The organism is Bradyrhizobium murdochi (assembly GCF_000472965.1).
In the GTDB taxonomy this organism is placed as follows: Bacteria; Pseudomonadota; Alphaproteobacteria; order Rhizobiales; family Xanthobacteraceae; genus Bradyrhizobium; species Bradyrhizobium murdochi.
In genome coordinates, this window is the sequence record NZ_KI421483.1 from 56086 (window position 1) to 113756 (window position 57671).

The following is a 57671-nucleotide window of genomic DNA, read 5'->3' on the forward strand; positions in this document are numbered from 1 at the left end:
AAACCGGCGCAACGGGACCAACCGGCAACCGCTACGGCGATGCCGCGGGCCATAGCTGCGTGGCAGTAGCGGGTCCGCAAAACGAAGTGTTCACACTGGAAACCGGCAGCGCCGACCGGCAGGCGAACATGCAACAATTTGCAAGCACGGCGTTGAATTTGTTGCTGGAGAATTTGTCGAAGTAAGACGCCGTCTCTGCAGAGACGAGGAGAAGAATCGTAGGGTGGGCAAAGGAGCGTAGCGACGTGCCCACCATCGGGAACTCCGCACGTGATGGTGGGCACGCTGCGCTTTGCCCACCCTACGATTCTGACTGCAAAAACCTCTCGTGTCCCGAACGCGGCGCGGCACGCAGTGACGCGACGCAGAGCCGGGACCCATGCGTGGCGTTCGCAGCGACGACAGCGGAGAGCGCCCTCACCGCTCCCGGAACGAGCGCATCAGTTGGTCGCTGAACGGCTTCATCAGATAGGAGAACATGGTGCGGTCGCCGGTTTGCACGAAGGCTTCCACCGGCATGCCGGGAATGATCTTGACCTCGCCGAGGCGGGCAACTTCATCCGGAGGCATCGAGACGCGAATAGTATAGTAGCTCTGGCCGGTGCGCTGGTCGGAGGTGACGTCGGCAGAGACGCGGGTCACCACGCCGTTGAGTTCCGGTGTGGTGCGCTGGTTGAAAGCGGATAGGCGCAGAAGCGTCTTCTGGCCGATCTGCAGCTTGTCGATGTCCTGTGGATTGACCTTGGCCTCGACCGAGAGATCGTCGGCCTTCGGCACAATCATCATGATGGCGTCGCCCGCGGTGATGACGCCGCCGACGGTGTGCACGGTCGACTGCAGCACGACGCCGTCCTGCGGCGCGCGGATCTCGATGCGGCGGAGCTGATCCTCCGCGGTGACCTTGCGCTCGACGAACTCGCCGATCTTGTCGTTGGTCTCGCGCAGATCCTTGGAGACTTCGCTGACCACGTCCTTGTCGATCTGGATGATCTGCAGTTCGGTTTCGGTGATCTTGCCCTTCGCCTGCGCGCGCGCGGCGATGTATTGCGCACGCTCGCCCGACAGCCGGGCGAGATCGCGCTCCAAAATCGTCAGGCGCGAGATCTGGATCAGGCGCTGCTCGTAGAGCTGGCGGACGCCGACCAGCTCTTTCTCGACCAGCGCGATTTCCTTTTCCTTGGCCTGTTCCTGCGCGGTGAGGCCGGCGATTTCTTCATTGAGCTGGGCCACGCGTTCGCGCAATTGCGATTTCTGCCCGGCGCGCCCGAACACGCGAACCTCGAACAGTTTGGTTTCGCTCGCGATGATGTCGCGGACGTCAGGGTCGTCGGCGCGATCGGAGAGCTGCGGCGGGAACTTGATCTTGTCGAGGCCGCGCTGCTCGGCTTCGAGCCGCGCCGCCCGCGCCCACAAGCCGTTCAGCGTCTTGACGACGATGGCAAGGCTCGCTTTGACCACGGTCTCGTCGAGCCGCACCACGACGTCGCCCGCCTTTACCACGTCGCCGTCGCGCACCCGGACCTCGCCGACCACGCCGCCGGTCGGGTGCTGTACCTTCTTGACGTTGGAATCGACCACCACCGAGCCCGGCGCGATCAGCGCGCCGGAAATCTGCACCGTCGAGGCCCAGCCGCCGAATCCGCCGGCGAGAACCAGCATCAGCGCAAGACCGACGATGAGATGCGAGCGTATCGAGCGGCGCGCGCCTTTCAGCTCCGCGGTCATGATTTTTTCGTAGCTCCTGCTTCGGACACGATCTTGATCGGTGGCGGCGGCGAGGGCACCCGCTGCAGCACCTGGCCAAGCACAGTTTCCTTGGGACCAAACGCCTGCATGCGACCGTCCTTCAAGACCAGCAATTGATCGACCGCCTCGATGCCGATCGGCCGGTGCGCGACCACGACCACGATGGCGCCGCGCTCGCGGGCGGCGCGCACGGCGCGGGTCAGCGCCTCGTCGCCCTCGCTGTCGAGGTTGGAGTTCGGCTCGTCGAGCACGATCAGGAACGGATTGCCATAGAGCGCGCGCGCCAGCGCCACGCGCTGCGCCTGCCCGGCCGACAGCGCAGTGCCCTGCTCGCCGATCTGGGTATCGTAGCCTTCGCGCATCTTGATGATCATCTCGTGCACGCCGGCGTCCTTGGCGGCGGCAATGATCGCCTCCGATTTCGCCTCGGGATCGAAGCGGCAGATGTTCTGCGCCACGGTGCCGGCGAACAATTCGACGTCCTGCGGCAGATAGCCGATATGGCGGCCGAGCACGTCCGACGACCATTGGTCGAGCGCCGCGCCATCGAGCCGCACCTTGCCGCGGGCCGGCATCCAGACGCCGACCAACGCGCGCACCAGCGACGACTTGCCGGAACCGCTCGGACCGATGACGCCGACGCCGGACCCGGCTTCGACGGCGAAGCTGACGTCCTGCACAATGACGCGCTGGTCGCCCGGCGGCACGATACTGACCGCCTCGACCGACAGTCGCTTCGTGGGCGCCTGCAACAGCGTCTGTTCATTTGCCGGCGGTATTTGTTGCAGGAGTTTTGACAGGCGATGCCAGCTCTGGCGCGCGGCAACAAAACCTTTCCAGTGAGCGATGGCGAGATCGACCGGCGCCAGCGCCCGCGCGCTCAAGATCGACCCCGCGATGATGATGCCGGCCGTGGCTTCCTGGTGGATCACGAGGTAAGCGCCGACCGCGAGCACCGCCGATTGCAGCATCATGCGCAGGACCTTGGCGACCGCGCCGAGGCCGCCGGCGATGTCGCTGGCGCGCTGACTGCCTGCCAGATAGGTCTCGTTGGCCTCGCTCCAGCGCTTCATCAGCCGTCCGGACATGCCCATCGCCACCAGCACTTCGGCGTTGCGCCGGCTGGTGGCGGCGAGATCGCTGCGCCGCGCGGCCAGCGTCATCGCCTCCTTTGCGGGCGTGCGCGACAGGAACTCGGTGATCAGCGTCAGCGTCACCAGAATGACGGCGCCGACCAAAGCGGTGACGCCGAGCAGCCAGTGAAACAGAAAGCAGATCGCGAGATAGAACGGCAGCCACGGCAGATCGAAGAACGCGCCCGGCCCCATGCTGCCGAGGAACGACCTGACATTGTCGAGATCGCGCAGCGGCTGCAGGCCCTCGTTGCGGCTGCCGACCATCAGCGGCAGGCGCACCACGGTCTCGAACACGCGCGTGTTGATGGCCTCATCGAGCGCGGTGCCGATGCGGCCGAGAATGCGACCACGGATCAGATCGAGGCCGCCTTGCGCGATGTAGAGTCCGGCCGCGAGAATCACGAGGCCGACCAGGGTAGGCACGCTGCGGCTGGGCAGCACGCGGTCGTAGACCTCCAGCATGAAAATCGAGCCGGTGAGATACAGCAGATTGATCATGCAGCTCATGACGCCGACGCCGATAAAGGCGTTGCGGCAGGCGCGCAGCGCTTCACCGAGCTCGGAACGCCGGACGGGAGCGGCTGCCATTTATGCGCATCTCTTCAAAAGGATAGGGACGTGCAGGTTTTACCGGTGTTTTTGGACACCGTCTATTTTAAGTCACGTTAACCTACATCCAATTCACCCCCATGAAGGGGGTGGAGAGAGAGAAATTGGCGAGTTTGGGGCAGCTAATTTGACGCCGGCGCCAGTCCTTCGGCGGGCGCGGGCTCCATTTGCGGCGGAAACGGCACCAGAATCACCGACATCGAGACCCGGCCGATCTCGCCATGGATGTCGAGCAGGACGCCGCTACCGGCTCCTAACCCGGCCGCCGGCCGCCACCTGGCTTGTGCGCGAATGCCGACCCATTCGCCGGCCGGCTGGCGGAACAATTGAACCGTCAGATTGGGGTTCGGATCCGCCACTACATCCTGGAACGGGCGGGCGATGCCATGGGTCCAGTCCGCCAGGCCGAGCACCGAGGACAATGGCGCCTTTGACAAGGATCCTGCGCCATCAATGACCGCCTGATTCATGCGAAACCAGGCGACGTCATCGCCTTCGCGCGCCTCCATCGCCTCCATGAACCAGGGCCGACCATGTGCCGCCCGCCTGGTGCGGATCGGAAACCGTGTGGGATCGGCAGCCTCGCGCGCAGGCTCGGTGAACCCGGGGACATCGACCGCGCGTTCGCGCGATAGTGTCACCCGCACTGTGGCGCAGGGCTGATCCTCATCCACCGGCCACAGCGTGTTGTCGATCACGCTGACGCGGCCGCCTTCGGTGACGACCGAAAGCTGGGTTCGCAACGGTGCCATCGGCGTCGGCCGCAGAAACCAAGCCGACGACGCGATCGCCGTGCCCCACTTTCGCGCCGGCGCCAGCGCCTCGATCTCCGCCGTCAACAGGCTTGCAACCGCCCCGCCCTGCAGGCCCGCGAAGGGACCCGCGGCGAGCGGTGTGGGTTGCCAGCGATTAGCGCCAAGGGGTTCGAAGATTGCCAAAGGTGTGCGGAGTCCTGAGATGAGAAATATTGAACGTTGAACCAGTTTGACGGAAGCTGAGGTATCAGACAAAAGGGATTTCCTCACCTCAGATGAACAGCATTCAACCATCGGAAGCACCGCCTCCGCTGCGGTTGATACCGCCCTTAACCGCATTGCTGGCATTCGAGCGCGCTGCGTCGCAACTGAGCTTTCGCCGCGCGGCGCGCGATCTTTCGCTCAGCCCGTCGGCGATCAGCCACCAGATCCGCGGGCTGGAAGAGCAGTTCGGCACAAAACTGTTCGTGCGCGGCGCGCGTTCGGTGCGGCTGACCGCCGATGGCGAACGCTATTTCGCACAAATCTCGACCGCGCTTTTGGCGCTGCAGAATGCCAGCCGCGACATGCTGCGAAAACGCCGCGATGCGGACGCCGAACTCTGGATCAGTTCGCTGCCGTTCTTTACTTCCGCCGTGCTGCTTCCGGCGCTGCCGGAATTCAAGCGGCGCAACCCGGGCCTCACGTTGCGCATCGAGGCCACGCATCAGTATGCCGATTTCAACGCGTCCCGCGTCGATGTTGCGATCCGCTATGGCCGCGAGCATTCGACAGGACTGAAATTCGAACCGCTGGTCGCGGTGAAGGGTTTGCCGGTCTGCGCGCCCGCGCTGGTCAAAGCGGGATTGAAGCAGCCGGCAGATCTGTCACAGCAGGTGTTGATACACCTAACGACGCAGCCGCGCGCCTGGTCGGTCTGGCTGCGCGAGGCCGGGCTTCAACACCTAAGCCCGCGCGGACATTTGTGGCTCGACAGCGTGCCGGCGATGCTAGAAGCCGCCGAACACGGGCTCGGCGTGACGCTCGCGATGTCGCCGTTGATCAAGGCGCGGCCCGGCTTCGGTAAGAAGCTGGTTGCACCGTTTACATTCGAGGCCACGCATAGCGAGACGATCTATCTCGTCTCCCGCACCGAGCAGGCGCGCGACCGCCGCATCGCCGCAGTGCGGCGCTGGGCCGTCGACGCAGTGGCGCAGGCGAAATAGCGCGAACTACCACCGCCTGCCGGTGCGGAGCAGCCGCACGACCACGAGCAGGATGACGGCGCCGATGGTAGAGTAGACGATCTCGGACACCAGTCCGGTGCCGAGACGGATGCCGAGCCTGGGAAACAGCAAGCTCGCAAGCAGCGCGCCGGCGATGCCCACGAGAATGTCGCCGATGATGCCAAAGCCGGTGCCGCGCACGATCTTGCCGGCGAGCCAGCCGGCCACCAGGCCGACAAACAGAATGACGAGAATACCTTCGTTGGAAATCTGCATGTGAAGCCCCCGGGGTTTTGCGGCGCAGGCCGTACGACAGCCTATCCACGATTGTCCGATGTGACGAGCCGCAATCCGCCCGGCGGTCAACTGCACCTGCGAAGTGAACTTTTTTATGTCACGCGCGTTATGTCGGCATGAAACAGGGCGATACTTGGTATGTGACTTTCGGTCCGGACAAGACGGACAATACTGCGGAGAGCATGGCCCGCTCGACCCGCACCTTCAAATCTGAAATAGACGCCAAGCTGTTTGCAATGCAAATTTTGGCCAAGGGCTGGTCCGCCAGCGCCGGCACGCTCAATCCGCATCAGCCAAAACAGGTGGTCGGACCGTCGCAAATCGAGCAGTGGGCTGATCCCGGATTGGGTGGGTAACTTCTTTCGTGTCCCGACGCGGTGCAGCGCGGAGTCTCAGGTCTCGGCAGAAACTTCCGCCGCCTCCGCCAGCACACAACGCGCCGTTCGATCCGGCGATACCTGCACATTCGGTGGCAGACGCTCGCTGCAGCGCGGCTGCGCAACCATGCAGCGTGGCGCGAACGAACAACTGACGGGCGCCTTGTCGAGCGAGGGCGGCGTGCCCGGGATGGTCTCCAGCCGCTGGCCGCGTTTTGCGCCGTGGACGGTAGCAGCCAGTAGCCCCTTGGCATATGGATGCACCGGGGTGCGGACGATGTCGCGCAAGGGGCCCTGCTCCACGATCTGGCCGGCATACATGACCGCGACGCGGTCGCAGATTTCGATGGCGACGCCGATATCGTGGGTCACGAAGATCACGGACATGCCGAACTCGCGCTGCAATTCGCGGAGCAGCAGCAGGATCTGAATCTGCACGGTGGCGTCCAGCGCCGTGGTCGGCTCGTCCGCCAGCAGTATTTTCGGTTTGCAAGCCAGCGCCAGCGCGATCATGGCGCGCTGCCGCATGCCACCGCTCATTTCGTGCGGATAGGCCTCTAAGCGGCGCTTGGCGGAGGGAATCCGCACCACTTCCAGCATTTCCAACGCGCGCGCGAGTCCCTCCTTCTCGCTCTTGCCTTCGTGGCGGATCACGGTTTCCGCGATCTGGCGGCCGATCGTGTAGACGGGGTCGAGCGCCAGCGCGGGCTCCTGAAAAATCATCGAGACGGTCTGGCCGCGAAACGCCGACAGCTCCTCGTCGTTCATTGCGAGCACATCGCGTCCCAACACCTTCACGGTGCCGGAAATCTGCGTCCGCTTCTTCGGCAACAGCCGCATCAGCGCGCGCAGCGTCACGCTTTTTCCCGAGCCGGATTCGCCGAGCAGGCCGAGCACCTCGCCCTCGCCAAGCGAGAGCGAGATGTCGTTGACGGCATGAACCGTACGGTCGCCGGTGAAGCGGATGTTGAGGTCGCGGATATCGACGAGGTTGCTCATGCCAGTTCGGGTACCTGCTGGTGATAATCCGTCGTACGCTGGAACGCCGCGCCGATCCGCACGAGCCCGGCCTCATCGAAGGGACGGCCGATCAACTGCATGCCGACCGGCAGCCCCTTCTTGGTGAAACCCGCGGGAATCGAAAGCGACGGCAGGCCGAGATAATTGATCGGGCGGGTGAACCGCGTGATGCGCTGGATGACAGCTTCCGCCTCCAGGCTATTGCCGACATCGCTCTCGGCAATCGTCGCCGCCGGCATCGGGGCAACCGGCGCGATCACGGCGTCGGCGTCTTCCACCGCCGCGAGGTAGGCGGCCAGCGCCGGACCGCGCCAGCGCATCGCTTCGAGATAGGTCACGGCCGGAATGGCGAGACCGTTCTGGAGCCGCATTAACACCTGACCGCCGTAATCCTGCGGTCGCTCGATCATCCAGCGCTTGTGGAAGGCAGCCGCCTCGGTGGCAAGCACGATCTGGCAGGCGGCCGTGAGCTGGCGCTGGTCCGGCAGTTCGACCTTGACGATCTCGGCGCCCTCTTTTTTGAGGGTAGCGATGGTCTCGTCGAGCACGCGCGCTACCTCGGGATCGAGGTCGTCGACATAGAAGGCGGTCGGTACGCCGATCCTCAAGCCCTTCATCGAGCCCGTGGTCGCGGCCATGTAGTTCGGCACCGGCCGCGTGGACGTGGTCGGGTCCTCGGGATCGGCGCCCGCCATCAGGCCTACGAGCAGCGCGCAGTCCTCGACGGTTTGCGCCAGCGGACCGACGGTGTCGAGCGATTGCGACAGCGGCATCGCGCCGGCGCGGCTGATCAGGCCGACGGTGGTCTTGAAACCGGTGACGCCGCAGAAATGCGCGGGCATCCGGATCGAGCCGCCGGTATCGGAGCCCAGTGCAGCAAAGGTCAGCCGCGCCGCAACTGCGGAGCCCGAGCCGGACGACGAACCACCGGTGATGTGATCGACGTTCCAGGGATTACGCACCGCGCCGTAATGCACGTTGTGGCCGGTCGGCCCGTAGGCGAACTCGACCATCTGCAGCGAGCCGAGCCTGACGGAGCCGGCGTCCTTCAGGCGCTGCAACGCGGTCGAGGTCGTCGTCGCAACGAAATCGCGCCGGATTTTGGAGCCGCAAGTGACCACCTTGCCGGCCTCGTAATACATGTCCTTATGCGCCATCGGGACACCGTGCAGCGGACCTAGATTTTGGCCCTTGGCGAGCACGGCGTCGGCGGCATCAGCCGCGGCAAGTGCCCCCTCCGCCTCGATCGCCATGAAGGCGTTGACGCGCGGTTGCCATTGCGCGATGCGGTCGAGGCAGGATTGCGTCACTTCGCGCGAGGACAATTTCTTGCCGGCGATCGCCTTGGCGACCGCGACCAGCGACATCAAGGCCGGTTCGCCGCTCATTTCGACACCTTCGCGTTCTGCACCAGCAGGAAACTTGCTGGCTCAAGGTCCATCGGCAGCGTGCCGGCAACGGGCGCAAACCCGTCAAAGGCCGGACCGATGGAATTGGCGATGCGCGCGGACACTTCTGCATCCTGCGGCACGCCGGCGACGTCTGTCATTACCTTGACCTGCTTGGGATCGGGTCTTGTCATGCAGCGGTTACTCCCATGTCACTTTTCTTGGCATTTTCTTTGGCCGATGCGCGGCTGTGCCCGGAGCCGGGTATGGCCATGTAGCACGCCGCCTGATGGCCCATTGTATCGACATCGCTGAGTTTTGGCGTCGCATTTGCGCAGAGCGGCTCCGCAAACGGGCAACGGGTGTGAAACCGGCACCCCGACGGCGGGTCGATCGGATTGGGCGGATCGCCGGAGATCGGCGGCGTCTCGGTGCGGTTATCAGGGTCGGACGACGGCATCGCCGCCAAGAGCGCCCGCGTGTAGGGATGTGCCGGCGCATCCCAGACCTTGTCGACCGGGCCGAGTTCGACCACCTCGCCGAGATACATCACCAGCACGCGGTCCGAGATGTAGCGCACCACGTTGAGATCGTGGCTGATGAAAAGATAGGTCAGGCCGAATTCGCGCTTGAGGTCCGCCAACAGGTTTAGCACCTGGGCTTCGACCGATTTGTCGAGCGCAGACACCGCTTCATCGAGAATCACCAGCCGCGGCGACAACGCCAGCGCACGCGCGATATTGACGCGCTGGCGCTGGCCGCCGGAAATTTCGTGCGGGTAGCGGTTGGCGAAAGTTTCGGGACGCAAGCCAACTTTGCCGAGGAGCTCGCGCGCCAGCGTGCGTGCGGCTGCGTCGGCCATGCCATGCACCTTGGGGCCGAAGGCGATCGATTCCTCGATGGTCAGGCGCGGATTGAGCGAGGCGTAGCTGTCCTGAAACACCATCTGCATGCCGCGGCGCAATTCCCGCAAGGACAGCGCGCGGCCGACCTGCATGCCGTCATAGACGATGTCGCCGGCGTCACGCTTCATCAGATGCATCAGAAGCCGCGCCGTGGTCGACTTGCCGCAGCCGGATTCGCCTACGATGCCGACCGTTTCACCCTTGGCGATGGAGAAGGAAACATCGTCGACCGCGCGCACAGTTTTGCGAGGGCTGAACAGGTCGCCGCGCACCGGGAAATGTTTGGTCAGGCCGGTAACCTGCAGCAGCGGTTGCGCTGCCCCGCCGATGTCTTCGACCTGCTCCAGCAATTCGACTGAGGTGGATGTCTCAATCATCGCGTCAGTTCCTGATGTCCATGGCGCTGCGCATGCCGTCGCTCAAAAGATTGAAGCAGATCGATACCGCAAAGATCATCACGCCCGGCAGCGCCGCCACCCAGGGATTGATATAGATCGCGGTGCGCAGCGTATTCAGCATCAAGCCCCATTCCGGCTCCGGCGGTTTGGTGCCGAGGCCGAGGAATGACAGGCCGGCGGCGAGGATCATCGACACCGAGATCAAGCCTGTTGCGTAGACGAAGATCGGGCCGAGAACATTGCCGAGCATATGCACGCGCATGATGGTAAAAGGTCCGGCGCCGGAGGCGCGCGCAGCTTCCACAAAATCCATGTTGCGCACGCCGGTGGTGACGCTTTCGGCGACGCGGGTGATCTGCGGCACGAACACGATGGTCAGCGAGACGATGGAATTGACGATACCCGCGCCCAGCGCGCCGGAGATCGCGATTGCCAGCAGCACCGACGGGAAAGCGTAGAACACGTCCACCGTACGCATGATGGCTGTGTTGAGCCGGCCGCCGACATAGCCGGCGACGAGACCGAGCGAGGTGCCGATAACGAAGGCGAAAATCACCGGCAGGATGCCGATGATCAGCGACAGCCTTCCGCCATAGATCAGCCGCGCCAGCATGTCGCGGCCGAGTTCGTCGGTGCCGAGCGGATAGTTCGGCGTGCCGATATGGCGAAGCCGGCGGATCATCGAGCCCTGATAGGGATCGGCAAGGCCGAGCCACGGCGCAAGAAGTGCGGAGGCGAAGATCAGCACCAGCACGAAAGCGCAGACCATGCTGACCTTGTCGCGCGCGATGCGGCGGCCGACGGTGGCCCAATAGCCACGCGCCTTGGTCGCGGGCGCGGCTTGCAGGGCGGTATCCGACATCACGGTCATGCGAAGACTCTGTGTTGGAGCATGATCTCCGCGCAAACGCGTTCCGCGTTTGTCGCGAGGGAAAACCGGTGTCCACTTTTCCGGATCATGCTCTATCCCCGCTTGATTCGCGGGTCGATCGCGGCCTGCGCGATATCGACCAGCAGATTGAGCGTGACGAAGAACAGCGCCAGCACCAAAATCGTGCCTTGCAGCAGCGGCAGGTCGCGCTGGAAGATCGCGGAATTGAGCAGCAAGCCCGAGCCGGGCCAGGAGAACACGGTCTCAATCAGGATCGAGCCGCCGAGCATGTAACCCAGTTGCAGGCCCATCACCGCAAGCGCAGTCGGCGCGGCGTTCTTGACGACGTGGCGGAACACGTCCAATTCGCGCATCCCTTTGGCGCGCAACGCTTCGACAAAATCCTGGCTCAGGATGTCGCCGGTCAGCGCCCGGACGGTGCGGGTGATGATGCCCATAGGGATCACCGCGGTCGTGATCGCCGGCAGGATAAGGTATTTCATGTGCTCCCAGTCCCAGCCCCACGAACCGGAGCCGCCGGGACCGGCGCCGACCGCGGGCAGCCAGTTGAGCTGCACCGAGAAAATGATGACCATCACCATGCCGAGCCAGTAATGCGGCACCGAGACACCGGCGATTGCAATGGAGGTCGCGACCTTGTCGATCCAGGTGTCGCGGAAATAGCCGGCGATCAGGCCGAACATCAGCCCGAGCGTGAAGCCGATCAGCGCGGCGGCAACCGCAAGCGTGACGGTGTTGCCGACGGCGCGCAGGACTTCCGACAGCACCGGGCGGCCGGTCGCGATCGAACTGCCGAGATCGCCATGGAGCGCGCGCCATAACCAAAGGCCGAATTGCACCGGCAGCGGCCGGTCGAAGCCGTAAGCCGTGCGCATTTGCGCAGCGAGTTCCTGCGACGCATCCGCCGGCAGCACCGCGACCAGGGGATCGCCGGGCGTGATGTGCACGAGCAGGAAGCACACCAGCGCGACGCTGATCACGATCGGAATGACGTAGAGGATACGTCGGGCAATGTAAGCGAACACGAGCGACTCTCTTCTTCCCTTCTCCCCTCGTGGGAGAAGGTGGCGCGGACTTTGGTCCGCGCCGGATGAGGGGTTCTATCCGCGGACATGATCAATTCAGATGAGGGAGGCACATCCGCGGATAGAACCCCTCACCCGTCTCGCCGCCGCTTCGCGGCGTCGATCCACCCTCTCCCACAAGGGGAGAGGGTGAGCAAGCGTCACGCACCAAGGCTCACGGCGCCATCGACACCGGCGAGAAGTCGACGAACCAGCTCTTCGGCTGCACGAAGCCTTTCACCTTCGGGCTCATGGCGCGCGGCGAGACGTCGTGGGCGACGTAGAGGAACGCCGCATCGTCCACCGAGGCCGCGTGCAGTTCGGCCAGCGCCGCGTCACGCGCGGCGGGGTCGAAGGTCTGGCGGGCCTTGGTCACCAGCTCGTCGAACTTAGGATTGTTGATGTAGCCCCAATTGTTCGAGACCGGAGGCGCCATCGACGATTGCAGGAAGCGCACCAACGCGAAGAACGGATCCATCGCCGCGTAGGTGACGTTGGTGGCGTTGGCGCCGTTGGCGGTCGGATCCTTGGCGCCGCGGCGCCAGTTGGTGAACAGCGTGTTCCACTCGATAACGTCGAGCTGAACGTCGAAATAGCATTCCGCCAATGCCTGCTGCAGATATTCGTTCATCGGCAGAGGCTGCATCTGGCCCGATCCCGACGCCGAAGTCTGGGTCTTCACCGTCAGCTTCTTGTTCGGGCCGTAGCCCGCCTCCTGCATCAGCTTCTGGGCGGCCTTCAGGTCATATTTGATCTCGAAGGTCGGCTTTCCGCGCCAGGGATGGCCGGGCTCGAACGTGCCGGTCGCCGGCACCATCAGGCCGGCAAGCAGCCCCTCCTTGAGCCCTTCGCGGTCGACGCAGAGATTGGCGGCCTTGCGAACGCGGATGTCGTTCCAGGGCGAGCCCTCAATGCGCGAGAACTGCCACGGCCAGACGTGCGGGGATTCGTTGGCCTGGAGCTGGAAGCCCCGCTGCTTGATCTCCCTGACCGCGTCGGGCGCGGGTGCCTCGACCCAGTCGACCTGGCCGGACAGCAAGGCCGCGGTGCGGGCATTGGCCTCCGGCATCGGCAGCAGCACCATCCGGTCGACCTTGGGCACGCGGCCCTTGTCCCAATAGCCTTCGTTCTTCACGAGTTCGAGCCGTTCGCGCGGCGTGAATTTCGACATCTTCCACGGGCCGGTACCCGAGGCGTCCCTGGCGAACGCGGCCCAGGCGGCCTGCGACTTCGCCTTAGCGTCGGCGCCTTCCGCCTTGTCATAGAAGGCCTGCCACTTGGCAGGGCTCGCCATGAACAGGTTGGTCAAGTTGATCGGCAGAAAGCTGTCCGGCTCCTTGGTGGTCAATTCCACCGTCATATCGTCGATCTTGCGCGCCGAGGCCAGCGTCGGCATGCGCGAGGCGGTGACACCGACCTGGCTGGCGTCAAAATGCGGCGCATCCTGCTTCAGCACCTTCTCGACGTTCCAGACCACGGCGTCGGCATTGAAGTCGCTGCCGTCATGGAATTTGACGCCGGGGCGCAGCTTGAAGGTCCACTTCTTCTTGTCGGCCTCGTCCACCTTCCATTCGGTCGCGAGGCCCGGAATCATGACGCTTGCCTTGTCGCGGGACGAGAGGTCCCACATCGTCAGGCCGTCATACATCGTCAGCCCGGTAAATCGGTTGCCCTCAAAACCCTGATCAGGCTGGCCGAGCGTGCGCGGAATATCGGCAGCCGTCATGCCGATCCGCAGCACCGTTTCGGCGCTTGCGAGTTGCGGCAACCCGACCACCAGCGCCGTAGCCAGCAGCCACGCGGTGGCCGTCTTCTTCGATTTGTCGTTACGCATATGCAGCAATCCCCTTTTCAACGCCTGGTGACTAATTCTTATGCAGCCGTATGCAACGCCTGTGCCAAACGGCATGCTTCCCTTCGGGCTACGCGTTTGACCGCACAACTCCTTGTGAAGCGCGCATGCAAGTCAAGTCCAATGCCTAAGCTGGCACCAAGCTTGCATTTTTAGCTCCAGACCCTGCCCGATGGAGCCTAATTCATGCGCACCCGAAATTCGATGCTTCTTGCTGCCGCGGCAGTTACCCTTGGGTTATCTCTTGGCATCTCCACGATTTCGGCGCAGGCCGAGACCGTTGTGCGCTACGGCATTTCGATGGCGGACATCCCGCTAACGACCGGCCAGCCCGATCGCGGCGCCGGCGCCTATCAGTTTTCTGCCTATACGATCTACGATCCGCTGGTAGCCTGGGAAATGGACGTGGCCGACCGGCCTGGCAAGCTGGTGCCGGGGCTCGCGACCGAATGGAAGGTTGACGAGCAAGACAAGAAGAAATGGCGCTTCTCGCTCCGCAAGGGCGTCAAGTTTCACGACGGCACCGAATTCAATGCCGACGCGGTGATCTGGAATCTCGACAAGGTGCTCAACGACAAGGCACCGCAGTTCGACAAGCGGCAGAGCGCGCAGGTCAAGACCCGCCTGCCCTCGGTCGCGAGCTACGCCAAGATCGACGACGCCACCATCGAGATCACGACCAAGACGGTCGACTCCTTCTTTCCGTACCAGATGCTGTGGTTTCTGGTTTCCAGCCCGGCGCAATATGAAAAGCTCGGCAAGGATTGGGACAAGTTCGCCAGCCAGCCCTCCGGCACCGGGCCGTTCAAACTGACAAAACTCGTGCCGCGCGAACTCGCCGAGCTGACCAGGAATGCCGACTATTGGGACAAGAAGCGGCTTCCGAAGGCCGACAAGATCGTGCTGATCCCGATGCCGGAAGCGCTGACGCGCACCAACGCGCTATTGGCCGGCCAGGTCGACCTGATTGAGACCCCGGCGCCGGACGCGGTGCCGCAGCTTAAATCCGCCGGCATGAAGATCGTCGACAACGTCACGCCGCATGTCTGGAATTATCATTTGAGCGTCTTGCCCGGCTCGCCCTGGACCGACATCCGCCTGCGCAAGGCGCTCAACCTCGCGATCGACCGCGAGGCGGTGGTCGGGCTGATGAACGGTCTGGCGAAACCCGCCAAGGGCCAGGTCGATCCGTCGAGCCCGTGGTTCGGCAAGCCGTCCTTCGAGCTCAAATATGATGTCGCGGCGGCAAAGAAGCTGGTGCAGGAGGCCGGCTATTCGAAGGAGAAGCCGCTGAAGACCACCTTCGTCATCGCGCAGGGCGGCACCGGGCAGATGCTGTCGCTGCCGATGAACGAATTTCTGCAGCAGAGCTTTAAGGAGATCGGCATCGAGATCGACTTCAAGGTGGTCGAGCTCGAGACGCTATACACGGCCTGGCGCAAGGGCGCGGCCGATGAGATGAACGCCGGCATCACGTCGAACAACATCGCCTACGTCACCTCAGACCCGCTCTACGCCATCGTCCGCTTCTTCCACTCCGGCCAGGTTGCGCCTGTCGGCGTTAACTGGGGCGGCTACAGAAGCGCGAAGGTCGATGCGCTGATCGACGAGGCCAAGCAGACTTTTGATGTCGCCAAGCAGGACGAGCTGTTGGCGCAGGCGCACGCGCAGATCGTCGACGACGCCACGCTCGTATGGGTCGTGCACGACACCAACCCGCATGCGCTGTCGCCGAAGGTGAAGAAATTCGTGCAGGCGCAGCACTGGTTCCAGGATCTGACGCAGATCGGGCTGGAGTGAGGAATTGTAGGGTGGGCAAAGGCGCGCAGCGCCGTGCCCACCATTCCATGCCGCGCTCGTGATGGTGGGCACGCTACGCTTTGCCCACCCTACAATCCGTCACTTCGTCAGCAGCGCGAAGGCGCCGTTCCAGTCTTCCGGCGGCGGATTTTCGAGATAGCCGCGGATGCGCGCTTCGTAGAGATTGTAGAGCAGCTCCAGCGCGTTTGCCTCGTCGGTCTTGCGGCCGCGCTCGATTGCGGCCAGCGCGCCGTCCCAGTCGCGGTTGCGGTAGCAGGCGAGCATCTCGATCGTCAGGTTGCGCAGGCGCTGGAAGCGGCCGGACTGCGCGGTGTCCTCGCGGCCGGCGATGGCGTAGATCACCTCCGGCTCCTTCTTGCCTTTCACCATGATGAAGTCGAGCTCGAGAATGGCGAACTTGTCCTTGACCGCGAGCGCGGTCTTGGAGCCAACAATGATCGGAAAACCATATTCTTTCGACTGCCCTTCGAGGCGCGAAGCGAGATTGACGCTGTCGCCGAACACCGAATAGTCGAAGCGCTGGTCGGAACCCATGTTGCCGACCACGCAGATGCCGGTATTGAGCCCGATGCCGGCATTGAGCGGAATGAACGGACGTCCCTCTTGCTTGGCCTCCTGCTCGCGCGCCTGGTTGAGCTCATCGACGCGATCCAGCATGTCGAGCGCGGCCTCGCAAGCGTTGAGCTCGTGGTCCTTGTCGTCGAGCGGCGCATTCCAGAACGCCATGATGGCGTCGCCCATATATTTGTCGATGGTGCCCTTGCGGTCGAGGATGGCGTTGGTCAGCGGCGTCAGGAAACGGTTCATCAGCGCCGTGAGGCCTTGCGGGTCGTTCTTGTAGGTTTCCGAGATCGAGGTGAAGCCGCGCATATCGGAGAACATGATGGTCATCTCGCGCTCTTCGCCGCCGAGCACCAGCTTTTCCGGCGACTGCGCGAGCTGTTCGACCAAGGCCGGCGACAGATACTGGCCGAAGGCGGAGCGGATTTGGCGGCGCTGCGCCTGCTCGCGCACGAAGGCGGAAAAGATCAGCGTGAGGTAAATCGACGTGGTCGACATCAACGGATAGGTGAAGTCGATCAGCAGGCGATGCTGGGCGTAGAAATATGCCGACGTTCCGACCAGCACGGATGCAAACGCGCCTCCGACGATCACCAGCGAGACGGGACCGAACAGGGGTGCAAAGACGATCACGAGAACCCCGAGCAACATCGCTGCTGCGAATTCAACGCCGATGCCATAGTTCGGCTGCGAGATCACCGCCCCGGTCAGCGCGCTTTCGAGCACCTGGGCGTGGATTTCGACCCCGGGCATGGCGCGGGACACCGGCGTGGTCTTGATGTCGTTGAGGCCAACCGCGGAGGTGCCGATCAGCACCAGCTTGCCCGCGATCATGTCGGGGGCGACATTTTTCTCCAGCACGTTGATCGCGGGGACGTAGATCGAGGCATCGTTGCGGGCATAATGGACCCAGAGCTGGCCGTTGTGGTCGGTCGGGATCTGGACGCCCTTGATGCCGAGGCTCTTGATGCCGGCCTTCTCCGCCTTGATCAGGATGGTGTCGGACCCGGTGGCCACCCGAAGCATCTCGAAGGTCAGCGACGGCATGGTCTGGCCCTGTGCGAGCATGATCATCGGCACCCGCCGCACGATGCCGTCGCGTTCGGGCCTGACGGTGAACAGCCCGCGCCCGGCTGCCGCATGCTCCAGCACCGGCACATTGCGAAGCAGGCCGGGAAAATCGAACATGAAGCGCTGCGGCTCCTCGCCCAGCATCGCGAGCCCGGTGACCGGCAGCGTCTTGTCGAGGGTCGCAATTTCCTCCGGCAGGCCGGACTCGCCGAGCACGACCCGCGACTGCCGGATGGCGTCGGCGAAGATCTGATCGTTGCTCGGCAGGGCGCGCAGCCTGGCGCGGGTTTCCTCGTCGAGATTGCGGAAGGTATCCGCCGCCAAGGCAGGGTTGAGCCGGTCGGGCTCCGAAAACACCGCGTCGAACGCGATCACGACCGCGCCGAGCTGGGTCAGTTCGGTGATGAGGTCAGCGAGCCGGGTGCGCGGCCACGGCCACTGCCCGAGTTTTTCCTGGCTCTTCTCGTCGATGTCGACGATGGTTACCGGCCTTGCCGTTTTCTTGCGCGGGTCGATGCGCTGGAAAGCGTCAAAAGTCCTGATCCGAATTTCCTCGATCGGCGCCGGGTCGGCAATGCGCAGCCAGGCGAACCCGATCAGCAGCCCAACGCACAGCAGCCGGGCATAGCCGACGCGCCGCTTGAACCACCTGGGTAGAGCGCGGAGCTTCATGGTACCTGGGTATCACGCCCGGCCGGACTGCGGCACCGAATTCCTACGAGGCACATTTGTTAATTATCCGGGCTAAAGAATCGAGGCCGCGGGGGCGGTCAGTGTTGTACAATCGACACTGACTATTCAACACCGATGCCGGTTCGTCTATTAAATGAAGCCGTATCATTTGAAAAATTGCTTCAAACCTGACCCGAGCTACCGATGTCCGACTTCCTGAGCGGGACGCTTCCGCAGCCTGCGGAACGGTACAACGCCATTCGCTCACTGCTGCGGGCCGGCAAGAACGACGAAGCGATCGTCCAATTGTGTGCCATCACCGTCAGCTATCCGCAGAATCTCGTCGCCAAGGAATTGCTGTTCGATGCGTTCTTCCAGAAACGCGATTGGGAGCCGGCGCTGGCACTCGCCGAAGAGTTGAACCGGCGCCAGCCGGACAATGCCCGGCTGGAGAAGGCACGGATCGCGACACTGACCAATCTGAAACGCTACGACGAGACGATCGTGCAGGCGTCGCGCTACATCGAGCGTCTCGGCGACGATCTCACGATCCTCGACACGCTCAAGGTCGCGACCTTTTACACCGGCAAAGTCAATGAAGCGATCCGTTACGGGCAACGCGCGCTCGACCTGCGGGATGCCGAGGCCTGCAACAATCCCCCGCCTTTCTCCCTGAAGGAGCCCGATGGCCCGCCATCAGGTGCGAACGTCATTTCATTTTCACTGTGGGGGACCGCGCCTTTCTATAGTTACGGAGCCATGATCAACCTCGTGCTCAGCCGCACGATATATCCCGGCTGGACCTGCCGGTTCTATGTCGACGCCGCCGTCCCACCGGCCTGCGTGGCCTTCCTGCGCGAAAACGGCGGCGACGTCCGCAACATCGAGGACGAATATCCGGGCGTCGGCCTGTTTCAACGTTTCCTGGTCATGAACGATCGCACGGTCGGGCGTTTCCTTGTGCGCGATTGCGACGCACGGCTTTCCGCTGGCGAGGCCGATCTGGTCCGGCAATGGATCGAGAGCGGCTACCCCTTTCACGCCGTGCGCGATCACGTCATGCACAACGAACTGATGATCGGCTGCACCTGGGCCGGCCGCACCGATTGCGGAATCGACATCGTCGAGTTGATGCGACGCTATTTCAAGTTTGGGCCGACCGCGAAATATGGCCACGACCAGCGCATGCTCGGCCTGATGCTGTGGCCACTTATCCGCAACCGATGTCTCGTCCACGACCGGCACTACCGTCTACCCGGCGTTCACACGGTCCCACTCAGCGAACGCAAGGGCCATTTCGGCGCCGGCCACCAGAACCTCGCCGCCGTGCTCGCCGAGGTCGACCGGCTGGGCATTCCGCGCCTGCCGTAACATTCGCGGCCTAACGCAAGAGACGCTTCAGACCTGTCCGCCGCCGCTGGGATGCAGGATGAAATCGTTGAGGTGGAGGCTGGCGCGGCCGACACCCGAAAGCAGAATATGGTCGCCATCTTCGAGATGAATCAGAGTACCACTGGCCAACGGCTCGACCAAAGCGTCGTTTTTGATCCACGCGTCGAACGAGTCGGCATTGCCTGCAACGAACGGCAACTGGCCATGCAGATCAATCCTGTCCAGGCCGGGCGTGAAGTCGGTGATCGTGTCGTCACCGGAGCCGGCCCTGAACACGAACTGATCGGCGCCTGCGCGGCCCGTGAGCGTGTCGGTATGGCCGGTCGCAAAAATCACGTCCTTGCCGTCAGTTCCCTGCAGCGTGATATTCGGGCCCGTGCCCGCCTCGTTAAAGATGAAGTTCACGGTATCGGTGGCGCCGAATCCGTCGGCGACGGTAATGGTAACCATGTCGGTCACCGCCGGCGGGATCAGCCCCGGATCATAAGTCAGGCCATTGCCCAGTGTGGTGTTGATGTCGGTCAGGGAACCGGAGACCGTCGACGGCGTCATGCTGCTATCCGACCCGTCAGCCACGTTGACGGTGAAGGTTTCCGCAGCAATTGCATCCGCGTCGGAAACTGAAAGCCCGCTGACCGTTGTGGTCTCACCAACCTCTTCAATACGCAGATTGTCGGTCAAGATCAGCGGCGCGGCAGTGACATTGACCGTCGCGTACAGCAAACCTGTATCCTGGCCGTGGTGATCGGTGCCGTCGCCGTCGGTGAGTGCGAATACCACAGTACGTTGGCCGGCCTCCGGATCCTGAGCGATGCTCTGGAACCGGATCGCCTGGATCAGATGCGCGATGGCCTCATTGGTGGCGGCGCTGTTCAGGTCAATCGCCGGATCGATGCTGTCGCTCAGTGTGCCGATCGCGATAGAGTCAGCCAAATTGCCGCTACCGTCGGCATCGAACAGGATCGTGGTGCCGGAAAGCGAAATGTACTGACTATCTGCGATCGACAAGATATCGCCGTCGCGCCGCCCGTCCTGCACCCATGCAATTAGCGATCCGCCATTATAGTCGGTAGTACTGTCGACGTCACTCACCGAGACGTTGGTGACGACGGCCACCGCGGCTCCATTCGCCGCGTAGGTCGCCGCGAGATTCTGAGCGCCCAGGGCAGGCGCGTCGTTGGTGCCGTTGACCTCGACCGTGATGTCCTGCGTCGTGCCGTCGGCAGTCGTCACCGTCAGCGTGTCGTACTCGATCTGGCCCGCAGCAAGACCGTTTACCCGATCGTGGACGAGCGCATACGTCCAGTGGCCAGTTTCCTCGTCGAAAGTGAAGTTACCGTAGGTGCCGATCAGCGCAGCCGCATCGACCGGCAGGAAATAGCTCTCGCCGCTATCGACATCCTCCACGGTGAGCACGCCCTGATCGACATCGTTCCCGACTATATGACCGCTGGCGTCGGTGTAGTTCTCATCCTCGAACACGCTGCCAGTAATGTCGCCACCGACTGTCGCTGCGTGGTTGTTCGCCGTGACGTTGACCGTCGCAGTGAAAGAGTCGGTATCCTGCCCATCATTGGCGGTGCCGCCGCCATCCTGGAGCGTGAATGTCACGGTGCGCTCGCCGGCGACGGGAGCAGTGTTGGTGTTCTGGAACCCGATCGCCTGCGTCAGCTTGGCGACCGCCATGTCGTTGGCATTGGTGTTGAGATCAATCGTGAGGCTGTTGATGTTGTCGGTCAGCGTACCGATCGCTACGGCAATGCCGCTACCCGCGCCGTCAGCGTCGAACATCACGGTATTGTTGTCGAGCGTGATGTAGTCGTTGCCGACGATGGAGAGGGCGTCGCCTTGCTTGCCACCCGCCGTCACCGTCGCCGTCAGCGTTCCGCCATCGTAGTTGGCGCTGTCGATATCGCTGGCCGACACACTGCCGACAACGGCGACCGACGCGTCACCTGCGTGATAGGTCGATGCAAGATTGCTGCCGGCGAACGTCGGCGCATCATTAGTGCCATTGACCTCGACCGTCAGAATGGCGGTGCTGACGGTGCCGTGCACGTCGGCCGTTTGCACCGTGAACATATCGGTATAGCTGCCTTCGTGCAGCGCGTTGATCGCGGCGGCATTGGGAACGTAGGTGTAGCTGCCGTCGGCGTTCACTGTCAGCGAACCGTAGAGGCCGGCGACCGCGGTGTTCACCGCGCTGGATCCGTCGAGCGCAGCATAACTCAGCGAGGCGGTCTCATCGTGATCGACATCGTGCCCGGTCAACGTCCCCGTGAGATTGCCAAAACTGTCATTCGCCGCGGTGTCGGTGAGCTTGCCCGCGATCTCGGCGTCCAGCGTCGGCACGTCATTGGTGCCGGTGATGGTGACGGTGACCGGCTTGGTGACAACGCCGCCATGGTGGTCATTAACCTTGGCGGTGTAGGTCAGCGTTAGCGTTTCGCCATAAGCGAGGAAATCGAACTGGCTGTCGGCCACGTCATAGGACCAATTCACCGAACCATTGTTGGTATTGTCGAGGACCGGTGTCAGCGTCAGGGCGACCCCGAGATCGTCTTGCTGCTGTGCGGTCAGGAGCAGATCGGTCGTGCCGTCCGCAGCCTTGTAGGTGTAGCTGGCGTATGACGCGGATACGTCCGGCCGGTTGCTGAGATCGAAATCGGCAAAGGTGATGCTGCCGCCGGCGTGGTCCATTATGGCGTTGCCGGTGCCGGCCATTTCGGTAAAGGTGCCGTTGGTTGTGGTCACCACGGGCGCATCATTGGCGCCGTTGACGGTAATGACCACGTCTTTGGTGGTGACGCCGCCGTGGTGGTCGTCAACCTGCACCGTGTAGGTGAGCGTGATGGCCTCGCCGTCGGCGAGATAGTCGAAATAATGATCCGGCGCCGAGAAGGTCCAGCTCTGGGAGCCGGTCGCGCCGCCCGTAGAATCGGTCAACGCGCCCAGCGAAAGCCAGCCGAACTGGGTGTCGTAGTCGATCAGAGCCGTCTGGGTGCCGGTTGCGACCACATTGGTAATCGTGACGGCATGCGTATCGGTCCAGTCGACATCGGTGAATGTGATCGCGCCGTTGGCGTGATCCGGCGTCGCCGAGCCAGAGGTGTCGGCGATCTCCGAAATTGCTGCGGATTGCGGACTGCTGGCGATGACGGCCGTATCGTTAGTGCCGGTCACGGTGACGATGAGCGGCTTGTTGATGATCCCGCCGTGACCGTCATTGACGGTCGCGGTGTAGGTCAGCGTCAGGACTTCGCCATCTGCGAGAAAATCGAACGCGCTATCGGGGACGCTGTAGGTCCAGCTCGCCGAACCGTTGTTTGTATTGCCGGCCGCCTGCGCCACCGTCAGCGCGGCATCGACCGCGTCGAGTTGTCCGGCCGTGAGCGTGAGACTGGCGTCGGCCGCGCCCTGATAGGTGTAGGAAGCAAAGGCGGCGCTCGCCACCGGCCGGTCGGTCAGGTCGACGTCGGTGAAGCTGATGGTGCCCGATACCGTATGAAGCGCCGGGGATCCAGTCGGATTCGGCTGGCTGGGATTCACCAGCTCGGGGAACGCAGCGTTCGTCACCTCGATGGTCGGAATGTCGTTGGTGCCGGAGACGGCGACATCCGCGCCGTCGATCGAGACCGTGATCGACGTTGTAATGACGCCGCCATGGCCGTCATCGACCTGGGCGACGTAGTTGAGCACCAGCGTCTCGCCCTTGGCGATAAAATCGAACTTGTTATCCTCGACGCTGTAGGTCCAGGTTGCCGTGCCGTTGTTGCTGTTTCCGGGAGCCTGCACCACGCCGAGCGGCACCTCGACGGCCAGGATCGCCGCCAACTGTTCCGGCGTCAGCGTCGCGGTGACGTCGTTGCCTTGCGCATCATAGTAGCGGAACGGATCGGTCGTGGAGATCGCCACGCTGACGACGGGACGATCGGTCAGGTCGACATCGCCGAAGGTAACGGTGCCGGACACGGTATCGATCACCGTATTGCCGGTGCCGATCCGCTCCGTGATCTCGCCGCCGGTCGCAGAAATCGTCGGCTTATCGTTGGTGCCGGTGATGACGATCGTAAACGGCACAAACGTCGTCTCATTGTTCGGCGCAAAATTGTTGTCGACCCGCGCCATGTAGGTCAGCTCTAGCGTCTCGCCAGCGGCGAGGAAGTCGAACGCGCCGTCGGCGATGGTGTAGGTCCAGGTCGCCGTACCGATGTTCTTGCCGTTGGGATCCTGCACCACGGACAGCGGCACTTCGACCGCTGTGATCGCAGCCAGTTGCTGCGCCGTCAGCGTGGCGGTGACGTCGGCGCCTTGTGCGTTCTGATAGATGAAAGAAGAAAACTGCGTACTGACGCTCGGCGTGTCGCCGACATTGACATCGATATAGTTGACGACGCCCGAGATGCTGTCGAGCGCGGAGCTCGCGGTCACATCGATCCGTTCGGTAACCGCGCCGCCGTGCGCCGCAGCCAGCGGCGGCCCCGGAATATGCACGAGCCTGGGGGCCGGTCCCGGATCCACGGGGGGAGTAGTCCCGCTCGGGATGTTGAGTAGCTGAAGCGTCACGGGAATGAACTCCCCGCCGGCCAGCTTGACGAACAAGGTTTCCGGAACGATCGAATCGGTAAAATTGGTGGTGAGCTTGGTGTTCGGATTGTTCAGGTCGGTGAACTTCAGCGAGAACACGTCGCTGATGATCTTCTGCGCGTCGGGCGATAGCTGCACCGACGATTGAAAGCTGACCGTACCCTGGCCGCTGACGATCGTCTGCGTGCCCGCCCGGTTGACGGTCGCGATCGGCGTCAGCGTAGTCTTGTCGAACAGGATGTAGGAGCCGGTGGTGCCGTCGGGCTCGACCAGCACCTGGAATTTCGCCGGCGGCGCGATACCCGAGCCGGGCACTTCGAAGTCGATCTCGACCAGCACCGCGGTGCCGCGGATGCCCATGGTCGCGACCGGGGTGTCAACCTTCATGTCGCCTTTCTTGGCGGTGGCGCCGGCGACGAACGAGATCGTGCCCTGCACCAGGCTAAGCAGCGACTTGTTGTCCGACCCGTTGGGGTCGTAGACCATTTCGTTCAGCACCATCCTGGCATTCGATGCGAGACCGAACACGCTGCCGTCGATGAAGGTGATGCCAAGCGTCGAATCGGAGCCGGACTGGACCACGTCGCCCTTATGGACAGTTTCGCCCTGGTTCAGGATGATCGAGACGCCGTTGCGGATCGCGGTCGCATTCCCCGTCAGCTTGGTGACATGCCCGATCACAGGCGGCGCGACGCTGGCGCTGCCGTCGGCTTGTGCGAACTGGGTGTGCCCGCTCAGCGCGTTGACGATGTCGCCGGTGAGATGGGCACCATCCGGCGAGGCCAGTGCAGCGCGCTTCTCGCCCTTGAAGTAATCGCGCAGCACGAGCTCGCGGTCGGCGCTGCTGAGGATCAGATCGACGCCGGACCGCTTGAAGTCGCCGCTGAAGAGCAGGTGAGCATCAGAAATAATTATGGCGTCGGACGGCGCATGCGTCGAAACTTTGTCGACATGGAGCTTACCGTGGGAAGGAAAATGGCCGTGCGGTGACAGCAGGGGCCCAGAGCCAATATCCGCGCCGGAAAAAGGGGCGAGGGCGCCCGATCCGAATTTGCCGGCGTAGTTCAATGGAACACCAATCTAAATGGTTAAGAAGTATGAAATTTCCCTGCGGGGTTTTCATACCACGCAGGTAGGGAACACAAAAGCAGGCACGCCGCGAACCCCCTCAATATGGGGTAAGTCTGCAACAGGACCGAAAAGGTCCGGAAAAACTGTCGGGCGAGAGTGTGGCGAGGAGAAGGCAGGGTTTACCGTGGACCGATTGAAGATTAGGCACGGCCGCCTCAAGTCATAAAGATAAACAGTCACAATACGTTATCGTTTCTGCAGCGCAGAAGTGCCGCTTCCTGAAGGAAGCGACAGCCGCCCGAAGGGCTGACCGTGTCGCCGATCCACAAGAAGCCGCCATCGCTTCAAGGCATCCGAAATAGGTTGCAGCCGCCACCGAGCGATTCTGCCGGCAAGGTTAATTCGGGTGATCTGTGACCCTTCCGCAACCGTAAACTTTTGCGCCGTGTCTGCGTCTGTCAGGGATAACCGAGCGGGCCTGATGAGGGCCGATCTGAGTGGATCGATAAAATCCTCTGCAAACCGGCAAGGCTGCGTTCACGCTTCTTCGCAAACTTCCGATAGGCCTCCCCTCCTTTTAAACGGATCAAAAGCGCCGTTGCCCATGCTGCCCGTTCTGAAATGATCTGGGCACGAGCAGGCAGAGCAAGCCCGCCGATGCCCGGACGAGGGGTGTCAGATGGGGTTGTCAGTCTATGCACGCGCATGGCGTGCAGGCATCGTCGCGTGCGGCCTGGCCTGGTTCGGGCCAGCCGACCTACGCGCGGAGACGGACCAGCCCTCCGCACCGGGCGATTCATCCACGCCGGTGGAGATGATCCAGCGGTCGGCCGAGCCGTTCGGACTTGCCGCATCTTCCCTCGCCGGCGGCGGGCTGCGCGACAAATGGCTTGGCGTGCAGCGCCGGCTCGACGACGAAATGGTGCAGCTTGCGCTCTGCGAAGGCGACCGTGACGGCTGCGTGTCTCCGGCCGCACTGAAATTCCTCGACATTGTCGACGCCGCGCGCTTGCGCGAAGGCCGCGCGCGGCTCGGCGAAATCAACCGCGCCGTCAATCTCGCCATCCGGCCGATGAGCGATCTCGCCCAGCACGGCCAGATCGACGTCTGGACGCCGCCGCTCGCAACGCTCGCGCGCGGCGGCGGCGACTGCGAGGATTATGCGATTGCGAAATTCATAGCCTTGCGCCGCGCCGGCCTCGCGCCCGACGATCTCAGGATCGTGGTGCTGCACGATACCATCCGCGGCGAGGACCATGCCGTGGCTGCCGCGCGGCTGGAGGGGCGCTGGCTGACGCTCGATAACCGCCGCATGGCTATGGTCGAGGACGTCGACGTCAGAAACTTTCGGCCGACATTCGTCATCGGCCAGCACGGCGTGATGCGATATGCCGATACTCCGCTGCTCGCCGATGCTTCGGGCAGTACGCTTGCGGCTCCGCTCGTCGTGAGTTCTCTGGCCGCTCCGCCGAGCGGTCATTCGAACGTGCCGACCGAATGACGGCGCGCAATTGTTGCGCGGCGTCGGCAGGCAACAATCTGCTTTCCTTACCTGATCTTTCCTGCCTCACGGCCGATGGTGCGCTGCAGCCGGTATGCCCAGCTTGCACTCGTTCGGCGAAAGCGCTCGCGCAAAACATGCGAGACAAATTTTCTCTTTTTCGTTTCGCGCATCGCGTTGATTGACGCGATCCTTCTCACCGGCATAGCATTCCACCAGATCCGCTAGAGATCACTGGGAGGGAATGAGATGACACGTTTGCCGCGCGTTGATTCCGCTTGCCTTTTATTTCCTGAAATTGCCGTTACTTTCCGTCGGCCGGCGCGCCTTGCGCAGGCCGTGATCGCAATCGGGCTGGGCCTGACGCTGGGCTACAATACAGCCCTTGCGCAGACACCCGCCAAGGGATCGCCCGAGCACATCAAAGCGGTTACTTCGGCGGTCGACGGCGCATCGATCAAGGCCAACACCGCGACCTCGAACGACTGGCCGACCATCGGCCTCGACTACGCCGAGACGCGCTTTTCCAAGCTCAACCAGATCAACGCCGATAATGTGAAGAAGCTCGGACTGGTGTGGAGCTATCCGCTGGAATCCTCCCGCGGCGTCGAGGCGACGCCGGTCGTTGTCGACGGCGTCATGTATCAGACCGCATCCTGGAGCGTGGTTCACGCCATCGATGCCCGCACCGGCAAGCGGCTCTGGACGTACGATCCGAAGGTCGATCGCACAAAGGGCTATCGGGGTTGCTGCGACGTGGTCAATCGCGGCGTTGCGCTCTGGAAAGGCAAGGTGTTCGTCGGCGTCTATGACGGGCGGCTGATCGCGCTCGATGCCGTCACCGGCAAAGTGATCTGGGAAAAGGACACGCTGATCGACACGGAGCATTCCTACACCATCACCGGCGCGCCGCGCGTGTTCAACGGCAAGGTCGTGATCGGCAATGGCGGCGCGGAATACGGCGCCCGCGGCTACGTCACCGCTTACGACGCCGAAACCGGCAACCAGGCCTGGCGCTGGTTCACGGTGCCGGGCGATCCGTCAAAACCGTTCGAAGATGAATCAATGGCGGCTGCCGCCAAGACCTGGGATCCCGCCGGCAAATACTGGATCAACGGCGGCGGCGGAACGGCGTGGGATACCATCACTTTCGATCCAGACCTCAACCTCCTCTATATCGGCACCGGCAATGGCTCACCGTGGAATCGGGATGTGCGCAGCCCGTCCGGCGGCGACAACCTCTATCTGGCCTCGCTGGTCGCGCTGAACGCCGACACCGGAAAATACGTCTGGCACTATCAGGAGACGCCCGGCGATCACTGGGACTACACCTCCACCCAGCCGATGATCCTCGCCGATCTCACCATCGACGGCACCCCGCGCAAGGTGATCCTGCACGCGCCGAAGAACGGCTTCTTCTTCGTCGTCGACCGCACTAACGGCAAGTTCATCTCGGCCAAGAACTTCGTCGATGTGAACTGGGCGACCGGCTACGACGCCAACGGCCGGCCGATCGAGGTGAAGGAGGCGCGCGGGAGGGAGCAGTATGACAGCATCCCGGGCCCGTACGGCGCCCATAACTGGCATCCGATGTCGTTCAATCCGCAGACCGGGCTTGTCTATCTGCCGGCGCAGAACATTCCGGTGAACCTCACGCCGGAAAAGGCGGTCAAGCACAACGCACAGGAGCCCGGCAAATTCGCTTCCGCCGCGGGCTGGAACGTCGGCTTCATGCTCAACGCGACGCCGCCGAAGAGCGCGCCGTTCGGCCGCCTGCTCGCCTGGGATCCAGTGAGGCAGAAGGAAGCCTGGCGCGCGGAATATGTGGCGCCGTGGAACGGCGGCACGCTCACCACCGCGGGCAACCTCGTTTTCCAGGGCACTGCGGACGGCCGCTTCATCGCCTACAACGCCACGACGGGCGAAAAGCTTTGGGAGACGCCGGTCGGTACCGGTGTGGTTGCGGCCGCCTCGACCTATCTGGTCGACGGCAAGCAGTACGTCTCGATCGCGGTCGGCTGGGGCGGCGTGTTCGGAATTGCCGCCCGCGCCACCGAGCTGCAGAGCCCGGGCACCGTCTACACGTTCGCGCTCGACGGCAAAGCGCCACCCCCGGCCTTCGTGAAGTACCAGACCGAAGGCCTGCTCGCCGGCGTCAAGTACGATCCGAAGGACGTTCCCGAAGGCACTGCGCTCTATGTCACCGCCTGCGCGCAATGCCATGGCGTGCCCGGCGTCGACAAGGGCGGCAATGTCAGGAACCTCGGCTACGTTTCCAAGGAGACCATCGAGAACCTGAAGAACTTCGTGTTCAAGGGCCCGTTCCACGATCAGGGCATGCCCGACTTCACCGGCAAGCTGACCGAAGCAGACGTGGTGAAGATACAGGCCTTCATCCAAGGCACCGCGGACGCGATAAGGCCGAAGTGACGAAGTCATCCCGGGATGGTGCGCAAGCACCAGACCTCAAATGCGCAAATAAAGAGAGCTGCGCGATCTTCTCGCGCAGCCCTTTCTCGTTGAGAGCCTGTCGTTAGAGCGAAGCGCCGCTCAGAACATCAGGCCTTCCTTGACCAGCACCCAGCGGCCGTTCTTGATCTGCTGGACCTGGGTAATCGTGTTGGCCAGATGGTCGGTCTTGGAGAACTTGGTCGGCGGCGAGTTGAAGATGTCGCGGAACTGCTCGCCTGACTCCAGCGCGCTCATCATCTTCTGGCCGGTCAGGTCCTTGCCAGCCTTCTCGGCGTAGAACGCAAACGTCATCATGGCGTTGTAGCCGATGATCGCCTGGGTGTTCGCGTCGGTGCCGAACATCTTCTTGTAGTTGACCAGCCAATCCTTGACCTTGCCCTTGGCGGTGTCTTCGTACGGGATTTCGAAGCCGGAAGCCGCGTAGAGGCCTTCCACCGCGTCCTTGCCGAGCGCCGGCACTTCCAAAACGTTGGTCGGCGTGGCGCCGAGGAAGGTGACATCCCAACCGAGCTTCTTGGCTTCGCCCATCGCGCCGATGGTTTCGCGGATCACAGTTCCGAGCACGACCACATCGCAGCCGTCGGACTTCATCTTGGCGATCTGCGCGCTGAAGTCGGAAGCGCCGCGCTTGTAGCTGGTGACGGAAGCGGCCGTTAGCTTCATGGCTGCGACCTGCTGGTTGAAACCGTCAAGCACGTTCTTTCCGTACTCGTCGTCCTGATACATGATGCAGGGCTTCTTGAAGTTCTTCGCTTCGATCATGTACTTGACGGCGGCGCGGGTGCTCTCGACGTAAGGCAACAGGTTGTTGAACTTCAGCCTCTCCTGCGGCTTAGCCGGATCGAACTTGAAGGTGAATTCGGCCGCCGTCAGCGGGAAGAGCTGCATGACGCCGGCGTCGAACAGGATATCCTGCGACGCCAGCACCGTCGGCGATCCCATCGGGCCGACCATGGCGAAGACCTTGTCGCGCTCGACCATCTTCTGCGAGGCCAGCACGGCGCGCTTCGGATCGTAGCCGCTATCTTCGATGATCAGCTTGATCTTGCGACCGTGGATGCCGCCGGCGTTATTGATCTCTTCGGCTGCCATCTTCATACCGTTGGATACCGGCACGCCCCAGACCTTGATCGGACCGGACAGGTCCTGATGGGTACCGATGACGATCTCATTGGCCGAGATGCCTTGATCGGTAACCTTGGTTTGGGCTGCGGCCGGCAATTGGGTCAGCGCAAGGGCGCTCACCGCAAGGCCCAGCACCTTGAACGATTTCGACATTGCAGTCTCCTCTTCCTTGGCCCGTGTTGCGCGAAGGGTGGGCCTTCTCAGTCCTTCGCCGTTTTCAAATACTTGGTTCCAAATCTCCGCCTACGCCACCGCCCGTTCGCGATACATGGCGTCGATTTCGGCGGCGTAGCGCTTATTCACGAAGGTGCGCTTCAGCTTCATGGTCGGCGTCAGTTCCTCGTCCTCGGGAGTCAACTGACGCTCGATGAGGTAGAACTTCTTGATGGTTTCGACGCGCGCGAAGTTGGCGTTGACCGCCTCGATCTCACGCTGGATCAAGTCCTGGATCTCCTGCGCACGGCACAGGCTGGCATAATTGGTGAAGGGAATATTGTGGTCCTGCGCGTATTTCTCGACATTCTCCTGGTCGATCATGACGAGGCAGGTCAAATACGGCCGCTTGTCGCCGATCACCACGGCGTCAGAAACGTAAGGCGAGAATTTTAGCTGGTTCTCGATCTCCGACGGCGTGATGTTCTTGCCGCCCGAGGTGATGATGATGTCCTTCATCCGGTCAGTGATCTTGATGAAGCCTTCATTGTCGATCGAGCCGACGTCGCCGGTGTGCAGCCATCCCTTGGCGTCGATGGTCTCGGCGGTTTTCTCCGGCTGGTTAAGATAGCCCATGAACAGGAAATCGCCGCGGATCAGGATCTCGCCCTGCGGCGAGATCGCAACCTCGCCCCACGGCGCGGCCTTGCCGACCGAACCGAGCTTGATGCGGTCAGGCGGCATGATGGTCGCGACACCGCAATTCTCGGTCTGGCCGTAGACTTCGCGCATGTCGAGGCCGAGCGCGAGATACCAACGGATCAGGTCCGGCGCGATCGGGGCCGCGCCGGTAAAGGCCAGCCGGCACCGGTCGAGCCCGAGCATGCGGCGGATGTTGCGGAACACCAGCCAATAGGCGACGCGGTTGGCCAGCCGCAGAGAGAGTGGCGGCGCATCGCCCTGCAGCTTGTACTCGGTCATCCGATTGCCGATGGCGAGCGCGTTGCGGTACATCCATTTCTGGAATGTGGTCGCATCCTTCAGCGCGATCGTGATTCCGGAATAGAACTTTTCCCAAATCCGGGGCACCGCGAGGAAGGCGGTCGGCTGCACCTCGCGCAGATTATCCGGCACGGTCTCCGGGCTCTCGGCGAAATTCATCACCGATCCCAGCGCCAGCGAGACGTAATAGCCGCCGATCCGCTCGGCGACGTGGCAGAGCGGCAGGAACACCAGCCGTTCCTCGTTATCGGTCGATGGAAACAGGTCATTGGCGTGGCGCATCTGATACGTCACGCTGCGGTTGGAATGCATGGCGCCCTTGGGTGGGCCGGTGGTGCCCGAGGTATAGACGAGGATAGCGAGATCGCCTGTGCTGCGGCTTGCGATCATCTCGTCCCACAGCGCCTCATTGCCCTGCGCGTGGTTGCGGCCGAGCGCCATGAACTCGGCCAGCGACAGCACCATCGGGTCGGTAAAGCCGGTCAGGCCTTCCATATCGAACACGATGATCTTCTGCAGCGTCGGACAACGCGAACGGCAGGCGAGGATCTTGTCGAGCTGCTCCTCGTCCTCAGCGAAGATTACCTTGGTCGAGGAATCGTTGATGAGATATTCGACCTGCGACGAGGAGTCGGTTGGATAGATGCCGGATGAAACGCCGCCGGCGCAGAGGATACCCATGTCGGCATAGACCCATTCCGGCACGGCGTTGGCGATGATCGAGGCAACGTCCCCGGGCCGGAACCCGCTCGCATGCAGGCCATACGCCACGTCCTTGGATATCTGCAGCCACTCGCGCCAACTGGTCGGCTGCCAGATGCCGAATTTCTTCTCGCGGATCGCCGGCCGGTCGCCGCGTGTTTCCACGGACAGCAAGAAGCTCTTCGCGATCGTGTCGGCGACCGTCAGCACTGCCGGTCTGGCCATGCGCATCTCCTCCCTCTGTCGCCTGCCTCTGGTGCCGGTGTTTGAACCGGTCTTGGTTTTCGAAGCAGGGCTCGAATTTAGCTCTAACTCGTTCTTAACGCCATGCTTTTGACTGCGACGGTTAACGCCAGGTCTTCTAACGCCAAGTCTTCTAAGGCCAGGCCTTCTAACGCCACGTCTTCTTCTTCTTCCAGCGCCGTTCGCCGCGGGCGCCCTCTTCCTTGGCGCCGAGATAGAATTCCTGGATGTCCTTTGAATTCATCAGCCGCTCGCAGGTGTCGTTCATCACGACCCGGCCAATTTCCAGTACGTAGCCGTAATGCGCGGTCTCCAGCGCCACCTTGGCATTCTGCTCGACCAGCAGGATCGACATGCCCTGCTCCTCGTTGACGCGCTTGATGATGGCGAAGATCTCTTTCACCAGGATCGGCGACAGGCCGAGCGAGGGCTCGTCCAAAAGTAGCAGGGTCGGCCGGTTCATCAGCGCCCGCCCGATCGCCAGCATCTGCTGCTCGCCGCCGGAAAGCTGCCCGGCCGGCTGGTTGATGCGTTCCTTCAGCCGCGGGAAATAGCCGTAGACGCGATCGAGATCCTCGGCGACGCCGGCCCGATCCTTGCGCGGGTAGGCGCCCATCATCAGATTTTCGCGTACCGAGAGGAACGGAAACACCTCGCGCCCCTCCGGCACGTGGCTCAAGCCCAGCCGCACGATCTTGTCGGCTTCCATGCGCTGGATTGGCTTGCCCAGAAATTCGATCGAGCCTTTTTGCGGATCGAGAATGCCGGAGATGGTCTTGAGCACGGTGGTCTTGCCGGCGCCGTTGGCGCCGAGCAGGGTAACGATGCGGCCGCGCGGCACCTCCAGGCTGATGCCGCGGATGGCCATGATAGGCCCGTAATAGCTCTCGATATTGCTGAGCTTGAGGATGATGTCGGAAGCGCTCATGGCATCATCCTCATGCGCCGAGATAGGCGGCGACGACGTCGGGATGGCGCTGCACCTCGGACGGCGAGCCCATCGCGAGCACGCGGCCGTAGTTGAGCGCAATCACGCGGTCGGAGACGCGATTAACCAGCGTCATGTCGTGCTCGACCATCAAGACGGTGATGCCAAGCTCGGTCTTCATGTCGCGGATCCAGAACGACATGTCCTCGGTCTCCTCGACATTGAGCCCGGAGGACGGCTCGTCGAGCAGGATCAGCTTCGGCTCGGAGCACAGCGCGCGCGCCAGCTCGATCACCTTGCGAACGCCGTAAGGCAGTCCCGAGATAAGCTTGTCGCGATAGGCTTCGAGATCGAGAAATTCGATCACCTGCTCGACACGGCGGCGATGCATCTTTTCGCCGGCGCGCACGCTCGGCAGGAACAGCAATTCCTGCCAGAGCCGCGTGGTGGAGTGGCGGTGGCGGCCGACCAGGAGATTGCTCAGCATGGTCGCATTCTCGAACAATTCGATGTTCTGGAAGGTGCGGGCGATGCCGAGGCCTGCGATATCGTAGGCCGGCTGATTGGTAATATCCTGGTCCTCGAAGAAGATCCTGCCCGAGGTCGGCGGATAAATCCGCGAGATCAGATTGAAGATTGAACTCTTGCCGGCGCCGTTCGGACCGATGATCGAGAGTATCTCGCCCTTCTCCACCGCGAAGCTGACGGAATCGACCGCCTTCAAGCCGCCGAAGTGCAGAGAGAGATTTTCGGCACGGAAATAGCTCATCGGTTCCGCTCCGATTTCACATAGATCTTCTGGCGTTTGAAGGTAGCGCGCTTGTAGAGCGGGAAGAGCTGGAAGAAGAGTTTTATCTTCAGCCAGCGGCCGTAGAGACCGAGCGGCTCGAACAGCACGAACAGCACGATGATCACCCCGTAGATGGCGCCCTTCAGGCCGTTGGCGGAGGCAATGGCAGCGACATTGCCGTGAATTTTCCCGGCCGTAATGCTGTCGGCGCCGAAGGTCGCGGCGATGCCGGCGATGATGCCGGGCAGATCGTCCTTCAGGTACGTCAGGAACGGATCGATCATGACCAGAAAGATTGCGCCCAGCACCGCGCCGTGCAGGCTGAAGGCGCCGCCGATCAGGATCACGATGATGAACTCGATCGAGAGTTGCAGCGTGAACATTTCCGGCGAGATGAAGGAGAGCTTGTGCGCGAACAGCACGCCGGCGAGGCCGGTGATCGCCGCGCTGATCGCAAACGACTTCACCTTGTAGAGCGATACGTTGACGCCCATGCTCCGCGCCGCCGTTTCGCTGTCGCGGATCGCGACGAAGGCGCGTCCTGTCGGCGAGCGCAGCAGATTGAGCGTGCCGACGATGGTGAGGATCAGTACGGCAAGACAGAGATAGTAGAAGCTCGGGCCGTTTTGCGGCACCGCCTGCCCGAACAGGCTGAGCGTCTTGACCCGCATGCCCTCGTTGCCGTGGGTTACCGTCTCCCAACGGGCCAGCACTTCTTCAACGATGAAGGCGAAGGAAATTGTCGCAATGACGAGATAGATGCCCGTCAGCCGCAGCGCCGGGAATCCGACGAGCGCGCCGACCACGCCGGTCAACAGACCGCCAGCCAGGAAATAGACCGGAAACGGCACGTTGAACTGCTGCAGATAGGCCGCCGTGTAGGCGCCGATCGCTAGAAAGGCGGCGTGTCCGAGCGAGGCCTGCCCGGTGAAGCCGGTGAGAATCATCAATCCCACGCCCACCGTCGCATAGATGCAGACGAACACCAGCTGGCTGACGAGGTAGCTGGAAAGCACGAACGGCGCGATCAGAAGAAACGCCAGCAGGATACCGTAGGAGACGATGTAGCCGCTATGCGGAAACAGTTTGATGTCGTCTTCGTAATCCGTCTTGAAGAGAAAACGCATTAGACTTTCTTCCGCATGTGAACACCGAACAGGCCTTCGGGCTTGAGCAGCAGCACCACCAGAAGGACGATGTAGGGCGCGACGTCTTTCCAGCCCTGCGGCAGGTAGAAGCCGGCCATGCTCTCGATCACGCCGATCAACACGCCTCCGACCACGGCGCCGGGGATCGAGCCGAAGCCGCCAAGCACGGCGGCGGGAAATGCTTTCAAACCAAGCACGAGACCGACATTGGAGTGAATGAAAGTGATCGGCGCCAACAGCACGCCGGCTGCGGTCGCGACCGCCGCAGCGATCGCCCACACGATCGAGACCACGCGCTTGACCGGAATGCCCATGTAGTAGGCAGCCAGCATGTTCTCCGAACTGGCGCGCATCGCGGTGCCGAGCGTGGTACGGTTGAAGAAAAGGTATAGCAGCGCGCAGAGGATGATGGTGGCGGCGATCACCGACAGCTTGTCGTATGCCAGCACCAGCGAGCCGATTCGCAGCACACCGTCGCTGAACGGCGTCTCGATCTTGAAATCGTCGGTGCCCCAGATCATGCCGACGACGGAGCGCAGGAAGTATCCGAGCCCGATCGTTGCCATGATGATGGAAAACTGCGGATAGCCGAGAATCGGGCGCACGACGACGCGTTCGGCCAACATGCCGAACAGGGCCATGGCGATGACGGCACCGGCGAATCCGAGCCAGTAATTGAGACCAAGCATGCCGATGAATGTGAAGGCGAAGAATCCGCCCAGCATCATCAAATCGCCCTGAGCGAAATTGACGACCTCGGTTGCCTTGTAAATGAGCACAAAACCGAGCGCGATCAGGCCATAAACGCAGCCGAGCGCGATGCCACTCACGAGCTGCTGAACGAAGTCCAGCATTCATTTCCCTCCCCGATGCCGGGCGATTCTGTCGATCGCCTCTTTCGCATCTTGTGTCTACACGCTGCCCCCGCATCCACGATGCCTGCAGCCGCATATGTCCCGTCGCATTGAGCCCAAAGCGCCGACCGCTGTCAACAAAGCGCTGCGAGCGGCGCCGTTAACAATTGCGGAGAAATGCCGCAGCCCGGGAAGTTGCGGGGGTCGGCGCGATTTGGTCCACCAGATTCACCGCGCCGAAAGTTCTTCGGTTCATGGTCCGCGACGAACAACTGGATCGTTCCGAAATCATGAAAGCGGATGTATCGGCGCTCGAGGTACGAGGGTTAACGAAGCGTTTTGACCGCCCGGCGGTCGATGCGCTCGACCTCACCGTTCGCACCGGCGAGTTCTATGCCCTGCTCGGCCCCAACGGCGCCGGCAAGACTACGACCTTGCGGATGGTCGCCGGTCTGCTCAAGCCCGACGCAGGCTCCGTTTCCATATTGGACATCGATGCGCTCGCCGATCCCGTCGCCGCCAAGCAGATCATGGCCTGGGTTTCCGACGAGCCCATGATCTACGACAAGCTGACGCCGCTGGAGTATCTCGAATTCGTCGCCGGCCTGTGGGGCATCGATCCGGCAACCTCCAAAACTTCCACTCACCAGCTTCTGGCGTCGCTCGGACTGGAGCCGCATCTGCACGAACGCTGCGAGGGATTTTCCAAGGGCATGCGGCAGAAGGTGGCGCTCGCCGGCGCACTGGTTCACGATCCGCGGCTGATCATCCTGGACGAGCCGCTGACCGGGTTAGATGCGCTGTCGGCGCGGCACGTCAAGGGATTGCTGCAGGAGCGCGTCCGTTCCGGCTGCACCGTGATCATGACGACGCATATTCTCGAAGTGGCCGAGCGGATGGCCGATCGGATTGGCGTCATCGCCGCGGGACGGCTGGTGGCCGAGGGTACGCTCAGCGAGCTGCGCCAGCAGAACGGCCGTGGCGACACCAGCCTCGAAGACATGTTCATCGCGCTCGTCGACGCCGGGGCGGCAGCCGCATGAGCTCGGCCGCGGCGCTCACCTGGTTTGCCCGGCACGAAATCCGGTTGGCCTGGCGCGAATGGCTGGCCATGATCACCGGCAGCCGTGGAAAACGAAAGCGCGCGATCATCGCCCTGGTCGTGTTCGCTGCCATCATGCACCTGCCGGCCTATGCGGTGATCGGCCGCTTTGCGGATTTGCAGGCTCCGCTAAGCAAGCCGGAACTGATCGTCATCACCGCGACCATCTTTCTCGCCTGGGCATTGATGCTGTCGCAGGCGATCGAATCCGTGACGCGGGTGTTCTACGCCCGCGCCGATCTCGACCTCCTGATGTCATCGCCGGTTAACCTCGCCAACGTGTTCTCGGTGCGGATCGCGGCGATCGCGCTATCCGTCATCGGAATGGCGCTGCTGCTGTCGACGCCCTTTGTCGACGTTCTCGTGATCGGCGGCGGCGCGCGCTGGCTCTCGGCGTTCGGCGTCGTCGTCGCCATCGGCCTTTCGGCTGCAGCGGCAGCGATCGCGATCACCGTGCTGCTGTTCAGGCTGATCGGTCCGAGCCGCACCCGCCTCGTCGCACAGATCGTGGCCGCCGTCATCGGCGCCGGCTTCGTCATCGCGCTCCAGGTCGCGGCCATCCTTTCCTACGGTACGTTGTCTCGCTTCGCAGTGCTGACCTCCGATGCCGCTTCAGCCTATGCGCCTGGTCTCGACAGTCCGCTGTGGTGGCCGGCGCGTGCGGCGATCGGCGACGGCATCGTGCTGTCATGGCTCTTGGCCGGCGGGTTGCTGCTGCTCGGCGCCGTGATGGCGATCTTTTCGCCGCGATTTGCCGATACCGTCGTCCGTGTCGCCGCGACCACGCGCGCTGCCCGTCGCGGGCCGCGCGCCACGGCGTTTCGCGGCGGCTCTCGGCAACGGGCGCTACGCACCAAGGAGTTCCTGCTGCTGCGGCGCGACCCGTGGCTGGTGTCGCAAAGCCTGATGCAATTGCTGTATCTGGTGCCGCCGGCCCTTTTGCTGTGGCGAAGCTTTTCCGAAAGCTCTGACGCGATCGTGCTGATCACGCCCGTGATCGTGATGGCGGCGGGCCAGCTTGCCGGCGGCCTCGCCTGGCTGACGATCTCAGGAGAAGATGCCGCCGACCTGGTCGCAACCGCTCCGCTGCCGCCCTCGCGCGTGATCCGCGCCAAGGTCGAAGTGGTGCTGATCGCCATCGGCACCATCTTCACGCCGCTGATCGCAGCGCTTGCGTTCGCCTCCCTAACGCAGGCGATCGTCACCGCGCTCGGCGTCATTATAGCGACCGTCTCCGCCGCCGCGATCCAGCTCTGGTTCCGCGTGCAGGCCAAACGCACCCACTTCCGCCGCCGCCAGACTTCGTCGCGACTGGCGACCTTCGCCGAAGCCTTCTGCTCGATCGGCTGGGCCGCGACGTCAGTTCTCGCCGTCACGATCCCGGTTGCCGCCGTGATCAGCGGGGCGATGACGGCGGCGATTCTCGCTGCGACGTGGAAGATCAGCCCACGGCGGGACTGATGGGTTGCGATCTTCCGGCTCTCGGAACGACTTCCCTCGGCGCCTAGGACTCGAGCAGTTCCATCACCGCCGCCGCAAAGGCTTCCGGCGCTTCCTGCGGCAGATTGTGCCCGACGCGCGGCACCACGCGATGGACGCGGCGGCCGGCGAATTTCGACGCGCTGGCGGCGCCATCGCTTGGGGGCGCCACGCCATCTCCAGCGCCGTTCAGCGTGATTGACGACACGGTGATGGGAGGAAGTGCCGCCAGCCGGCGCTGGATGCCGGCATATTGCGGATCGCCCTCGGCCAGACCGAAGCGGTGGCGATAGCTGTGGATCACCACATCGACGTAATCGGGATTGTCGTGGGCCATTGCAGTCCGCTCGAAGCAGGCATCGTCGAACGACCAGTTCGGCGACCACTGCGTCCACAATATTCGGGCGATCTCGCGTCGGTTGGCAGCAAGGCCGGCGCGGCCGCGCTCGAGCTGGAAGTAATACTGGTACCACAGCGCCACCTCGCGCTCGGGGCGCATCGGCACCATGGCGTTGGCGATATCCTGGATCAGATAGGAATTGACGCAGACAAGCCCGATGCATCGTTCTGGCCATAGCGCCGCGCCGACGCAGGCCGCGCGGCCACCCCAGTCGTAGCCAGCGAACACCGCGCGGCCGATGTCGAGCGCATCCATCAGCGCCATCATGTCGGCGCCGATCGCCGCCTGCTCGCCCGAGCGCGGTGTTGCGGCATCGCGAAACCGGGTCGGGCCGTAGCCGCGCAGATAGGGAACGACGACACGGCAGCCCTGGGCAGCCAGTTGCGGTGCGACGTCGACATAGGAATGAATGTCGTAGGGAAAGCCATGCATCAGCATCACGGCGGGGCCATCCGCCGGGCCTGCCTCGTAATAGGCGATGCTGAGCGGGCCGGCATCGACCTGCCGCAGCGGCTCCAGCCGCTTCGATGACGGGGCACGCGAGGTCGGGGCGGCGGGTTCTTCATTCACGGCGAACTCCCAGGTTGTTTCTTACAATATGTCATAGCCCGCCCCCGATGAAGCAAATCCGGCGCGCTGCCCTGCGCGAATGCCATGACGTCTCCCGAATTCGGCGATACAGTGTCGCCCACGGCCTTCACCGCTGACGGGTCATGCCATGTTGCGATCCCTTGCTGTCGCCCTCGCCTTCCTCGGCTCGCTGATCATCCCGGCGGCCGCCCAACAGCAACCTTTACGCAGCGAGTGCCTCGCGATGGCGAATGCGCCGCCACGCGCCGTTCCAGTCAGCCTGCGCCGTACCGCCGTCAAGATAGAAGAGGTCGCGATTACCTATGTCGGACATTCCACCTATTACATCGACACGCCCGACGGCGTGCGGATCGGGACTGACTTCAACGGCGCCTACCGGACCGGCCGCCTGCCTGATGTCGTTACCATGAACCGCGCGCACTCGACGCATTACACGTTGTTCCCTGACCCGAAGATTGCGCACGTGTTGCATGGCTGGGGCGAGAACGGACAGGCGGCGCAAATATCTACGCGTGTCGGCGACGTCTATATACGCAACGTGCCGACCGACATCCGCCGCTACTATGGCGAGGGCTCCAGCGGCGGCATGATCAAGGACGGCAACTCGATCTTCATCTTCGAAGTCGCCGGCCTCTGCATCGGCCATCTCGGACATCTACACCACAAACTCGACGAGACGCATTTTGCGGCGATCGGCCGGCTCGACATCGTGATGGTGCCGATCGACGGCACCTATACGATGTCGCTCGACGGCGTTTCCGAGATCACCCGGCGGCTACGTTCCTCCATCGTGCTGCCGATGCACCGCTTCGCCACCCCTCTCGATGAATTCATGCGTCTGATCGGGCAGCAATTCCAGATCGATCAGCGGAGCGAGCGAACCTTGAAGATTTCGCGCGACACGCTGCCGGGCACGCCGACGGTGATCATTCTGGAGGGGGTGTAGGCGCATCAAACAAGAATCAGCGATTCAAGGGAGCGACGTCCATGGCCAGCACTGCACCCGCCTCCAGGAGCGGGCTCTACGCCGATCCGCGCGAAGACTGGCTGGCGCAGCACACCGAAGAGATCATCGATCCCGCCCGCCCGATCGTCGATCCGCATCACCATCTCTGGGACCGCGGCGGCCTGCGCTACCTGATCGAGGAAATGGCTACAGACATTGCCTCCGGCCATAACATTATCGCGACCGTCTATGTCGATTGCCGCTCGATGTACCGTGCGCACGGGCCGGAAGCGTTTCGCCCGGTCGGCGAGGTCGAGTTCGCCAATGGCGTTGCGGCGATGGCGGCGAGCGGCGGCTATGGCAAAGCCGCGATCTGTGCCGGTATCGTCAGCCACGCCAACCTGATGCTCGGCGAAGGCGCAAGGGCCGTGCTGGAAGCGGAGATCGCTGCCGGCAACGGCCGCTTCCGCGGCATCCGGCATTCCTCGGCCTGGGATGCCGACCCCAACGTCGCCGGCATGTATGCGAGGCGGCCGCAGGGGCTGTTACTCGACAGCACGTTCCGCAGGGGCTTTGCCTGCCTCGCGCCATTGGGCCTGAGCTTCGACGCCTGGCTGTTTCATCCGCAGATCGGCGAACTCACCGATCTCGCCCGCGCTTTCCCCGACACCAAAATCGTGCTCGATCATTGCGGCGGCCCGGTCGGCATCGGCCGCTTTGCCGGCCAGCGCGACGAAGTGTTCCCGGAATGGAAGGCCTCGATCCAGGAAATCGCGCGATGCCCGAACGTCGCGGTGAAGCTCGGCGGGCTCGCGATGTGCCTGCTCGGCTACGACTTTCACCTGAGGCCGAAGCCGCCGTCTTCCGAGGAGGCCGCGGCCGCCTGGCGCCCCTATGTCGAAGCTTGCATCGAGGCGTTCGGCCCGAACCGATGCATGTTCGAAAGCAATTTTCCGCCCGACAAGGGGCAGTGCAGCTATCAGGTGATATTCAACGCGTTCAAGCGTATCGCCGCGCAATATAACGAGGCCGAGAAGACCGCGCTGTTTTCGAAGACGGCGACCGACTTCTACAGGCTCACGCTGGGCTAATCACGCCCACTCGCCCTTGCGGAACACCGGCACGCGGCTTCCGTCGGCGTGAATGCCATCGATGTCGGTTTCGGCCGATCCGATCATCCAGTCGATGTGAATGAGGCTCTTGTTGCCGCCCTGTGCTGCAATCTGTTCCGGCGTCAGCTTGTCGCCGCCGACGAAGCATTTCGAGTAGCACTGGCCGAGCGCGATATGGGAGGCGGCGTTCTCGTCGAACAGCGTGTTGAAGAACAACAGACCGCTTTTCGAGATCGGCGAGGAATGCGGCACCAGCGCCACTTCGCCGAGACGCGCCGCGCCCTCGTCGGTGTCGAGCACCTTCTTGAGCACCTCCTCGCCGCGTGAGGCCTTTGCCTCGACGATGCGGCCTTCCTCGAACCTGACCGCAATGTTGTCGATCAGCGTGCCCTGATAGGACAGCGGCTTCGAGGAGACGACATGGCCACTGACGCGCCGGCAATGCGGCGTGGTGAAGACTTCCTCGGTCGGGATATTGGCGTTGCAGGTAATGCCGTTCTTCGCGGTCGAGGCGCCGCCTTCCCATTCATGGCCGTCGGCAAGGCCGATCGTCAGATCGGTGCCCGGGCCGGAGTATTTCAGCGCGTGGAAGCGCTGGCCGTTCAGCCATTCGGTGCGCTCGCGCAGCACGGCGTTGTGTTTTTCCCAGGCGGCGACGGCGCCATCCTGATCGACGCGGGACGCCGCAAAAATCGCATCCGCCAGTTTTGCCACCGCGACGTCCTCGGGGACGTCAGGGAAAACCTGTTTGGCCCAGGACGGACTCGGATAGGCGATGATGTTCCAGTTGGTATCGAAATTGACGATCTTGTCCAGCGCTGGCTGATAGGCGATCGAATTGGCCTTGCTGGCACGCGCCACTTTCGCGGGATCCTCGCCCGACAGCAGCATCGGATTGTCGCCGACGATGGCCAAGCGCGCGGTATTGGCGCCGAACGCCTTCGCCATGCCCTCATAGAGCCAGTTGGCGGCACGATCGAAACCGGCCTCGTGGCCGTAGCGATAGCGCGCCAGCGTGATCGCCTCGTCCGATAGTAACGGGGTCACCAAACCCGCGCCGGCCTTGTACGCATGTACGGCAATCCGGCGCACCAGCGGCAGTGCGACCGAGGGCGCGGTCAGCAGCAGGTCCTGCCCCGGCTGTAGCCGCAAGCCGACCTTGACCGCGACTTCGGCGAGGCGGTCGAGCTTTACGGGATCAATCGAGACGGAAGCATTTCGCTCAGGTGTGGTCATGATTCTTTCGGCCAAGGCTGAAGGATTTTTTAGGCTTCGCAAGCTTCGGCCATGATGGCGCAATCATGTCAAAGCGAGCGAAGCGCCTGATAGCAATAGCACAAGAATGGTCCGGCGAAAGCCAACCTCGTTGATGTTCCGGAATGCAATAATGCGAGCACGGAACCTGTAACCACCGCCGGCAGGCTTGATTCCGGGTGTCCCGAGATGCCTTGCGATCGGCGCGGACGGGCGCGTTATTTCCGTGGGCAGCCGCGGCTTGTTATCGCCGGGCGATCAACTCAAACCCGCGCCATGTCACAACCCCCTCACCGCCAGCACGATGGCATCGGCGCCGGCTTTGCGATCGACTGCGATCTCCTGATACTCCGGCGAACTCTGAAATTCCTTTGCCGCGGCGTCATCGGGAAATTCCATGATTACGACCTTGTCGCGCGGCCATTCGCCTTCCAGTACGACCGGATCTGCGTCCGCTACCAGCAGCTTGCCACGGAATTTCTGGAATACGCCCATAAAGCGCGCCTGATAGCGATCGTAGAGTTCGCGGCGGGTGAACTTCAACTGGGCGATGATGTAGACGCTCATGAGCTATCCTATATTGGACTTCCGTTTGGGGTATCCGCGCGAGATCGGCGCTAGTGATTGCGCTCCTCGGCGATGAAGCCGTCTAGGCGCTTGGCGTTGCGGATCACGATCTTGCCGCGGCTCTTGGAGATCAGCCCGAGCCGCTCGAATTCGGACAGCGCAATCGCGACCCAGCTTCGGCTGACGCCGATCATCCTGGCGAGTTCCTGCTGCGTGAGGTCGACAACCAAGAGGCATTGCTGCGACGTATCACCCGGCTCCGGCCGCGCCAGCGATTTGAGCACCGTGCCGAGCCGCACTGAGGCGCGGTCCAGCACCATCGGCCCGCTGCGTTCGATGCTCTCAATCGAGAGGATGGCAAGCAGCCGGGTAATGTTCCAGTGGAACGGCGGAATTTCCGCGAGGCAATGCAGGAAATCGGTGCGCGTCATGATGGATGCGGTGGCCGATTCCAGCGCTTCGGCCGATAGGATGCGGCCCTGTCCGGTGACGGTTGCCGCCAGCCCGAGGATCGTGCCCGGCAGGCAGATGCCGAAGGTGAATTGTTCGCCGTTCTCCAGCGTCTGGAACAGCCTGACACGGCCCTCGGTGACGAGCAGCAGCGTATCGCTCGGCTCGCCCTGATCGAACAGGATTTCCTTCGGATCGAACGACACGGCCTTCATGCGATCAAGGATCGTCTGACGCTGTGCCGCGCTCAGTCCTTCGGTCGCGATATTCCATTTCGGCGACAGTGTTCTGGCGGGAGCCTGCACATCAGGCAGGGTTTGCATGCGCATGTCCTTTCTCGAAGCAATCAAGCTGCCCCTTGAATTCCAGCGACGCGAAGATGGCAGGCCCATGCTGCTTGAGCCATTCTGGATCGATGTCTAGGCCATTGGCTTGCAGATAGGGACGGCTTTCTTCGACGATCATCCGCCAGTCATCGAGCAGGCGAAACTCCTTCAGCCGATCGGGATGAGGCACGCCGCCAAGCGCTTCGACCAAGAGATCGGTGTAATTGAGCACGCGAAATTTTCCTTGAGCCTCCGCGCCGATGAAAACCGCGTGGCAGCCATGGTAGAGCGTAACCAGGATATCGGCGCCCGTCGCCTCTGCGCGCGCAAGAAGCTCGTTATGTTCGCGTGCGGCCAGTTCCGGCGACTTGCTGCAGCCGGAGCCGCCGCAGGTATAGCCGGATTCAAAAACGGTTTCGATGATTTCGAGCCCCGGAATTGCGCGCAACAGCAAATCGACATTGCGGCAAATATCGGCGCGACCGACATGCGCGTGGACAATAACGCGGCGTGCAATCGGGATCACAAATCTTTCCCGCAATTCGTCAATTCGGCTGACGAGATACTCGGTCAAATGGTCGAATTCGTAGCTGGTCTTGCGATACCTTCGAGGGTTTCGCCAAGGTGCAACGGGCACGTCGGGCACCAGTTCAGCACCCGTTCCGGACTGAACCCTTCGAAACGATCGATCGCGTTAGCGGTGACGCGTTCGCCGGTACGGATTTCACCTTCCCATTTGGTGGCGATGACGCCGCAACAGGAGGACGGACCGCCGACGACTTCATAGTCTGAGCCGAGCACGTCGAGCACCGCCATCGAGTTGAACAGCAAGTGGGGCGTGCGGAGTGCGTTGCAGCCAAGATAGAACACGATCGGCGTATGCCTCCGGCGAGGTGGCACGAATACGCGGCGGAATTCCTCTGGGATAAGCTGCATGGCGGCCATGACTTTGATAGCGCGGGACATGCGGCGGAAAAGTTCGGGGATTTTCGATCCGCGCGACGCCGATCTCGCGCTGGCAAGCGCGAGCATCTTGCGCGGATTAATCCCCTCGGGACAGGCGGGGATGCAGAGACCGCAGCCGTTGCAGGTCGATGCCCACGTGTCCGACGCCGGATCGAGTTGTTCCTGCCCGCCGAGGAAGTCCACGATGCCGCCGACGACCTGAGCGGGCGGCGTATTCACCGCGGCGCCGTACGGAATGACCGGGCATACGCTGACGCATTGGCCGCATTTCGTGCAGCGGTCCGCGATAGCCTGCGCCTCAGCCGCGAGGAAATTCGCCAAGGACTGCGGCGCAGAGCGTTGCATCGCTTCAATCCAGGCAAACGATGGCTTCGATCTCGACCAGCATGCGCGGATCGACGAGCCTGCTCACCTCGACCAGCGTCGCGGCAGGACGGCCGCTGAAATAGGGAAACCGGATATCGCGGGTGTCGTGGTTGAAGCGGTCGATGTCGGTCGTGAAGATGGTGAACTTGACCACGTTGTCGAACGAGGTCGCTGCGTGCTCGAGAACATCGGCCAGATTGGCAAAGCATTGCGCGACCTGCGCACGCATGTCGCCTTCACCGACGACCCCACCGTCGGCGTCGCGTGCGGTAATCCCGGCGGTGTGCAGCAGGCGCCCGGACGAAATCACGCCCAGCGAGAACGGCACGGTGTTTTCAAAATGCTTTCCCAACGTCAGGGCTGTCCTGGTCATGCAATCCCCCAGCATCCATTTCAAACATGGATGCAAGGTTAGTCCAGGTCCGCAAGAATCTCTGTTAAGTAGTCGGCATTCGCGCTCCGGAAACTTGTTGCGGATCCTCGATCAAGACCGTTAGCTACGAAACTTCTTCTTTTTCTTTTTCCCGAAGGCAGCCTTGGCGGGCGCTTCCCCTTCCTGCCGCGGCTTTCTGGCGTAGGCCGGCTTGTCCCGACGCTGGCCCCTGGTGGCGAAATTCGCCCGGTCAGCGGCGTCGGGTTTGTCGGATCGCGTGTCGTATCCATTCTGGGTTTCGCGATGTGGCCTGCCGCTGTGAGCTTTGCCATGGGGCTTCGAAGGCCGTGCCTCGTCGCGCGGCGGGGCATTCGTCATCGCCTCGATGCGAATGCTGTCTTCCTTGTCGGGACGGCGGATTCGCGCAGCGAAGCGGCCGGCGACGCGCGCGGAAATCTCGAACTCGGTGACGGTGTCGAGAATGCGGATGGTGCCGATATCTTCCTTCTTGATGCTGCCGCGGCGGCACAACATCGGCAGCAGCCAACGCGCTTCCGCGTTCTTCCGGCGTCCTATCGCGGCGCTGAACCACACGGTGTCCTCCGCCATGCGGTGGCGCGTCGAGGATTTCGTTGGCTTCACTCCCCTTCCAGCCTCGCGATCGGCCCGCTCGCGGGCGCGCTCGGCACGAGATTTGACGCGCTCCTCGCCGGGATCGACGATGTCTTCGGGAGAGGGCAACCGCGCGCGATAGAGCCGTGCCAGCGCGGTGGCGATCTCTTGCGATGACCGTTCAGCAAGCAAGGTTTGCACGAGTGCCTCATCCTCGGCAGTTATTTCGCCTGCGAACACATCATCGCGCAGCAGCCGCTCCTGATCGAGCTTGCGGATTTCGTCCGGCTGCGGCGCCAAGCCCCACGCCGCGTCAATGCCGGCGAGCTTGAGCAACATGTCCGCGCGACGCCGCCGCGCCGGCGGCACCAGCAAGATACTGACGCCCTTGCGACCGGCCCGCCCGGTGCGCCCCGAGCGATGCTGCATGACTTCCGGATCGTTCGGCAGATCGGCGTGGATGACGAGGTCGAGGTTCGGCAGATCGATGCCGCGCGCGGCAACGTCGGTCGCAACGCAAACGCGGGCGCGGCCGTCGCGTAAGGCCTGCAGCGCCAGCGTTCGCTCGTTCTGGGTCAACTCGCCCGACAGCGCCACCACGGAGAAGCCGCGCTCCAGCAGCGTTGCCTGCAGATGCCGCACGGCCTCGCGCGTGTTGCAAAACACCAGCGTGCCAGGCGATTCGAAATAGCGGAGGAGATTGACGACGGCGTGCTCGACATCGCCGGCGGCGATCCGGATCGCGCGATACTCGATATCGGCATGACCGCCCTCGTCGCCGGCGACTTCGACGCGGAAGGCCTCCTGCTGATATTCCTTTGCCAGCGCGACGATACCCTGCGGCAGGGTCGCCGAGAACAGCAGCGTGCGGCGGTCGTCCGGCGTGGCCTGCAGGATGAACTCCATATCCTCACGGAAGCCGAGGTCGAGCATCTCGTCGGCCTCGTCGAGCACGATCGCCTTCAACTCGCTGACGTCAAGTCGGCCGCGCCGCAAATGATCGCAGAGTCGCCCCGGTGTGCCGACCACGATATGGGCGCCCGCGGCCAGTTCGCGCTGCTCGCGGCGCGGATCCATGCCGCCGACGCAGGAAACCACGCGCGCCTCCGCGTGCTGATAGAGCCAGCCGAGTTCGCGGTGCACCTGAAGCGCAAGCTCGCGGGTCGGCGCGACAATCAATGCAAGGGGCGCGGCAGCCCGCTCGAATCGTTCGGCGCCATCCAGCAGGTTCGTTCCAATCGCCAGACCATAGGCGACCGTTTTGCCGGAACCGGTTTGCGCAGAGACGAGCAGGTCGCGGCCATCAGCATCGGCGGCCAGCACCGCCGTCTGCACCGGCGTCAGCCGATCATAATTGCGTTCCGCCAGAGCTCGGGCGAGCGGCGCATTTGCGGGCAGTAATGTCACGGGATGTCAGACCTTGGTTGGCGTTGTCGGCCGGGAATATGACAAAGGGCGCCTCGAACCGAAATGACTTAAAAAGCTGCGCATTGACGACGCGCAGCCGCACGGCCTGACGGATTTGAATGAGGTGGGGATGCTTTAAGCGAAATCCAGCCAGGACACCATCCATTCTTTGCAGATCAGCCGATCACTTCTGCGACGGTTAACCTCCCAGGCTGCCGGCTGGGAATTTCGGGATGATCCGCTACACTGCGGCTTTCCGGGTATTTCAGCCGTGGTTTTCAACTTCAGCATATGGGGCCATGCACCGTGACCGCGTTCAAGACCATCCGCGCCCGCGCCGAGAAGCGCAAGGGCGGGCCGAAGGCCCTCGCCAAGCTGCTGCCGGCCAAGCCGGACCCGAAGGCGCTCGCCGAGCTCGGCGACGACCGGATTCTCGCCGAAATGACCAAGCGGGTGTTCTGCGCGGGCTTTGCCTGGAGCGTGATCGAGAGCAAATGGCCGGGCTTCGAAAAGGCGTTTCTCAGCTTCAAGCCCGGGCCGCTGACGCTGCAGCCGGATGATTTCTGGGACAGCCTGATGAAAGACACCCGCATCGTGCGCAACGGCGCCAAGATCATGTCGGTGCGCGCCAATGCCGGTTTCGTCCGCGACGTTGCGAAGGAGCACGGCAGCTTCGGCAAGTTCCTTGCGAACTGGCCGTCGTCGGACCAGGCCGGATTGCTGGAACTGCTGGCCAAGCGCGGCAGCCGGCTCGGCGGCAATACCGGGCAGATGATGCTGCGTTTCCTCGGTTGGGACGGATTCGTCACCTCCAGAGACGTCGTGCTGTGCCTGCGCGATGCCGGGCTCGACATCGCGGAGACGGTTACCTCCAAGCGCGATCTCGCCAAGGTGCAGGCGCAGTTCAACGCCTGGGCCGAGGAGACCGGCCTTCCCTACGTGCATATCTCGCGGATTTGCGCGCTCTCGGTCGGCGAGAATTATTCGGCCGAGAAGCTGGCCAGTTTCGGCGCGGATGAATGATGGGCATCGCCTTCCGCCTTCTCTTCGAGCTACGGCGAGACAAGTCCGCTCAAATCACGAAGAATCCGTGCGTGGCGTCGCGGCGGAGCTGCTCGACGAGACCGTATTCCCAGTCGAGATAAGCCTGCATCGCGCTTTCCTTGACATCGGTGCCCTCATAGGGCCGGCGATAGCGGTGTGACGGATCGGGTTTTGGGATCAGGCGCGGCGGTCCGATTTCCAGCGTGGCGTCGTAGCCCCCTTCAAGCACGTAAGTTTCCCAGCGCATTTGCGCCAGCCAGGACGCGGTCATGTCGGCGCGCACGCGCATATTGTCCGTCAGCACGATCCGGGCGCCGCGCACCGGCGCCGCCATATCGATTTCCTGCACTAATTGCCCGCCGGCGTAATGGCGGAAGCCCTTGAAATGGCCAGCCGTGTATTCCTCCTCCGAGCGGACGTCGAAGCAGTAGAGCGTACGGTTGGCCTGCGCCCGCAACGCCGCCATTTCCTCTGATCCGATATGGCGGACACCGGCGCGATAGGCGACGTCGCGGGCATTGGCTTCGCCGCCTTTGATGGCACCGACCTCGCCGCGCCTGTCACTGCCATGTTCGAGACGTTGTTTGGCCAGCGTCCAGCCGATGGTGCCGTTGCGCAGCGCCCGCACCTTGTTCGCGACGCCGGCATTGATCAGCGACTGGGTACCGATGATCGAGCGGGTGCGGCCTGCGCAATTGACGATGATGGTGGTCTCGGGATCCGGCGCGGCGCGGCCGGCGCGCAGCACCAGTTCGGCGCCGGGCACGCTGATGGAGCCCGGGATGTTCATGGTGGCGTATTCATCGAAGCGGCGGACATCGAGGATTTGGATATTGGCGCCACTCGCAATCAGGGCGCCGACTTCCTCGGCGGCGAGCGAAGGCGTGTGGCGGCGCGACTCGACCAGTTCGCCGAAGGCCTTGGCGTAGGAATTGACGTCCTCGAACACCTCGTAGCCCGCCCACTTCCAGCCCTGCAGCCCGCCGTCGAGCTGGCGAACGTTGGGGTAGCCCAACGCTTTCAGGTGGTCTGCCGCTACGATGACGAGGCCTTCACCAGCGTCATAGAGCACGATCGGCACCTCCTTGCGCGGCAACCGCGTCTCCGCTTCGAGCGCGATCCGGTCGGCCGCCATGTTGGCGGCAAACAGGGGATGTCCGGTGGCGAACACGGCCTCGTGCCTGACATCGAGCAGCGCGATTTCCTCGCGCAGCAGCAGCGCGGCGCGAACTTGCGAGGAGGTAACAGAGGGTACGGTCATGGACGGAGATTCCGAAAACGGCATATGATCGCTTGCACAATAGGCACTCTGGGCACCTGATGGATCTCAAACAATTGCGGACTTTCCGGGCCGTAGCCGAACTTGGAAGCCTGAGCAAGGCCGCGGATCGGCTGCGTGCCGCGCAGCCGGCGCTGAGCCGCCACATCAAGCTGCTCGAGCATGAGCTTCGCGTCGAGCTGTTCGTCCGCAATGGGCGCGGCATGCTGTTGACCAGCGCGGGCCGGATGCTGCTCGACCGCACCACCGGCCTGATCCGCCAGATCGAGCAGGTCAGCGACGACCTCAAATCGGCGAACGGCAATCCGTCGGGCCGCGTCATCCTCGGGCTGGTGCCGACGGTCAGCGCCGTCCTGTCCGGACGGTTTGCCCGCCGCGTCCTCAACGAGTTTCCCGATGTCTCGCTGCGCATCGTGGAGAGCTATGGCGGGCACCTGGTCGAATGGCTGCACCGCGGCGAGATGGATCTCGCGATCATTTATGGTCCGGCGGTCGATCTCCATCTTCAGGTCCAGTCGATCGGCCGCGAGGATATCGTCGCTGTCGGGCCACCGGGGTCCGGGCTGAACAAGCGCAAGCAGGTCGATCTGAAGTGGCTGGTGAAGCAAAAGCTGATCCTGCCGAGCATCTCGCATGGCTTGCGGGCGCTCTTGGAGAAAGCGCTGGCGCGCGAAAAACTGAAGTTAGAGGCCATGATCGAGGTCGATTCCTACCGCGCCCAGATCAGCCTGATGGAGGAAGGGCTCGGCTACACGCTGCTGCCGCCCTCGGCCATCCGCACCGAGGTGGCGGCGAAACGGCTGGAGATGGCGGCCGTCAGTCCCGCCGTGTCGCGCGAATTGATTTTGGCCTCGCCGATCGCCCACCCGCCGTCGATCGCAACGACGACGATCGCCACCCTGATCGTATCCGAGATTCAACAGCTCTCCCGGGAAGAACGCTGGAAGATCAACATGACGGCGTAGCTGCGCCTCAATTATACAGCGCCTCGTCTCCCAACACCGATTGCCGGAAGCGCGTCGTCAGGATGACGCCGTCGGCAGGCGGCATCACGAACACCAGCGCCTCGGGATTGATCTTGATCTGCGCGAAAACCGTTCCTCGCCCTTCATGCGCGAGGTCGCGCAATTCGGTGACTTCCGCCATCGTGCGAACAATGCGTGAGGTGCGGATGCCGCAGGCGGTCGCGATGGCGGCAAGGTCGACGCCGGAGGCGGTGGGGGTCTTCTGCATGCCGGTCTCCCCGAAGCGCTCGTTGTCGAGAACGGCGATCGTGAGATTCTTCGGCGCTTCGACCGCGATCGTGGCGAGCGAGCCGATATTCATCAGCATCTCGCCGTCGCCGGTGATGACCAGAACCTTGCGCTTCGGTTGCGCCAAAGCGAGGCCAAGCCCGATCATCGAGGCGGCGCCCATCGCGCCCCAGAGCGGAAAATTGTTCGGATGGTCGCCGGCGGCGGAGACATCCCAGTTCGGCGCGCCGAGCCCGGCGATGACGAGGAGATCGGCGCGGTCGCGCAACAATTCGTTGACGACGTCGCGGCGATGCAGAAGCGCGTTCGGATTGCTCATTTGCGGGCAAGCTCCTTGAAATTCTTCGCGCCAAGCACGCGCTGGCCGACCAGGACCGCCACCGGCTTCCAGGTGTTGAAGGCGAGGTTGGCCGCGCCCTGCACGGTGGAGGCGACGAGATCCGGCTCGTCGACCTTGTTCACGATCACGCCCATGGCCTCCAACGAGGGCCGCGTGCCCTGCCCCATCGGGATCTGCCACGGATTGAATTCGCCCCAATCGCCGCGCATGGTGACGATCATCAATAACGGCATATGGCAGATGACGGGCAGCGACAGCATGTTGATGCAATTGCCGACGCCGCTCGATTGCAACAGCAGCACGCCGCGCTCGCCGCCGAGCCACGCGCCCGCCAGCATCGCTACGCCCTCTTCCTCCGTCGTCAGCGTGACGACGCGAGTCTCGGGATCGGCCTCGAAGGAGCGGATCAGGCGGCTGTGGCCGGCGTCCGGAACCATCGCGACCTGGCGAATGCCGGCGTCCTTGAGCACGCGGTAGATCTCGTCCGGCCACGTCGGCAGCGCCGGTGCGGCCTCGGCACGTGATTTTGCTGCTTCCGCCATCGGGCTCAATTTCCTCCGCGATTCCAAGGGTTGGTTGACGTGCAGAATAGATCGCGGCGAGGGTTCGAGGAATTTGAATGTGGACATGGCTTCTATCGCAAAATTGAAAGGCTCAGTGGAGCCAAAGCGTCATACCGAATGGCTGGCACGCTGACGTTTGGCCCGTCCATGCAGCCGAAATTATTTCGGGAACCTGCTGGCTCCTGCAGCATCCAATCCCAATACCCTGATATTGGTGGATATCATGCACCAGGCCCACATACCGGACATCGCGCGCCTCGATACCGGCGACGCCGAGTTGGTGCGCCGCGCGCTGGCCCGCGACGAGGCGGCGGTGCGCGCGATCATGCAGGCGAATAATCGCAGGCTGTACCGGCTCGCCCGCGGCATTCTGCGCAACGATGGCGAGGCCGAAGACGTCGTGCAGGAGGCTTATGTCCGTGCCTTCACCCATCTGGAAAACTTTCGCGGTGATTCCAGCCTGTCGACGTGGTTGTCGCGGATCACCATGAATGAGGCGCTCGGCCGGCTGCGCCGGCAGCGGCCCGCCGTCGAACTGGACTCATTGCCGCAGGGCGCGCTGGAGGCCCAGATCATCCAGTTTCCTCTCGCCGCCGACGATCCGGAAAAATCCATGGCCCAGCGTGAAATTCAGCATGTCGTCGAACACGCCATCGACGAATTGCCGGAAGCGTTCCGTCTCGTCTTCATCACCCGCGTGATCGAGGGGATGAATGTGGAAGAGACCGCCGAACTTCTTGGGCTGAAGCCGGAGACGGTAAAAACCCGACTGCACCGCGCCCGCACCATGCTGCGCGATATCGTCGAGAACAAGATCGGTCCCGTGGTGATGGAGGCGTTCCCCTTTGCCGGCCGGCGCTGCGAGCGGCTGACGGACGCCGTGCTGAAGCGGCTGGAGTATTAGCGTAACTGACCGCGGTGGCTTCATCCTTCGAGACGCCCGCTGCGCGGGCTCCTCAGGATGAGGTCCGAGACCTCATGGTGAGGAGCGCGGCGTAGCCGCGCGTCTCGAACCATGCAGGCCCAACTGCTGCGACAAGGCCGATTTTCCCGGAACCTCCAGCCGCCTTCTCCATCCAATTCCCTGTGCAACCAACATGCGCCGAGTGCTCGCGCCCGGCGCCACAGGAGTATCAAACCATGTTCATCCGATTGAGCGCGGCGATCGCCGCATTGAGCTTTCTTGGCAGCGCCGTGCTGGCGCAAGGAGCAAAACCCACCGATCCTCAGATCGCGCATATCGCCTACACGGCGGGCGTCATCGACATCAACGCCGCCAAGCAGGCGATCGCGAAAGCCAGCAACAAGGACGTCAAGGCGTTCGCGCAAGACATGGTGCGCGACCATGAGGCCGTGAACAAGCAGGCGCTCGACCTGGTCAAGAAGCTGAAGGTGACGCCGGAGGACAACGACACCAGCAAGACGCTGTCGAAGCAGGCCACCGAGAAACTCGCCGAGCTCGACAAGCTGAAGGGCGCCGAATACGACAAGGCCTATCTCGCCAACGAGGTCGCCTACCACAAGACCGTCAACAGCGCGCTGGAGACGCAATTGATTCCGTCAGCCAGTAATGCCGAGCTGAAGAGCCTGCTGCAAACCGGCCTAAAGATTTTTCAAGGCCACCAGCAGCACGCCGAACAAGTCGCCGCCAAGCTGAAGTAGGAGACCCGCCATGCATCCGGGACGATACCTGCCCCTCGTCGCCGCCCTGCTGCTTGGCGCGGCGGTCGTCCCGGCGCATGCAGCGACGATCCAGATCACGATCGACAATCTGGTGTTCGCGCCGGCCGAGGTGTCTGCCAAGGTCGGCGACACCATCGAATGGATCAACAAGGACGTATTCGCCCACACCGCGACCGCGCGCAACGGCGATTTCGACATCGCCACGCCGCCGAAGAAGACGGTGACCTCGGTGCTGACGAAGGCCGGCAGCGTCGAATATTACTGCCGCTACCATCCGAACATGAAGGCGGTGTTGACGATTGCGCCGTAGCCGCTGGCGAGGCGGCTCAGGCGGCGCGCACCGAGCTGAGGAACTTGCCGACCTCGCGCTTTAGCCGATCGCTTTCGCCGGACAGCGATTTTGCCGCTGATAGCACCTGGGCGGAGGCGGAGCCGGTCTCGCTGGCACCGCGCTGCACGTCCGTGATGTTGGCGGAAACCTGCTGCGTGCCGTTCGCGGCCTGCTGCACGTTGCGGGATATTTCCTGCGTCGCCGCGCCCTGCTCCTCGACGGCGGCGGCGATGGTGGCGGCAATCTCCGACATCCGGCCGATGGCATCGCCGATCTCCTTGATGGCGCCGACCGATTCCTGCGTCGCCGCCTGGATGCCCGATATCTGCTGGCTGATCTCGCCGGTCGCTTTCGCGGTCTGCTCGGCCAACGCCTTCACTTCGGAGGCGACCACCGCAAAACCGCGCCCCGCCTCGCCCGCGCGCGCCGCTTCGATGGTGGCATTCAGCGCCAGGAGGTTGGTCTGGCCCGCGATGGTGTTGATCAGCTCCACCACGTCGCCAAAAAGCCGACCGATCCGCATTTTTGTTTCCGCTTTGCCCGGGAGAGGCGGGCAACGTAACCAGAACGGGCTAAGGCCACATTAATTCGAGACCGGCTTCTCGATCCAAGATCATCGGCGGGTCGGACCGCCAGCCGCCGCCTGCCACCGCGGATAGAGGAGCGCGATCTGATCAAGCCCAAGCGCATCGTCGAGCGCTAGGAGCGTTCCGGTGAGCAGCATGTCGTTGCTTGGGTGCAAGTTTCATTTCATGATGGCGTGTCATCGATTTCGGAACCGCAGCCGCGACGGAGACTTATTTCGTCGTGCTTGCGCGGGTGCCAGCGATGTTGTTTCCGCATGAAAACAGCAATCTAACCTCATTTTGGATCGATGTAACGGAGGAGCGCCATGCCGGAGAAAGATCCAATCAACTGGATGCTGTCCGACGCCATCGAGACGCTCGCCCGGGCCGAACGCCTTCACCAGCAGTTCCTGAATTTGCAGCCATTGGCTGGCGTTCGAGAGCCAAGTTGGGAGCCGCCCATCGATGTGCTGGAGACCGATCGCGAGATTCTCATTCTAATCGCATTGCCGGGGGTCGATCCGAATGAAGTCGAAGCACTGCTCGAAAACGGGATGCTGGTAGTGAGCGGACGCCGCACGCTTCCCGCAGAACTGCGCAACGCACGTATTCTACGCCTCGAGCTGCCTCAAGGGCGGTTCGAACGCCGCATTCGGCTGCCGGCAGGCCGCTACGCCATCACCCGCTTCGCCGCCCACGGTTGCATTGGCCTGCGCCTTGCCAAATCCTCCTGAGAGTTGGCCATGTCCCAAGACAATGAAGCGACCAGCCCCAATCCGTCGCCTGCATCGTCCGATCAGGCGTTCCCTATCCCCAGTGACGCACTCATCATCGTGCCCGTGCGAAACACGGTTCTGTTTCCCGGCGTAGTTGTTCCGATCACCATAGGGCGCCCGAAATCGATCGCGGCGGCACAGCAGGCTATCCGCGAACAGCGGCAGATCGGAATCCTGCTTCAGCGCGATCCGGAATTGGGGGATCCCGGACCTGACGATCTGCACCGCGTAGGCACGGTCGCCAATATCGTTCGCTACATCACAGGACCCGATGACAGCCACCACATCGTCTGCCAAGGCGTGCAGCGAATGCGCGTGCTGGATTTCCTGCCGGGCACCCCGTATCCGGTAGCTCGCGTACTTCACATACCCGAGCCGACGACCGATTCACCCGAGATCGAAGCTCGTTTCCTCAATCTGCAGCGCCAGGCTATCGAGGCGGCACAACTGCTGCCGCAGACGCCGCAAGAATTGATTGCAGTCCTGCAAGGCACCACCTCGCCATCGACACTCGCTGACCTCGCGACTTCATACATGGACATCAAACCGCAGGAGAAACAGGAAATTCTTGAGACGGTCGACCTCAACCCTCGCATGGAGACGGTCTCACGTCATTTGGCCGAACGCATCGAAGTACTCAGGCTGAGCAACGAGATCGGCCAGCAAACCAAAGCCACGTTCGATCAGCGTCAGAGAGAAGCGATCCTGCGCGAGCAGATGGCAACCATTCAGCGCCAGCTCGGTGAGGGCGATGGAAAGGCGCAGGAGGTAGCGGAACTGACTGAGGCCATTGCCAAGGCCAACATGCCACCTGAGGCGGAAAGCCAGGCGCGAAAGGAGCTCCGCCGCTACGAGCGGATGCCGGACGGAGCTGCAGAGGCCGGGATGGTGCGAAGCTATCTCGACTGGTTGATCGAACTGCCGTGGAGCCTGCCGGAGGAGAAGCCGATCGACATCGCCGAGGCAAGACGGATTCTCGATGAGGATCATTACGGCCTGGAAAAGATCAAGAGCCGAATCATCGAATACCTCGCCGTCAGAAAGCTCGCGCCTGGCGGCAAAGCGCCGATTCTCTGCTTTGCCGGTCCACCGGGCGTCGGCAAGACATCATTAGGCCAATCCATTGCGCGCGCCATGGAGCGTCCCTTCGTGCGCGTCAGCCTCGGTGGCGTTCATGACGAGGCAGAGATCCGTGGCCATCGGCGCACCTATATCGGCTCACTGCCCGGCAACATCATCCAGGCGATCAAGAAGGCGGGCGCTCGCAATTGCGTGATGATGCTCGACGAGATCGACAAGATGGGCCGCGGCATTCAGGGCGATCCCTCCGCCGCGATGCTCGAAGTGCTCGACCCCGAGCAGAACGCGACGTTCCGCGACAACTATCTCGGCGTTCCCTTCGATCTTTCGCGCGTCGTCTTTCTGACCACCGCCAACATGCTCGATACTGTTCCCGGCCCGCTTCTGGATCGGATGGAGGTCATCAGTCTCGCCGGCTACACTGAGGATGAAAAACTCGAGATCGCCCGGCGCTATCTCGTTCGTCGCCAATTGGAGGCTAACGGGCTCAAGGCGGAGCAGGCCGAGATCGATCCGGAGGCGCTGAGATTGATTATCCGCAGCTATACCCGGGAGGCCGGCGTTCGCAATCTGGAGCGGGAGATTGGCAGGGCGCTTCGCAACGTGGCCGTCCAGATCGCCGAAGGCAGTACCGATCGGGTTCGTCTCTCATCGAGCGACATCGCCACCATTTTAGGCGCGCCCCGGTTCGAGAATGAGATCGCCATGCGTACCAGCATTCCCGGTGTGGCGACCGGATTGGCATGGACGCCGGTCGGAGGCGATATTCTCTTTATAGAGGCCTCGCGAATGCCGGGCAAAGGAACGCTGATCCTGACGGGTCAGCTCGGCGAGGTCATGCGCGAAAGTGCGCAGGCGGCTCTGACCCTGGTCAAGAACCGCGCATCTCAGCTTGGCATCGATACCGCGCAGCTTGGAAAGGCCGACATTCACGTTCACGTCCCCGCCGGCGCTACACCGAAAGACGGACCAAGCGCGGGTGTCGCGATGTTCACCGCGCTTGCGTCCCTGCTGACCAATCGCACAGTGCGAAGCGATACCGCCATGACCGGCGAGATTTCATTGCGC

Annotated in this window: 48 protein-coding genes and 1 pseudogene (2 of these 49 only partly in view); 18 read left to right on the plus strand and 31 right to left on the minus strand. The window is 62.8% G+C overall.

Features of this window, described 5'->3' with window-relative positions; translation table 11 throughout:
- Positions 1 to 185, plus strand: partial view of a CinA family protein gene (locus tag YUO_RS0137950; RefSeq protein ID WP_028351767.1) — the 3' end only. 298 nt of this gene lie to the left of the window's left edge; 185 of the gene's 483 nt are visible here — the last part of the coding sequence; the start codon falls outside the window, past its left edge; the stop codon is at positions 183 to 185.
- Between the two features lie 232 nt (positions 186 to 417).
- Here the strand turns inward: YUO_RS0137950 and YUO_RS0137955 are convergent, their stop codons facing one another.
- The 3 genes from YUO_RS0137955 to YUO_RS0137965 form a co-directional block, all read right to left on the minus strand.
- Entirely contained in the window at positions 418 to 1725 is a 1308-nt protein-coding gene (locus YUO_RS0137955; protein WP_028351768.1) for an HlyD family type I secretion periplasmic adaptor subunit, read from the minus strand.
- Entirely contained in the window at positions 1722 to 3470 is a 1749-nt protein-coding gene (locus tag YUO_RS0137960; protein ID WP_028351769.1) for a type I secretion system permease/ATPase, read from the minus strand. The genes YUO_RS0137955 and YUO_RS0137960 overlap by 4 nt, the downstream gene beginning before the upstream one ends.
- A gap of 143 nt (positions 3471 to 3613) precedes the next feature.
- Positions 3614 to 4429: an acyl-CoA thioesterase domain-containing protein gene (locus YUO_RS0137965; protein WP_028351770.1), complete on the minus strand. Its 816-nt coding sequence runs from the start codon at positions 4427 to 4429 to the stop codon at positions 3614 to 3616.
- Between the two features lie 92 nt (positions 4430 to 4521).
- On the opposite strand from YUO_RS0137965, the gene YUO_RS0137970 reads away from it, so the two are divergent.
- Positions 4522 to 5451 carry a LysR substrate-binding domain-containing protein gene (locus tag YUO_RS0137970; protein ID WP_028351771.1) on the plus strand — a complete coding sequence of 310 codons (930 nt, stop codon included), beginning with the start codon at positions 4522 to 4524 and terminating at the stop codon, positions 5449 to 5451.
- Between the two features lie 6 nt (positions 5452 to 5457).
- Here the strand turns inward: YUO_RS0137970 and YUO_RS0137975 are convergent, their stop codons facing one another.
- Entirely contained in the window at positions 5458 to 5727 is a 270-nt protein-coding gene (locus YUO_RS0137975; protein WP_028351772.1) for a GlsB/YeaQ/YmgE family stress response membrane protein, read from the minus strand.
- A gap of 137 nt (positions 5728 to 5864) precedes the next feature.
- Between YUO_RS0137975 and YUO_RS0137980 the strand changes: the two genes are divergently transcribed.
- Positions 5865 to 6104: a Sec-independent protein translocase family protein gene (locus YUO_RS0137980; RefSeq protein WP_028351773.1), complete on the plus strand. Its 240-nt coding sequence runs from the start codon at positions 5865 to 5867 to the stop codon at positions 6102 to 6104.
- A 36-nt stretch (positions 6105 to 6140) separates the two neighbouring features.
- On the opposite strand, the gene YUO_RS0137985 is transcribed toward YUO_RS0137980, so the two are convergent.
- The 7 genes from YUO_RS0137985 to YUO_RS0138015 form a co-directional block, all read right to left on the minus strand.
- On the minus strand, positions 6141 to 7124 hold the full coding sequence (locus YUO_RS0137985; RefSeq protein ID WP_028351774.1) for an ABC transporter ATP-binding protein: 984 nt from the start codon (positions 7122 to 7124) through the stop codon (positions 6141 to 6143).
- Positions 7121 to 8533, minus strand: coding sequence for an Asp-tRNA(Asn)/Glu-tRNA(Gln) amidotransferase GatCAB subunit A (locus YUO_RS0137990; protein WP_028351775.1), 1413 nt, complete (start codon positions 8531 to 8533; stop codon positions 7121 to 7123). Before YUO_RS0137990 ends, YUO_RS0137985 begins: the two co-directional genes overlap by 4 nt.
- Entirely contained in the window at positions 8530 to 8727 is a 198-nt protein-coding gene (locus tag YUO_RS0137995; RefSeq protein ID WP_028351776.1) for a hypothetical protein, read from the minus strand. The genes YUO_RS0137990 and YUO_RS0137995 overlap by 4 nt, the downstream gene beginning before the upstream one ends.
- A complete protein-coding gene (locus YUO_RS0138000) occupies positions 8724 to 9815 on the minus strand; it encodes an ABC transporter ATP-binding protein (RefSeq protein WP_028351777.1) in 1092 nt (363 codons plus the stop codon). The genes YUO_RS0137995 and YUO_RS0138000 overlap by 4 nt, the downstream gene beginning before the upstream one ends.
- Positions 9816 to 9819: 4 nt before the next feature.
- Complete coding sequence (locus YUO_RS0138005; protein WP_035728661.1) at positions 9820 to 10698, minus strand: ABC transporter permease; 879 nt, start codon at positions 10696 to 10698, stop codon at positions 9820 to 9822.
- 101 nt (positions 10699 to 10799) lie between these two features.
- On the minus strand, positions 10800 to 11753 hold the full coding sequence (locus YUO_RS0138010) for an ABC transporter permease (protein WP_028351779.1): 954 nt from the start codon (positions 11751 to 11753) through the stop codon (positions 10800 to 10802).
- 214 nt (positions 11754 to 11967) lie between these two features.
- On the minus strand, positions 11968 to 13626 hold the full coding sequence (locus YUO_RS0138015) for an ABC transporter substrate-binding protein (RefSeq protein ID WP_028351780.1): 1659 nt from the start codon (positions 13624 to 13626) through the stop codon (positions 11968 to 11970).
- 204 nt (positions 13627 to 13830) lie between these two features.
- Between YUO_RS0138015 and YUO_RS0138020 the strand changes: the two genes are divergently transcribed.
- Complete coding sequence (locus tag YUO_RS0138020) at positions 13831 to 15444, plus strand: ABC transporter substrate-binding protein (protein WP_028351781.1); 1614 nt, start codon at positions 13831 to 13833, stop codon at positions 15442 to 15444.
- A gap of 99 nt (positions 15445 to 15543) precedes the next feature.
- On the opposite strand, the gene YUO_RS0138025 is transcribed toward YUO_RS0138020, so the two are convergent.
- Complete coding sequence (locus YUO_RS0138025) at positions 15544 to 17769, minus strand: CHASE2 domain-containing protein (RefSeq protein ID WP_028351782.1); 2226 nt, start codon at positions 17767 to 17769, stop codon at positions 15544 to 15546.
- A 204-nt stretch (positions 17770 to 17973) separates the two neighbouring features.
- Here YUO_RS0138025 and YUO_RS44270 point away from each other — a divergent pair, with 204 nt between their 5' ends.
- The gene (locus YUO_RS44270) at positions 17974 to 19140 is read left to right on the plus strand and encodes a tetratricopeptide repeat protein (RefSeq protein ID WP_028351783.1); all 1167 of its coding nucleotides are present in this window, start codon (positions 17974 to 17976) and stop codon (positions 19138 to 19140) included.
- 27 nt (positions 19141 to 19167) lie between these two features.
- On the opposite strand, the gene YUO_RS43430 is transcribed toward YUO_RS44270, so the two are convergent.
- Positions 19168 to 24816 (minus strand): VCBS domain-containing protein, encoded by a 5649-nt coding sequence (locus YUO_RS43430; RefSeq protein WP_051379873.1) that lies wholly within the window; start codon positions 24814 to 24816, stop codon positions 19168 to 19170.
- Positions 24817 to 25498: 682 nt separating this feature from the next.
- Here YUO_RS43430 and YUO_RS43435 point away from each other — a divergent pair.
- On the plus strand, positions 25499 to 26320 hold the full coding sequence (locus YUO_RS43435) for a transglutaminase-like cysteine peptidase (RefSeq protein WP_051379874.1): 822 nt from the start codon (positions 25499 to 25501) through the stop codon (positions 26318 to 26320).
- 249 nt (positions 26321 to 26569) lie between these two features.
- Complete coding sequence (locus YUO_RS0138050) at positions 26570 to 28750, plus strand: PQQ-dependent dehydrogenase, methanol/ethanol family (protein WP_028351784.1); 2181 nt, start codon at positions 26570 to 26572, stop codon at positions 28748 to 28750.
- A gap of 120 nt (positions 28751 to 28870) precedes the next feature.
- Here the strand turns inward: YUO_RS0138050 and YUO_RS0138055 are convergent, their stop codons facing one another.
- The 6 genes from YUO_RS0138055 to YUO_RS0138080 all read right to left on the minus strand — a co-directional run bounded on the left by YUO_RS0138055 (position 28871) and on the right by YUO_RS0138080 (position 35737).
- A complete protein-coding gene (locus YUO_RS0138055) occupies positions 28871 to 30070 on the minus strand; it encodes an ABC transporter substrate-binding protein (RefSeq protein ID WP_028351785.1) in 1200 nt (399 codons plus the stop codon).
- A gap of 90 nt (positions 30071 to 30160) precedes the next feature.
- Complete coding sequence (locus YUO_RS0138060) at positions 30161 to 31999, minus strand: AMP-dependent synthetase/ligase (RefSeq protein ID WP_028351786.1); 1839 nt, start codon at positions 31997 to 31999, stop codon at positions 30161 to 30163.
- A 166-nt stretch (positions 32000 to 32165) separates the two neighbouring features.
- Positions 32166 to 32945, minus strand: a complete 780-nt coding sequence (locus YUO_RS0138065) for an ABC transporter ATP-binding protein (RefSeq protein ID WP_028351787.1) — start codon at positions 32943 to 32945, stop codon at positions 32166 to 32168.
- Between the two features lie 10 nt (positions 32946 to 32955).
- Positions 32956 to 33714 (minus strand): ABC transporter ATP-binding protein, encoded by a 759-nt coding sequence (locus tag YUO_RS0138070; RefSeq protein WP_028351788.1) that lies wholly within the window; start codon positions 33712 to 33714, stop codon positions 32956 to 32958.
- Positions 33711 to 34862 carry a branched-chain amino acid ABC transporter permease gene (locus tag YUO_RS0138075; protein ID WP_028351789.1) on the minus strand — a complete coding sequence of 384 codons (1152 nt, stop codon included), beginning with the start codon at positions 34860 to 34862 and terminating at the stop codon, positions 33711 to 33713. The genes YUO_RS0138070 and YUO_RS0138075 overlap by 4 nt, the downstream gene beginning before the upstream one ends.
- Positions 34862 to 35737, minus strand: a complete 876-nt coding sequence (locus tag YUO_RS0138080; protein ID WP_028351790.1) for a branched-chain amino acid ABC transporter permease — start codon at positions 35735 to 35737, stop codon at positions 34862 to 34864. The genes YUO_RS0138075 and YUO_RS0138080 overlap by 1 nt, the downstream gene beginning before the upstream one ends.
- A 290-nt stretch (positions 35738 to 36027) precedes the next feature.
- Between YUO_RS0138080 and YUO_RS0138085 the strand changes: the two genes are divergently transcribed.
- The gene (locus tag YUO_RS0138085; protein ID WP_028351791.1) at positions 36028 to 36780 is read left to right on the plus strand and encodes an ABC transporter ATP-binding protein; all 753 of its coding nucleotides are present in this window, start codon (positions 36028 to 36030) and stop codon (positions 36778 to 36780) included.
- A complete protein-coding gene (locus tag YUO_RS0138090) occupies positions 36777 to 38300 on the plus strand; it encodes a hypothetical protein (protein ID WP_028351792.1) in 1524 nt (507 codons plus the stop codon). The genes YUO_RS0138085 and YUO_RS0138090 overlap by 4 nt, the downstream gene beginning before the upstream one ends.
- 43 nt (positions 38301 to 38343) lie before the next feature.
- Here YUO_RS0138090 and YUO_RS0138095 read toward each other — a convergent pair whose 3' ends face one another.
- Positions 38344 to 39228, minus strand: coding sequence for an alpha/beta fold hydrolase (locus YUO_RS0138095; RefSeq protein WP_198028186.1), 885 nt, complete (start codon positions 39226 to 39228; stop codon positions 38344 to 38346).
- Between the two features lie 208 nt (positions 39229 to 39436).
- Here YUO_RS0138095 and YUO_RS0138100 point away from each other — a divergent pair, with 208 nt between their 5' ends.
- Together YUO_RS0138100 and YUO_RS0138105 are read left to right on the plus strand one after the other, a co-directional pair.
- Entirely contained in the window at positions 39437 to 40255 is an 819-nt protein-coding gene (locus tag YUO_RS0138100; protein ID WP_028351794.1) for an MBL fold metallo-hydrolase, read from the plus strand.
- A 41-nt stretch (positions 40256 to 40296) separates the two neighbouring features.
- Positions 40297 to 41346: an amidohydrolase family protein gene (locus YUO_RS0138105; protein WP_028351795.1), complete on the plus strand. Its 1050-nt coding sequence runs from the start codon at positions 40297 to 40299 to the stop codon at positions 41344 to 41346.
- Here YUO_RS0138105 and YUO_RS0138110 read toward each other — a convergent pair whose 3' ends face one another.
- The 7 genes from YUO_RS0138110 to YUO_RS0138140 form a co-directional block, all read right to left on the minus strand.
- Positions 41347 to 42603 (minus strand): aminopeptidase, encoded by a 1257-nt coding sequence (locus YUO_RS0138110; protein ID WP_028351796.1) that lies wholly within the window; start codon positions 42601 to 42603, stop codon positions 41347 to 41349.
- A 297-nt stretch (positions 42604 to 42900) separates the two neighbouring features.
- On the minus strand, positions 42901 to 43188 hold the full coding sequence (locus YUO_RS0138115) for a DUF1330 domain-containing protein (RefSeq protein WP_028351797.1): 288 nt from the start codon (positions 43186 to 43188) through the stop codon (positions 42901 to 42903).
- 50 nt (positions 43189 to 43238) lie between these two features.
- Positions 43239 to 43967, minus strand: coding sequence for a Crp/Fnr family transcriptional regulator (locus YUO_RS0138120; protein WP_028351798.1), 729 nt, complete (start codon positions 43965 to 43967; stop codon positions 43239 to 43241).
- Complete coding sequence (locus tag YUO_RS0138125) at positions 43945 to 44490, minus strand: heterodisulfide reductase-related iron-sulfur binding cluster (RefSeq protein WP_198028179.1); 546 nt, start codon at positions 44488 to 44490, stop codon at positions 43945 to 43947. Before YUO_RS0138125 ends, YUO_RS0138120 begins: the two co-directional genes overlap by 23 nt.
- 44 nt (positions 44491 to 44534) lie before the next feature.
- The gene (locus YUO_RS0138130) at positions 44535 to 45275 is read right to left on the minus strand and encodes a 4Fe-4S binding protein (protein WP_028351800.1); all 741 of its coding nucleotides are present in this window, start codon (positions 45273 to 45275) and stop codon (positions 44535 to 44537) included.
- Positions 45276 to 45279: 4 nt separating this feature from the next.
- Positions 45280 to 45669, minus strand: coding sequence for a RidA family protein (locus YUO_RS0138135; RefSeq protein WP_028351801.1), 390 nt, complete (start codon positions 45667 to 45669; stop codon positions 45280 to 45282).
- Between the two features lie 120 nt (positions 45670 to 45789).
- Complete coding sequence (locus tag YUO_RS0138140; protein ID WP_028351802.1) at positions 45790 to 47688, minus strand: DEAD/DEAH box helicase; 1899 nt, start codon at positions 47686 to 47688, stop codon at positions 45790 to 45792.
- A gap of 306 nt (positions 47689 to 47994) precedes the next feature.
- Here YUO_RS0138140 and YUO_RS43440 point away from each other — a divergent pair, with 306 nt between their 5' ends.
- Entirely contained in the window at positions 47995 to 48711 is a 717-nt protein-coding gene (locus tag YUO_RS43440) for a DNA-3-methyladenine glycosylase I (protein ID WP_035728671.1), read from the plus strand.
- Between the two features lie 49 nt (positions 48712 to 48760).
- Here the strand turns inward: YUO_RS43440 and YUO_RS0138150 are convergent, their stop codons facing one another.
- Positions 48761 to 49993, minus strand: a complete 1233-nt coding sequence (locus YUO_RS0138150; protein WP_028351803.1) for a rhodanese-like domain-containing protein — start codon at positions 49991 to 49993, stop codon at positions 48761 to 48763.
- A gap of 59 nt (positions 49994 to 50052) precedes the next feature.
- On the opposite strand from YUO_RS0138150, the gene YUO_RS0138155 reads away from it, so the two are divergent.
- Positions 50053 to 50976 (plus strand): LysR family transcriptional regulator, encoded by a 924-nt coding sequence (locus YUO_RS0138155; RefSeq protein ID WP_028351804.1) that lies wholly within the window; start codon positions 50053 to 50055, stop codon positions 50974 to 50976.
- A gap of 7 nt (positions 50977 to 50983) precedes the next feature.
- Here YUO_RS0138155 and YUO_RS0138160 read toward each other — a convergent pair whose 3' ends face one another.
- Positions 50984 to 51583, minus strand: a complete 600-nt coding sequence (locus YUO_RS0138160) for a thiamine pyrophosphate-dependent enzyme (RefSeq protein ID WP_028351805.1) — start codon at positions 51581 to 51583, stop codon at positions 50984 to 50986.
- Positions 51580 to 52146, minus strand: coding sequence for a thiamine pyrophosphate-binding protein (locus tag YUO_RS0138165; RefSeq protein ID WP_051379876.1), 567 nt, complete (start codon positions 52144 to 52146; stop codon positions 51580 to 51582). The genes YUO_RS0138160 and YUO_RS0138165 overlap by 4 nt, the downstream gene beginning before the upstream one ends.
- Positions 52147 to 52390: 244 nt before the next feature.
- Here YUO_RS0138165 and YUO_RS0138170 point away from each other — a divergent pair, with 244 nt between their 5' ends.
- The 3 genes from YUO_RS0138170 to YUO_RS0138180 all read left to right on the plus strand — a co-directional run bounded on the left by YUO_RS0138170 (position 52391) and on the right by YUO_RS0138180 (position 54160).
- A complete protein-coding gene (locus tag YUO_RS0138170; RefSeq protein ID WP_028351807.1) occupies positions 52391 to 53071 on the plus strand; it encodes an RNA polymerase sigma factor in 681 nt (226 codons plus the stop codon).
- 236 nt (positions 53072 to 53307) lie between these two features.
- Entirely contained in the window at positions 53308 to 53829 is a 522-nt protein-coding gene (locus tag YUO_RS0138175; RefSeq protein ID WP_028351808.1) for a DUF4142 domain-containing protein, read from the plus strand.
- A gap of 10 nt (positions 53830 to 53839) precedes the next feature.
- Positions 53840 to 54160 (plus strand): cupredoxin domain-containing protein, encoded by a 321-nt coding sequence (locus YUO_RS0138180; RefSeq protein WP_028351809.1) that lies wholly within the window; start codon positions 53840 to 53842, stop codon positions 54158 to 54160.
- Positions 54161 to 54176: 16 nt separating this feature from the next.
- Here YUO_RS0138180 and YUO_RS0138185 read toward each other — a convergent pair.
- Positions 54177 to 54713 (minus strand): annotated as a pseudogene (locus YUO_RS0138185) (methyl-accepting chemotaxis protein); the annotation flags it as partial.
- Between the two features lie 360 nt (positions 54714 to 55073).
- Between YUO_RS0138185 and YUO_RS0138195 the strand changes: the two are divergent.
- On the plus strand, positions 55074 to 55481 hold the full coding sequence (locus tag YUO_RS0138195; protein ID WP_028351811.1) for an Hsp20/alpha crystallin family protein: 408 nt from the start codon (positions 55074 to 55076) through the stop codon (positions 55479 to 55481).
- A 9-nt stretch (positions 55482 to 55490) separates the two neighbouring features.
- Positions 55491 to 57671: the 5' portion of an endopeptidase La gene (gene lon, locus YUO_RS0138200; protein WP_035728611.1), read on the plus strand. It continues 222 nt past the right edge of the window; the window shows 2181 of its 2403 coding nt (coding positions 1-2181); its start codon is at positions 55491 to 55493; its stop codon lies beyond the right edge, outside the window.

Bases quoted from the DNA above. Each gene is read 5' to 3' on its own strand.
- YUO_RS0137955 (WP_028351768.1), bottom strand. From the start codon at position 1,725: ATGACCGCGGAGCTGAAAGGCGCGCGCCGCTCGATACGCTCGCATCTC.
- YUO_RS0137960 (WP_028351769.1), bottom strand. From the start codon at position 3,470: ATGGCAGCCGCTCCCGTCCGGCGTTCCGAGCTCGGTGAAGCGCTGCGC.
- YUO_RS0137970 (WP_028351771.1), top strand. From the start codon at position 4,522: ATGAACAGCATTCAACCATCGGAAGCACCGCCTCCGCTGCGGTTGATA.
- YUO_RS0137975 (WP_028351772.1), bottom strand. From the start codon at position 5,727: ATGCAGATTTCCAACGAAGGTATTCTCGTCATTCTGTTTGTCGGCCTG.
- YUO_RS0137980 (WP_028351773.1), top strand. From the start codon at position 5,865: ATGAAACAGGGCGATACTTGGTATGTGACTTTCGGTCCGGACAAGACG.
- YUO_RS0137985 (WP_028351774.1), bottom strand. From the start codon at position 7,124: ATGAGCAACCTCGTCGATATCCGCGACCTCAACATCCGCTTCACCGGC.
- YUO_RS0137990 (WP_028351775.1), bottom strand. From the start codon at position 8,533: ATGAGCGGCGAACCGGCCTTGATGTCGCTGGTCGCGGTCGCCAAGGCG.
- YUO_RS0137995 (WP_028351776.1), bottom strand. From the start codon at position 8,727: ATGACAAGACCCGATCCCAAGCAGGTCAAGGTAATGACAGACGTCGCC.
- YUO_RS0138000 (WP_028351777.1), bottom strand. From the start codon at position 9,815: ATGATTGAGACATCCACCTCAGTCGAATTGCTGGAGCAGGTCGAAGAC.
- YUO_RS0138005 (WP_035728661.1), bottom strand. From the start codon at position 10,698: ATGTCGGATACCGCCCTGCAAGCCGCGCCCGCGACCAAGGCGCGTGGC.
- YUO_RS0138015 (WP_028351780.1), bottom strand. From the start codon at position 13,626: ATGCGTAACGACAAATCGAAGAAGACGGCCACCGCGTGGCTGCTGGCT.
- YUO_RS0138020 (WP_028351781.1), top strand. From the start codon at position 13,831: ATGCGCACCCGAAATTCGATGCTTCTTGCTGCCGCGGCAGTTACCCTT.
- YUO_RS0138025 (WP_028351782.1), bottom strand. From the start codon at position 17,769: ATGAAGCTCCGCGCTCTACCCAGGTGGTTCAAGCGGCGCGTCGGCTAT.
- YUO_RS44270 (WP_028351783.1), top strand. From the start codon at position 17,974: ATGTCCGACTTCCTGAGCGGGACGCTTCCGCAGCCTGCGGAACGGTAC.
- YUO_RS43435 (WP_051379874.1), top strand. From the start codon at position 25,499: ATGGGGTTGTCAGTCTATGCACGCGCATGGCGTGCAGGCATCGTCGCG.
- YUO_RS0138050 (WP_028351784.1), top strand. From the start codon at position 26,570: ATGACACGTTTGCCGCGCGTTGATTCCGCTTGCCTTTTATTTCCTGAA.
- YUO_RS0138055 (WP_028351785.1), bottom strand. From the start codon at position 30,070: ATGTCGAAATCGTTCAAGGTGCTGGGCCTTGCGGTGAGCGCCCTTGCG.
- YUO_RS0138060 (WP_028351786.1), bottom strand. From the start codon at position 31,999: ATGGCCAGACCGGCAGTGCTGACGGTCGCCGACACGATCGCGAAGAGC.
- YUO_RS0138065 (WP_028351787.1), bottom strand. From the start codon at position 32,945: ATGAGCGCTTCCGACATCATCCTCAAGCTCAGCAATATCGAGAGCTAT.
- YUO_RS0138070 (WP_028351788.1), bottom strand. From the start codon at position 33,714: ATGAGCTATTTCCGTGCCGAAAATCTCTCTCTGCACTTCGGCGGCTTG.
- YUO_RS0138075 (WP_028351789.1), bottom strand. From the start codon at position 34,862: ATGCGTTTTCTCTTCAAGACGGATTACGAAGACGACATCAAACTGTTT.
- YUO_RS0138080 (WP_028351790.1), bottom strand. From the start codon at position 35,737: ATGCTGGACTTCGTTCAGCAGCTCGTGAGTGGCATCGCGCTCGGCTGC.
- YUO_RS0138085 (WP_028351791.1), top strand. From the start codon at position 36,028: ATGAAAGCGGATGTATCGGCGCTCGAGGTACGAGGGTTAACGAAGCGT.
- YUO_RS0138090 (WP_028351792.1), top strand. From the start codon at position 36,777: ATGAGCTCGGCCGCGGCGCTCACCTGGTTTGCCCGGCACGAAATCCGG.
- YUO_RS0138100 (WP_028351794.1), top strand. From the start codon at position 39,437: ATGTTGCGATCCCTTGCTGTCGCCCTCGCCTTCCTCGGCTCGCTGATC.
- YUO_RS0138105 (WP_028351795.1), top strand. From the start codon at position 40,297: ATGGCCAGCACTGCACCCGCCTCCAGGAGCGGGCTCTACGCCGATCCG.
- YUO_RS0138110 (WP_028351796.1), bottom strand. From the start codon at position 42,603: ATGACCACACCTGAGCGAAATGCTTCCGTCTCGATTGATCCCGTAAAG.
- YUO_RS0138115 (WP_028351797.1), bottom strand. From the start codon at position 43,188: ATGAGCGTCTACATCATCGCCCAGTTGAAGTTCACCCGCCGCGAACTC.
- YUO_RS0138120 (WP_028351798.1), bottom strand. From the start codon at position 43,967: ATGCGCATGCAAACCCTGCCTGATGTGCAGGCTCCCGCCAGAACACTG.
- YUO_RS0138130 (WP_028351800.1), bottom strand. From the start codon at position 45,275: ATGCAACGCTCTGCGCCGCAGTCCTTGGCGAATTTCCTCGCGGCTGAG.
- YUO_RS0138135 (WP_028351801.1), bottom strand. From the start codon at position 45,669: ATGACCAGGACAGCCCTGACGTTGGGAAAGCATTTTGAAAACACCGTG.
- YUO_RS0138150 (WP_028351803.1), bottom strand. From the start codon at position 49,993: ATGACCGTACCCTCTGTTACCTCCTCGCAAGTTCGCGCCGCGCTGCTG.
- YUO_RS0138155 (WP_028351804.1), top strand. From the start codon at position 50,053: ATGGATCTCAAACAATTGCGGACTTTCCGGGCCGTAGCCGAACTTGGA.
- YUO_RS0138160 (WP_028351805.1), bottom strand. From the start codon at position 51,583: ATGAGCAATCCGAACGCGCTTCTGCATCGCCGCGACGTCGTCAACGAA.
- YUO_RS0138165 (WP_051379876.1), bottom strand. From the start codon at position 52,146: ATGGCGGAAGCAGCAAAATCACGTGCCGAGGCCGCACCGGCGCTGCCG.
- YUO_RS0138170 (WP_028351807.1), top strand. From the start codon at position 52,391: ATGCACCAGGCCCACATACCGGACATCGCGCGCCTCGATACCGGCGAC.
- YUO_RS0138175 (WP_028351808.1), top strand. From the start codon at position 53,308: ATGTTCATCCGATTGAGCGCGGCGATCGCCGCATTGAGCTTTCTTGGC.
- YUO_RS0138180 (WP_028351809.1), top strand. From the start codon at position 53,840: ATGCATCCGGGACGATACCTGCCCCTCGTCGCCGCCCTGCTGCTTGGC.
- YUO_RS0138195 (WP_028351811.1), top strand. From the start codon at position 55,074: ATGCCGGAGAAAGATCCAATCAACTGGATGCTGTCCGACGCCATCGAG.